The organism is Streptomyces sp. NPDC050528, assembly GCF_044457795.1.
Classification (GTDB): domain Bacteria; phylum Actinomycetota; class Actinomycetes; order Streptomycetales; family Streptomycetaceae; genus Streptomyces.
The window spans coordinates 224,143-281,813 of record NZ_JBITHH010000013.1; the positions used below are offsets into that span (position 1 = coordinate 224,143).

Annotated in this window: 44 protein-coding genes and 2 pseudogenes (2 of these 46 only partly in view); 20 read left to right on the plus strand and 26 right to left on the minus strand. The window is 71.4% G+C overall.

Features of this window, described 5'->3' with window-relative positions; genetic code table 11:
- The 8 genes from ACIBK4_RS38350 to ACIBK4_RS38385 form a co-directional block, all read right to left on the minus strand.
- A protein-coding gene (locus tag ACIBK4_RS38350; RefSeq protein ID WP_399002609.1) for a protein kinase crosses the window boundary here: on the minus strand, positions 1-796 show its 5' end (the start). Its footprint begins 881 nt before the window's first position; 796 of the gene's 1,677 nt are visible here — the first part of the coding sequence; it begins with the start codon at positions 794-796; the stop codon falls past the left edge of the window.
- 191 nt (positions 797-987) lie between these two features.
- Positions 988-1,488 carry a DUF4440 domain-containing protein gene (locus ACIBK4_RS38355; RefSeq protein WP_399002611.1) on the minus strand — a complete coding sequence of 167 codons (501 nt, stop codon included), beginning with the start codon at positions 1,486-1,488 and terminating at the stop codon, positions 988-990.
- Between the two features lie 46 nt (positions 1,489-1,534).
- A complete protein-coding gene (locus ACIBK4_RS38360) occupies positions 1,535-2,689 on the minus strand; it encodes a M24 family metallopeptidase (RefSeq protein WP_399002613.1) in 1,155 nt (384 codons plus the stop codon).
- A 254-nt stretch (positions 2,690-2,943) separates the two neighbouring features.
- On the minus strand, positions 2,944-3,897 hold the full coding sequence (locus ACIBK4_RS38365) for an ABC transporter ATP-binding protein (protein ID WP_399002615.1): 954 nt from the start codon (positions 3,895-3,897) through the stop codon (positions 2,944-2,946).
- Positions 3,894-4,688 (minus strand): ABC transporter ATP-binding protein, encoded by a 795-nt coding sequence (locus tag ACIBK4_RS38370; protein ID WP_399002617.1) that lies wholly within the window; start codon positions 4,686-4,688, stop codon positions 3,894-3,896. Before ACIBK4_RS38370 ends, ACIBK4_RS38365 begins: the two co-directional genes overlap by 4 nt.
- A complete protein-coding gene (locus ACIBK4_RS38375; protein ID WP_399002619.1) occupies positions 4,685-5,587 on the minus strand; it encodes an ABC transporter permease in 903 nt (300 codons plus the stop codon). Before ACIBK4_RS38375 ends, ACIBK4_RS38370 begins: the two co-directional genes overlap by 4 nt.
- Positions 5,584-6,705 carry an ABC transporter permease gene (locus ACIBK4_RS38380; protein WP_399002621.1) on the minus strand — a complete coding sequence of 374 codons (1,122 nt, stop codon included), beginning with the start codon at positions 6,703-6,705 and terminating at the stop codon, positions 5,584-5,586. The genes ACIBK4_RS38375 and ACIBK4_RS38380 overlap by 4 nt, the downstream gene beginning before the upstream one ends.
- Entirely contained in the window at positions 6,680-8,266 is a 1,587-nt protein-coding gene (locus ACIBK4_RS38385; protein ID WP_399002623.1) for an ABC transporter substrate-binding protein, read from the minus strand. The genes ACIBK4_RS38380 and ACIBK4_RS38385 overlap by 26 nt, the downstream gene beginning before the upstream one ends.
- Positions 8,267-8,451: 185 nt before the next feature.
- Here ACIBK4_RS38385 and ACIBK4_RS38390 point away from each other — a divergent pair, with 185 nt between their 5' ends.
- From ACIBK4_RS38390 to ACIBK4_RS38420, 7 genes and pseudogenes are all read left to right on the plus strand, one after another.
- Positions 8,452-9,099 (plus strand): Lrp/AsnC family transcriptional regulator, encoded by a 648-nt coding sequence (locus tag ACIBK4_RS38390; protein WP_399002625.1) that lies wholly within the window; start codon positions 8,452-8,454, stop codon positions 9,097-9,099.
- Positions 9,100-9,492: 393 nt separating this feature from the next.
- Positions 9,493-11,409, plus strand: a complete 1,917-nt coding sequence (locus ACIBK4_RS38395) for a PPC domain-containing protein (protein ID WP_399002627.1) — start codon at positions 9,493-9,495, stop codon at positions 11,407-11,409.
- A 103-nt stretch (positions 11,410-11,512) separates the two neighbouring features.
- A pseudogene (gene ligA / locus ACIBK4_RS38400) lies at positions 11,513-13,604 on the plus strand (NAD-dependent DNA ligase LigA).
- A gap of 366 nt (positions 13,605-13,970) precedes the next feature.
- Positions 13,971-14,519, plus strand: a complete 549-nt coding sequence (locus ACIBK4_RS38405; protein ID WP_399002629.1) for a hypothetical protein — start codon at positions 13,971-13,973, stop codon at positions 14,517-14,519.
- A gap of 108 nt (positions 14,520-14,627) precedes the next feature.
- Positions 14,628-15,488, plus strand: a complete 861-nt coding sequence (locus ACIBK4_RS38410) for a PaaX family transcriptional regulator C-terminal domain-containing protein (RefSeq protein ID WP_399002631.1) — start codon at positions 14,628-14,630, stop codon at positions 15,486-15,488.
- Positions 15,489-15,721: 233 nt separating this feature from the next.
- On the plus strand, positions 15,722-17,074 hold the full coding sequence (locus ACIBK4_RS38415) for an alpha/beta hydrolase (protein ID WP_399002633.1): 1,353 nt from the start codon (positions 15,722-15,724) through the stop codon (positions 17,072-17,074).
- A gap of 56 nt (positions 17,075-17,130) precedes the next feature.
- Positions 17,131-18,738: an MFS transporter gene (locus tag ACIBK4_RS38420; protein ID WP_399002635.1), complete on the plus strand. Its 1,608-nt coding sequence runs from the start codon at positions 17,131-17,133 to the stop codon at positions 18,736-18,738.
- Positions 18,739-18,764: 26 nt separating this feature from the next.
- Here ACIBK4_RS38420 and ACIBK4_RS38425 read toward each other — a convergent pair whose 3' ends face one another.
- Positions 18,765-20,084 carry a DEAD/DEAH box helicase gene (locus tag ACIBK4_RS38425; protein ID WP_399002637.1) on the minus strand — a complete coding sequence of 440 codons (1,320 nt, stop codon included), beginning with the start codon at positions 20,082-20,084 and terminating at the stop codon, positions 18,765-18,767.
- 256 nt (positions 20,085-20,340) lie between these two features.
- Between ACIBK4_RS38425 and ACIBK4_RS38430 the strand changes: the two genes are divergently transcribed.
- Entirely contained in the window at positions 20,341-21,537 is a 1,197-nt protein-coding gene (locus ACIBK4_RS38430) for a protein kinase (protein ID WP_399002941.1), read from the plus strand.
- 2 nt (positions 21,538-21,539) lie between these two features.
- Here the strand turns inward: ACIBK4_RS38430 and ACIBK4_RS38435 are convergent, their stop codons facing one another.
- The 7 genes and pseudogenes from ACIBK4_RS38435 to ACIBK4_RS38465 all read right to left on the minus strand — a co-directional run bounded on the left by ACIBK4_RS38435 (position 21,540) and on the right by ACIBK4_RS38465 (position 32,274).
- On the minus strand, positions 21,540-22,199 hold the full coding sequence (locus tag ACIBK4_RS38435) for a hemerythrin domain-containing protein (protein ID WP_399002639.1): 660 nt from the start codon (positions 22,197-22,199) through the stop codon (positions 21,540-21,542).
- Positions 22,200-22,207: 8 nt separating this feature from the next.
- Positions 22,208-23,125 carry a TIGR03619 family F420-dependent LLM class oxidoreductase gene (locus ACIBK4_RS38440; RefSeq protein ID WP_399002641.1) on the minus strand — a complete coding sequence of 306 codons (918 nt, stop codon included), beginning with the start codon at positions 23,123-23,125 and terminating at the stop codon, positions 22,208-22,210.
- A 116-nt stretch (positions 23,126-23,241) separates the two neighbouring features.
- Complete coding sequence (locus ACIBK4_RS38445; RefSeq protein WP_399002643.1) at positions 23,242-25,917, minus strand: BTAD domain-containing putative transcriptional regulator; 2,676 nt, start codon at positions 25,915-25,917, stop codon at positions 23,242-23,244.
- Between the two features lie 325 nt (positions 25,918-26,242).
- Positions 26,243-26,428: pseudogene (locus tag ACIBK4_RS38450) on the minus strand (GMC oxidoreductase); the annotation flags it as partial.
- A gap of 96 nt (positions 26,429-26,524) precedes the next feature.
- On the minus strand, positions 26,525-27,442 hold the full coding sequence (locus tag ACIBK4_RS38455; RefSeq protein WP_399002944.1) for an SGNH/GDSL hydrolase family protein: 918 nt from the start codon (positions 27,440-27,442) through the stop codon (positions 26,525-26,527).
- A 150-nt stretch (positions 27,443-27,592) separates the two neighbouring features.
- Complete coding sequence (locus ACIBK4_RS38460) at positions 27,593-28,525, minus strand: catalase family peroxidase (RefSeq protein ID WP_399002645.1); 933 nt, start codon at positions 28,523-28,525, stop codon at positions 27,593-27,595.
- Between the two features lie 587 nt (positions 28,526-29,112).
- Positions 29,113-32,274 carry an AfsR/SARP family transcriptional regulator gene (locus tag ACIBK4_RS38465; RefSeq protein WP_399002647.1) on the minus strand — a complete coding sequence of 1,054 codons (3,162 nt, stop codon included), beginning with the start codon at positions 32,272-32,274 and terminating at the stop codon, positions 29,113-29,115.
- A 191-nt stretch (positions 32,275-32,465) separates the two neighbouring features.
- Between ACIBK4_RS38465 and ACIBK4_RS38470 the strand changes: the two genes are divergently transcribed.
- Together ACIBK4_RS38470 and ACIBK4_RS38475 are read left to right on the plus strand one after the other, a co-directional pair.
- Positions 32,466-32,759: a winged helix-turn-helix transcriptional regulator gene (locus ACIBK4_RS38470; RefSeq protein WP_399002946.1), complete on the plus strand. Its 294-nt coding sequence runs from the start codon at positions 32,466-32,468 to the stop codon at positions 32,757-32,759.
- Between the two features lie 153 nt (positions 32,760-32,912).
- Positions 32,913-33,950 (plus strand): zinc-binding alcohol dehydrogenase family protein, encoded by a 1,038-nt coding sequence (locus ACIBK4_RS38475; RefSeq protein WP_399002649.1) that lies wholly within the window; start codon positions 32,913-32,915, stop codon positions 33,948-33,950.
- Between the two features lie 488 nt (positions 33,951-34,438).
- Here the strand turns inward: ACIBK4_RS38475 and ACIBK4_RS38480 are convergent, their stop codons facing one another.
- From ACIBK4_RS38480 to ACIBK4_RS38495, 4 genes are all read right to left on the minus strand, one after another.
- Positions 34,439-35,008, minus strand: coding sequence for a sigma-70 family RNA polymerase sigma factor (locus tag ACIBK4_RS38480; protein ID WP_399002651.1), 570 nt, complete (start codon positions 35,006-35,008; stop codon positions 34,439-34,441).
- 217 nt (positions 35,009-35,225) lie between these two features.
- Positions 35,226-35,366 carry a hypothetical protein gene (locus tag ACIBK4_RS38485; RefSeq protein ID WP_399002653.1) on the minus strand — a complete coding sequence of 47 codons (141 nt, stop codon included), beginning with the start codon at positions 35,364-35,366 and terminating at the stop codon, positions 35,226-35,228.
- Positions 35,367-35,570: 204 nt separating this feature from the next.
- Positions 35,571-36,965, minus strand: coding sequence for an FAD-binding oxidoreductase (locus tag ACIBK4_RS38490; protein ID WP_399002655.1), 1,395 nt, complete (start codon positions 36,963-36,965; stop codon positions 35,571-35,573).
- A gap of 158 nt (positions 36,966-37,123) precedes the next feature.
- A complete protein-coding gene (locus ACIBK4_RS38495; protein ID WP_399002657.1) occupies positions 37,124-40,288 on the minus strand; it encodes an AfsR/SARP family transcriptional regulator in 3,165 nt (1,054 codons plus the stop codon).
- 152 nt (positions 40,289-40,440) lie between these two features.
- On the opposite strand from ACIBK4_RS38495, the gene ACIBK4_RS38500 reads away from it, so the two are divergent.
- A complete protein-coding gene (locus tag ACIBK4_RS38500) occupies positions 40,441-40,737 on the plus strand; it encodes a Dabb family protein (RefSeq protein WP_366430240.1) in 297 nt (98 codons plus the stop codon).
- 105 nt (positions 40,738-40,842) lie between these two features.
- A complete protein-coding gene (locus ACIBK4_RS38505; RefSeq protein ID WP_399002659.1) occupies positions 40,843-41,637 on the plus strand; it encodes an SDR family NAD(P)-dependent oxidoreductase in 795 nt (264 codons plus the stop codon).
- Here the strand turns inward: ACIBK4_RS38505 and ACIBK4_RS38510 are convergent.
- Both ACIBK4_RS38510 and lnt read right to left on the minus strand, forming a co-directional pair.
- Positions 41,613-42,104: an NUDIX hydrolase gene (locus ACIBK4_RS38510; RefSeq protein WP_399002661.1), complete on the minus strand. Its 492-nt coding sequence runs from the start codon at positions 42,102-42,104 to the stop codon at positions 41,613-41,615. The genes ACIBK4_RS38505 and ACIBK4_RS38510 overlap by 25 nt on opposite strands.
- A 77-nt stretch (positions 42,105-42,181) precedes the next feature.
- On the minus strand, positions 42,182-43,792 hold the full coding sequence (gene lnt / locus ACIBK4_RS38515) for an apolipoprotein N-acyltransferase (protein ID WP_399002663.1): 1,611 nt from the start codon (positions 43,790-43,792) through the stop codon (positions 42,182-42,184).
- Between the two features lie 235 nt (positions 43,793-44,027).
- Between lnt and ACIBK4_RS38520 the strand changes: the two genes are divergently transcribed.
- Positions 44,028-45,095, plus strand: a complete 1,068-nt coding sequence (locus ACIBK4_RS38520) for an O-antigen ligase family protein (protein WP_399002948.1) — start codon at positions 44,028-44,030, stop codon at positions 45,093-45,095.
- A 16-nt stretch (positions 45,096-45,111) separates the two neighbouring features.
- Here the strand turns inward: ACIBK4_RS38520 and ACIBK4_RS38525 are convergent, their stop codons facing one another.
- A complete protein-coding gene (locus ACIBK4_RS38525) occupies positions 45,112-45,657 on the minus strand; it encodes a hypothetical protein (RefSeq protein ID WP_399002665.1) in 546 nt (181 codons plus the stop codon).
- A 105-nt stretch (positions 45,658-45,762) separates the two neighbouring features.
- On the minus strand, positions 45,763-46,548 hold the full coding sequence (locus tag ACIBK4_RS38530) for a glutamate racemase (RefSeq protein WP_399002667.1): 786 nt from the start codon (positions 46,546-46,548) through the stop codon (positions 45,763-45,765).
- Positions 46,549-46,617: 69 nt separating this feature from the next.
- Here ACIBK4_RS38530 and ACIBK4_RS38535 point away from each other — a divergent pair, with 69 nt between their 5' ends.
- Positions 46,618-47,784: a glycosyltransferase gene (locus ACIBK4_RS38535; protein ID WP_399002950.1), complete on the plus strand. Its 1,167-nt coding sequence runs from the start codon at positions 46,618-46,620 to the stop codon at positions 47,782-47,784.
- A gap of 4 nt (positions 47,785-47,788) precedes the next feature.
- Here ACIBK4_RS38535 and ACIBK4_RS38540 read toward each other — a convergent pair whose 3' ends face one another.
- A complete protein-coding gene (locus tag ACIBK4_RS38540) occupies positions 47,789-49,105 on the minus strand; it encodes a TerD family protein (protein ID WP_399002952.1) in 1,317 nt (438 codons plus the stop codon).
- A gap of 296 nt (positions 49,106-49,401) precedes the next feature.
- Here ACIBK4_RS38540 and ACIBK4_RS38545 point away from each other — a divergent pair, with 296 nt between their 5' ends.
- From ACIBK4_RS38545 to ACIBK4_RS38560, 4 genes are all read left to right on the plus strand, one after another.
- On the plus strand, positions 49,402-49,839 hold the full coding sequence (locus ACIBK4_RS38545; RefSeq protein WP_366430233.1) for a DUF6643 family protein: 438 nt from the start codon (positions 49,402-49,404) through the stop codon (positions 49,837-49,839).
- Positions 49,840-49,881: 42 nt separating this feature from the next.
- Complete coding sequence (locus ACIBK4_RS38550; protein WP_399002669.1) at positions 49,882-50,706, plus strand: MOSC domain-containing protein; 825 nt, start codon at positions 49,882-49,884, stop codon at positions 50,704-50,706.
- A 201-nt stretch (positions 50,707-50,907) separates the two neighbouring features.
- Positions 50,908-51,513 carry a hypothetical protein gene (locus ACIBK4_RS38555; protein ID WP_399002671.1) on the plus strand — a complete coding sequence of 202 codons (606 nt, stop codon included), beginning with the start codon at positions 50,908-50,910 and terminating at the stop codon, positions 51,511-51,513.
- A gap of 106 nt (positions 51,514-51,619) precedes the next feature.
- Entirely contained in the window at positions 51,620-54,055 is a 2,436-nt protein-coding gene (locus ACIBK4_RS38560) for a right-handed parallel beta-helix repeat-containing protein (RefSeq protein ID WP_399002673.1), read from the plus strand.
- Here the strand turns inward: ACIBK4_RS38560 and ACIBK4_RS38565 are convergent.
- On the minus strand, positions 54,025-56,367 hold the full coding sequence (locus tag ACIBK4_RS38565) for a hypothetical protein (RefSeq protein ID WP_399002675.1): 2,343 nt from the start codon (positions 56,365-56,367) through the stop codon (positions 54,025-54,027). The genes ACIBK4_RS38560 and ACIBK4_RS38565 overlap by 31 nt on opposite strands.
- A gap of 290 nt (positions 56,368-56,657) precedes the next feature.
- Between ACIBK4_RS38565 and ACIBK4_RS38570 the strand changes: the two genes are divergently transcribed.
- Both ACIBK4_RS38570 and ACIBK4_RS38575 read left to right on the plus strand, forming a co-directional pair.
- The gene (locus tag ACIBK4_RS38570) at positions 56,658-57,485 is read left to right on the plus strand and encodes a DeoR/GlpR family DNA-binding transcription regulator (RefSeq protein WP_366430228.1); all 828 of its coding nucleotides are present in this window, start codon (positions 56,658-56,660) and stop codon (positions 57,483-57,485) included.
- A 69-nt stretch (positions 57,486-57,554) separates the two neighbouring features.
- Positions 57,555-57,671: the 5' portion of an SRPBCC family protein gene (locus ACIBK4_RS38575; RefSeq protein WP_399002678.1), read on the plus strand. 354 nt of this gene lie beyond the right edge of the window; 117 of the gene's 471 nt are visible here — the first part of the coding sequence; it begins with the start codon at positions 57,555-57,557; its stop codon lies beyond the right edge, outside the window.

Consider the following 57,671-nt stretch of genomic DNA (forward strand, 5'->3'; position numbering starts at 1 on the left):
CGGCCCGGCAGAGTTCGATGATGCGCTGCGGGGTGGGACGCAGGGCGGGATCGCTCTGCGCGCAGGCCGCGATCAGCTCGGCAACTCCAGGGTCGACACCCCGCAGGTCGATCTCGCCGTGCACGGAACGGTAGGACACGGCGGCGAACGGCCCGTCCCCGTAGGGCGGACGGCCGGTGACGGCGAACGCCAGCGTGGCGCCGAGGGCGAACACGTCCGCGCCCGGGCCGGTCTCGCCGCCGGTGATCGTCTCCGGGGCGATGAAACCGGGGCTGCCCATCGCACCTCCGGCCTGTGTCAGGTTGGACGTGCCGGTGGTCCTGGCGATGCCGAAGTCGATCAGCTGCGGACCGGTGGCGGAGAGAATGACGTTGTGCGGCTTGAGGTCCCGGTGCCACACGCCCCGGACGTGGATGGCGTCCAGCCCCTCGGCCAGGGCGGCCAGCATGACCCGGGCCAGGTCGGCGGGGAGCGGTCCGTTGGTCGCGACGGCGGCGTGCAGCGTGGGCCCCGGCACATACTCGGTGGCCAGCCAGTACGGCGGTGTGTCCAGCTCCGCGTCGATGAGCGACGCCGTGTACGCGCTGCGGACCGTACCCAGGGTCTCCACCTCGCGGCGGAACCGGCTCAGGGCGTGTTCGTCATGGCGGAGGTGGTCGTTGATCACCTTCACGGCGGCGGGACGGCCACCCGGCGAACGCGCGAGGTACACCCTCCCCATGCCGCCTTCGCCGAGTCTGCCGACCAGCCGGTAGCGACCTATGTGAGACGGGTCGGAGCCATCGAGCGCAAGCACGGGACATGTCCTCCTTGGGGTGGAACCGACAGTCACCGGATCCACCGTGAGGTCAACTCGGCTGGGCTCCAACCCCGTTGCCCTGCGGGGGTGCGACACCAGTCCTCGGACGACGCGTCCGGACCGGACCCCGACATAGTAGAGGGAACGGACCCCTGTGCCTCACCTGTCACAGGATTCCCAACTCGAAGTCAGCGGAGCGGGGTTGTCTCCCCGCCGCTTTCTCCGTCCCGTCCCGACATGCCCTGGATGTCCTCGTGGAGGTGCACGACCAGCCAGTCACCGTCCGGACGGGCGCGTCGCAGGACCGCGGTGTTCCGGGCCAACTCCGCCGGGGCCGCGCGGAATTCGACCCGGAGCCAGTAGCGGGCCACGGCCAAATCCCCGAAGACGTCGACGACTTGGCCGTACGCCGTGAGGCCGGTCTCGGCGGGTCCGTCGTCGGATGTGGGCCGGGCATCGCGGACGCGGTTCAACTCCGTTCTGCCGCAGATGAGTTCAGGGGTCGCCGAGTCCCAGATGGTGGCCTCGGGATCGAGGAAGGCGTCGATGCGCGCACGGTCGCCCGCGGTGTAGCCCTCGTACATGCCCGTGATCACCGTCCACACCTCGGCCAGGTCGGCGGGCGCGCCACCCGGACGGGCACCGTGGTCGGCGGCGGGACGGGCGGAAGGGGGCGGTGGAGCGGGCATGGCGGGTCCTTTGACGAAGTGGTGAGGTGAAGCGGGCGTGGTCGGATCAGGGGAGGACGACCAGGTCCCTGGGTGTGCGGTTGAGGCGCTCGCCGCCCGCCTCCGTGCAGATCACGATGTCCTCGATCCGCGCTCCGTACCGGCCGGGCAGGTAGATGCCGGGCTCGACGGAGAAGGCCATGCCCGGTGCGAGCGGGAGCGGGTTGCCGGTCACGATGTAGGGCTCCTCGTGACTCTCCAGGCCGATGCCGTGTCCGGTGCGGTGGATGAAGTGCGGGCCGTATCCGGCGTCGGCGATGATGTCCCGTCCCACGGCATCGAGTTGACCGGCGGTGATGCCCGGCCGTACGGCGTCGGTCTGGGCGCGTTGGGCGGTCAGCAGTACGTCGTGGAGGCGGCGGAACTCGGCGGGCGGCTCGCCCACCGCGTACACGCGGGTGGAGTCGGAGCAGTAGCCGTCCAGGGCCGTACCGCCGATGTCGACCACCACGGGGTCGCCGGGGAGGATCGTCCGGTCGGAGAGTTCGTGGTGCGGGCTGGCGCTGTTCGGGCCGGAGCCGACGATGACGAAGTCGACCCGGACATGCCCTTCGGCGATGATCGCGTCCGCGATGTCCCGGCCGACCTCGCGTTCGGTACGTCCGGCCCGCAGCCACTCCCCCATGCGGGCATGCACCCGGTCGATGGCCGCACCGGCCCGCCGCAGGGCCGCCGCCTCCTGCGGGGTCTTGCGCATCCGCAGCCCGTTCAGCACCTCCCCGGCCAACTCCTGCCGCACGTCCGGCAGTTGGTCGCGGAAGGCGATGGTCTTCTCCGCCCACATGCGGTTGTCGACACCGACGCGGGCGGTACGGGCGGGCAGCCGGGCCGCGACGAGGGCGTAGGGGTCCTCGGTCTCGTCCCACCCGGTGATCTCGATGCCCAGGTCACCGGCCGGGGACGCCTTGGCGGCGAGTTCCTCCAGAGCTGGTACGAGGAGAAAGGGGTCACCGTCGGCGGGCAGCACCAGGCAGGTCAGCCGCTCCAACGGCTTGGCGTCGTAGCCGGTCAGATACCGCAGGTCGGCACCGGGCGAGATCAGCAGGGCGTCCAGACCGGCCCGGGCCGTGGCCTCGCGGGCGCGGTGAAGGCGGTCGGGCGGGTACAGGTTCGCGGGCGGTTCGGCGGAGTGGTCGTCGTGGGACGGCGAGGTGGCGGGCATCGGTTCTCCGTGAGGTTCGGCGGGCGGTTCTGTGTGTGCGGGGGGGGGCGGAGTACCCCCGACACGGTGCTCCGGACACGCGAGCGGCGGACAGGGCACGGTGAGGCGCGTCCCGGAGGAGCGGCCGTCTCCCGGCGGGGCGGCTTCGGAGGGCGGCGCTGTGATCAAGCGCTGGAAGGATCAGTCGGCGCCGTGCGGCCGGTACAGGCACAGGGCGGCCCGGAACAGCACCCAGTCGGACGGCCCACCCCCGCTCACGCCGCGTACAACCGGCACGCGACACCCCCCGCGATCAACTGCGGCTCCTCCCGGTCGCAACCGTCGAACGCCTGAGGGCAGCGGGGATGGAACCGGCAGCCGCTCGGCGGTGCGGCGGGGTCGGGTACGTCGCCGGGGAGTTCGGCCGGCAGCACGCCCGCACCGTCGGGCTTCGGTACGGCGGCCAGCAGGGCCCGGGTGTAGGGGTGGCGCGGGTCGGCCCAGACCTCGGCGGTGGGGCCGGTCTCCACGATCCGGCCGAGGTACATCACGGCGATCCGGTCCGCGATCAGCCGTACGACGGACAGGTCGTGGCTGATGAACAGCAGCCCGGCGCCCGACTCGACGGCCAACGACCGCATCAGCGTGGCGACTTGGAGCTGAGCGGAGGCATCGAGCGCGGAGATCGGTTCGTCGCCGACGAGCAGCCGGGGGCGGGCGGCCAGTGCGCGGGCGATGGCGATGCGCTGGCGTTGGCCGCCGGAGAACTCCTGGGGGTAGCGATCGGCGGCGCTCGCCGTCAGGCCGACCCGGGTCAACAGGTCCTCCGGCGTGGTGAGTTCGGCCGCCGACTCGCCTCGCCCCGCCGCCGTACGAATGCCGTCGGCGATCTGCGAGCCCACCCGGCGCCGGGGGTTGAGGGAGCCGTACGGGTCCTGGAAGACCATCTGGACGCCGGTCAGGGCCAGTTCACGGCGGCGCACCCGCAACGGGCGTACGGGGGTGCCGTCGTAGACGATCCGGCCCTCCGCCGACGGGACGAGGCCGCAGACCGCGCGCGCCAGCGTGGACTTGCCGCAGCCCGACTCCCCTACCAGGCCCACGACTTCGCCGGCCCGCACCTGGAGGCTGACCCCGGCGACGGCGCGGGTGGGCGGTGCGCCCGGCCGGTGGTACTGGACCACGAGGTCGTCGACCGAGAGGAGAGGGGCCGTCGGGTCGGGGGTCATACGGTGCTCCTTCCGGGGAGCGCGTCCAGGAGCTGACGGGTGTACTCGTGCTGCGGCTCGGTGAGAACCCGGCCCCGCGGACCCGTCTCGACGACCAGGCCGTGGCGCATCACGCTCACCTCGTCGGCGATCGCGGACATCACGCCCAGGTCGTGGGTGACCAGCAGGACGGCGAGGCCGAGGTCGTCGCAGAGGCCGCGCAGCAGTCTCAACACGCCTGCCTGCACGGTCACATCGAGCGCGGTGGTCGGTTCGTCGGCGATCAGGACCTTCGGTTCGCAGGCCAGCGCGATCGCGATCGCGATCCGCTGACGCATACCGCCGGAGAACTGGTGCGGGTAACGGCCCAGCGCCTCACGGGGGTTGGGGATACGGACCTGTGTCAGCAGATCGGCGGCCCGTTCCTTCGCGGCCTTGCGGTTCAGCTTCAGGTGGTGGCGCAGGTGGTCGGTGAGCTGGTGGCCGATGCTGAGCATGGGGTGCAGGCTGGTGGACGGATCCTGGAACACCATGCTCACCGACTGCCCACGCAGCGCGGCCAGTTGGCGGACCGGCAAGGTCAGCAGGTCGGCGCCCTCGAACTCGATCCGGCCGCCGGTCCGCGCGCCCGGCGGCAGCAGCCCGAGCACGGCGAGACCGGTCATGGTCTTGCCCGAACCGCTCTCCCCCGCGAGCCCGTGGATACGCCCGGGTCGAAGCGCGAGATCGACGCCGCCGAGGATACGGGCGCCGCCCAGGTCGAGGGTGAGGCCGCTGATCCTCAGTACGTCCGCGCTGTCGCCGGCGGTCATGCCACACGCTCCTTCTCCGCGCCGATCGTGCGGGCCGTGCCCGGGTCGAGGGCGTCCCGGAGTGTGTCGCCGAGGAAGTTGAAGGCGAGGACGACGGTGAGGATCGCCAGACCCGGGAAGACCCCGATCCACCACTTGTCGAACTGCTGCGTGCCGTCCGCCACCATCGCGCCCCACTCGGCCGTGGGCGGTTTCGCGCCGAGCCCGAGGAAGGACAGCCCGGACAGCAGCAGCGTCGCGGTGCCGATGTCGAGGGTGGCCAGGACCAGCAGCGGCCCGAGCACGTTGGGCAGGATGTCGACGCGCAGCGAACGCCAGGCGGAGAAGCCCAACAGCCGTCCGCTGAGCACGAATTCACGGTTTCGAAGGCCCATCACCAGGCCCCGGGTGACGCGTGCGTACGACGGCCAGGAGACGACCAGGACGGCCAGCACCGCGTTCTGCAGGCTGGCGCCGAGCGCGGCGGCGACCACCATCGCCAGGATGACGGTGGGGAAGGCGAACACCAGGTCCGCGATCCGCATCACGGTCTCGTCCACCCACCGCCCGAAGAACCCGGCGCAGGCCCCGAGCACCCCGCCGACCAGCAGCGACATGGCCACCAGCAGCAGCGCGAGCGGGATGGAGACCCGGGCGCCGTACAGCACGCGGCTCAGCACGTCCCGGCCCAGCTCGTCCGTGCCGAACCAGTGTCCGGAGCCTGGGGCGGCCAGCCGGGGCAGGTTCTGCGCGAGGGGGTCGTGCGGGGCGAGCAGCGGGGCGGCGACCACGATCAGCAGCCAGAACACCGCGACCAGGCCGCCCGTCACCGCGAGCGGGCGACGCCAGGCCGGCGGCAGCCGTCGTAGGAGACCGCGTTTCACCGCGCCCTCGGGACTCCGCTCAGGACTGCGTTTCACTGGACCCTCACCCTCGGGTCGATCACGCCGTACAGGACGTCCACGGCGAGGTTGACGGTCAGGTACACGAGGCCGACGACCAGGCCGACGCCCATCACGGCGGGGAGGTCGAGGGTGGTGGCGCTGCGGTAGGCGTAGGCGCCGAGGCCCGGCCAGGCGAAGATCGACTCGACCAGGACGGTGCCGGAGAGGAGGGCGCCGAAGGCCAGTCCGGCGACGGTGATGACGGGGACGAGGGCCGCGCGGAGGATGTACTGGAAGAGGACCGTGCGGGCGGGGAGGCCCTTGGCGCGGGCCGCCCGGACGTAGTCCTGGTTGAGGACCTCCAGTACGGCGGAGCGGGTGAAGCGGGTGAGGAGGCCGACGGTGTACGCCGTCAACACCAGTGCGGGCAGGGCGAGATGGCTCACCGCGCTCCAGAACACCGGCCACTGGCCCGCGAGTGCCGCGTCGAGCGTGTAGAGGCCTGTGACGTGTGGCGGGGCTGTCATGCCAGGGTCCAGGCGGCCGCTGCCGGGAGCCCAGCCGAGGCGGTAGAAGAAGATGTAGAAGGCGAGCAGCGCCAGCCAGAAGGTCGGTACCGAGACGCCCAACAGGCTGACCACGCGCAGGAGTTGGTCGGTCAAGCGGTCTCGGCGCAGCGCCGCCACGACGCCGAAGGCCACGCCCAGGATCAGGGAGACGACGATCGCGGCGCCTGCGAGTTCGAGGGTGGCGGGGACGGCCGTCGACAGGTCGGTGAGGACGGACTGGTGGCTCTGCTGGGACTCGCCGAGGTCGCCGTGGAGGAGGTTGCCGAGGTAGGTGACGTACTGGACCGGCAGTGGCTTGTCGAGGCCGTAGTGGTGGCGGAACTGGGCGACGATCGCCGGGTCGCCGATGGCCCGCTGACCGAGGTTCGCCGCCGCCGGGTCGCCCGGGACCAGGTTGGTGAGGATGAACGTCACCAGGGTCACGCCGAGGGCGAGCAGGACCGCGGTGGCGGTACGGCGGAGGAGGAAACGGGCGAGGGGGTGGCGGGCGAGGAGACGACGGCGGCCGGGGAGGGGACGGCCGCCGCTCTCAACTCCCGTGCTCTTCCCGCCCGTTGCCCTACTTGGCGCCCAGCGCGGCGACATCGATCGTCCATACGGGGTTGTAGGCGACGCCGGTCACGGACGCGGCGGAGACGGTGTTGCGGCTCGGCTGCATCAGCGGGATGAAGGGGCCGGAGGCGTTCATGCGGGTCTGGATCTGCTCGTACAGGGTCTTGCGGGTGTCGTCGCCGATCGTCGTCGCCGCCTTGTCGCCGAGCGCGGTGAGGGTGGGGTCGGCGCCGGCCTTCCAGCCCGCGCGGAGACCGACGAGGTCGCCGGGGAGGAAGGTCAGGTAGTCGCTGGGGTCCGGGTAGTCAGGGCCCCAGTACCAGAGGCCCAACTGCTCTTTGCCGTTGCGGTAGTTGTCGAGTTCCGTCGTGGTCGGCGCGGGGGCGAGCGTGACCGTGATGCCGACCTCCTTCAGCTGGGCCTGGACCCGTTCGGCGAGGGTCTGGAGGGACAGTCCGTCGACGGTCAGGTCGCTCGCGTAGCCGAGGGTCACGGAGGGCTTGGCGATGCCGCTCGCCTTGAGCGCCGCCTTCGCGCCTGCGAGGTCCCGTCCGGCGGCCTCGGAGGCGGGCAGTGCGCCGAGGAAGGTCGACGGGATGATCCCGGCGGGCTGGACGGAGCCGCTGCCGGCCAGCGCGAGCAGGCTCTTGTAGTCGATGCCCTTGCGCACCGCCTCGGCGAACTTGGCGTTGGCCGTCGTAGTGCTGACCTTGGTGTCCCGGTTGAGCAGCAGGAAGATCACGTCCGAGGAGGCGCCGCTGTCCACCTTGAGTCCGCCGCCGAGCCCGCTGACCTGGTCGGAGGTGAGGTCGAGGGCGATCTGGCTGTCGCCGCGCTGGACGTTCAGCTTCTGGGTGGGGGCCTGGACGTTGCGCAGCACGATCTTGTCGTAGGTCGGCTTGTCGGAGCCGGTGTACTTGGGGTTCTTGGTCAGCACGACCTGGGTGTTCGTGTTGAACGAGGTGAGCGTGTACGGGCCGGAGCCCGCCGACGTGGTGTTGAGGTACTTCTCCGCCGCGTCGGTCGAAGTCGCCGAGCCGCCATGAGCCTGGACCGTCTTGGCGCTGAGGATGCCGAGCGCGGGGTTCGGGAGGATGAACGGCAGCGCCGGGTTCGCCTTCTTCGACACCAGGGTGACGGTGGACGCGTCCGTCTTCGTGACCGTGACGCCGTCGAGCAGGAACGACGGGTTGCCCTTGAGCGCGATCACCCGGTTCAGCGAGAAGACGACGTCGTCGGCGGTGACCGCGCTGCCGTCCGCGAACTTGGCGCCCGTCCGCAGGTGCAGGGTGAGCGTCTTGCCGTCCGCCGACTGCTCGTACGAGGACGCGAGGCCCGGCACCGGCTTGGTGACGTCGGAGCCCTTGAAGGACAGCAGCGTCTCGTACAGCGCCTTGTCCACGATCTGCCCGGTCGGCTCGAACTCACGGCCCGGGTCGGCGGTCTTCAGGTTGAACGACGTGTCGACGACCAGGGTCTTGCCGGCCGAGGAGCCGGTGGCGCCCGTACCGCCCGAGCAGGCGCTCAGGGCGAGCGCCGCGACCGCGACGAGAGGGAGTGCCACCGGGTACGACCCGGCAGTGAATCTGGGCATGCGTGCCTCCGTGAGCAGGGCGGAGCGTGGCGGAGCGGAAGAAGGCCGTGCGGGACCGGGCGTGCGGGTGCGGGCGGATGCCGGGAGAGGACCTGGACGATTCGCCGTTAGGGTTGGCTGAAACTAACCAGGACTCTCGGCGGACGGGACCAGCGCGAGACGTAATGCGACGGAGAGGCGCGAACATGGAAGATCTGTCGACCCCGGAGACCCCGGGCTCACGCCGCTCTGGACGGATCGGCATCGGTCTTGCCCTGGATTCGGTGCATTTCAAGATCCTCGACGTGCTGCGCACCCAGGGCCGCATCTCCGTCGCGGCCCTCGCGGAGCGCGTCGGCGTCTCCCGCGCGAACGCCTACACCCGCCTCGAAGCCCTCCGCGCCGACGGCGTGATCAACGGCTTCAGCGCCCGCGTCGACCACAACCGGGTCGGCCTGGAGATCTGCGCGCTGATCTTCGTCACGGTCCGCCAGGAGTTGTGGAAGCAGTTCCGCACGGCGCTCGCCCAGATGCCGGAGGTGGAGTACTGCGCTGTGACCACCGGCGAGCACGACGCCATGATCCAGATCCGGGTGGCCGACGTCACCGCCGTCCACCGCCTGGTCACCGACCGCCTCTCCACCATCCCCGCGGTCCGCGCGACCGAGACCGTGATCATCCTCGACGAGGTGCTCCGCCGCCCCTACGTCCTGCCGGCCACGCCCCGCTCCACCGATTCCGCGACCGGCGGCCCCCAAGACGCCCCCGGCACAAGCCAGTTCGGCATGACACGCTTCATCCGCGCGGCCGAGGGCCGGGCCGACCTGCAACGCGCTTCCGAGCCCGAGGACTGACGGAGCGGCGGCTGATTCCGGCGCGAAGTGCGCGGGTGGGTGCGATCGTCGAGGCCGGAGCCCGCCCCGCCCGCCGAAGTCCTTCTCGCCCCACCGGACACCCAGGCCTGCCCTACGACCGGACAGCACAGGGCGCTATTGACATGCCCATGCCCGACTGCTGGACTAGACCACATCTGCCGGACGGCCTGATCACGGGCGCCGCCATCGCACGAACACCTTCACCGGCACCCCACCCGATCAGGCCCTGCCCAGAGCGCTCCTGACCAGAACGCTCGCAACAGGACCGCCGGACCGCCGAGCGCGGTTCCGCGGAGGGGAGACCGCATGCGCGCAGGCGCACATCGCCACCGCTTAGCCAGCATCCTGACCGTCACACTACTCAGCGCGGCCATGTCCGTCGCCGGTTCACCGGCACACGCGGATCAGCACACCGCACGGACCCGAACCGACCGGATCGCCCAACAGATCACCGATGGGCTCCAGTTGGCGCACAGAGGCGCGGCCAGCCCGGGCGGACTGAACTTCGATCCGTCGCTGGCCCTGCTGCCGGCCGAGGCCCGCGGCAGGGTCAACTTCCTTCAGGCCGACGTGGATCGAGGAGCCCGCGGCAAACTCCGGTCCGCACAGCGGGACTTGGCCCGGCTCGCGGCCGCGACGCCGTACACCGAGAAGGAACCCGCGGGCACACTCGGCGCCAACGACACCGTGCCGACCGCCGAACGCATCACGGGTTTCGGCACCGGCGCCCGTCAGAACTCCGCGGTCGCCATCACCGGTGACCTCGCCGAGGACCCCGACATCGTTACCCTGCCTGCCGGTTCGGAGGACAACGGGTCCATCCCGCTGGCCATCGACACCGGAGTCTCCGGCGCACGACAGGCCGTCAAGACCAGCGGCGTCATCGGCGACGGGCCGCACGGCAGTGCCGGTGACGGTCACGGCGACTTCGACTTCTACAAGGTCTCCGGAGTGCCGAGCGGCGTGCCTCTCACCATGGAGGTGGGCGCCCAGGGCGACTTCAACGCGGTCATGCGGCTCTACGACGCGAACGGCGGCACGGTGTTCTGGGCCGACGACCCGTCGAGTGGAAACGTTTCCGTGAGCCTGCCGCTGCCGACCACCGGGGACTACTACCTGATGGTGGGCGGTTCAGGGCCGAACATCGGCTCGCCCACCGATCCGAAGGACCCCGCCAGCGGGGCCGGCGTGGGCTCCGAAGGCGCGTACAGCCTCAAGCTCTCGACCCAGGAGGGCGGGGACCAGGACGTCTACGGCGTCGATCTGAAGGCCGGCGACGTCGTCGGGGCCACGGTCACCGGCAGCGGACACCATCTGTCGTTCTACGACGCCGCCGGTACGGAGCTGATGGGCTCGACCCTGGACGCGAGCGGGAGTTACTCACCGGCGTCGCCGCTGCCCGGCGGTGGCAACGCCACGGTCGAGCTCGTGGCGCCGCGCGCGGGCCGGTACTTCCTCGCCGTGAGCAACGGAGTCGGCGCCTATCAGGCCGAGTTGGAGGCCTACCGGCCGGGAACCGAGGTGGAGCGCAAGGGCACGGTCCAGACGCTCTTCCTCGACTTCGACGGTGCTCGTGTCAACACATCGATCTTCGGCTCCGGCGGGGCGCAGCACGACCTGTCACCGCTGTCCGCGTTCCTGCCCGGCTGGGGGCTCAGCCCAGCCGACGAGAACAAGGTGATCGATGCCGTCGTGACCTCGGTGAAGGAGAACATCGCGACCGACCTCGCCAAGAAGGGCACCGACCCGCACTTCGCCGTCCGGGTCCTCAACAGCCGTGACAATCCCGACCCGTTCGGGCAGCCCAACGTCAGCCGGGTCGTCGTGGGCGGCACCATCGCCGAGTCCGGCATCCCGACCATCGGCATCTCGTCCTCGATCGACCCTGGCAACTACGGCCACGAGGACACCGCGCTCGTCCTGCTCGACCTGCTGAGCGCGGCGGCCCCGAACCCGAACTCGCTCAACACCTATCTCGGGCCGCAGAGCGACAAGATCGGCTTCATCGGCCGGGGCCTCGGCAACATCATCACGCACGAGATCGGGCACTACTCGGGCAACTGGCACACCGACCAGTACGACGACACCGCCAACCTGATGGACCAGGGCGGCAACATCGCCCAGATGCTCGGCGTCGGGGCGGACGGGATCGGCGGTACGGCGGACGACGTCGACGTCGACGTCGACGTCGACTTCACCACCGACTCGTACACCCAGCAGGAGCCGTTCACCGGCTTCGAGGACACCCTGAACACGACCGCCTGGGCGTACAGCCGCGGGCTCGGCTGAGCGCGGTGACGAACGCCTCCTCGCCCGCTCGCCCGTGGGCGAGGAGGCCTCGCTCGGTGTCACGCCCGGGGCATTGTCAGTGGTGGCAGGCAGGACGAGAGTCATGACAACTCCTGCAGCTGTGATCGTGGATGCCGCCGCCTACGCGCAGGCGGTCGAGGGCGCGGTGAAGGCGTCGGCCGCCTACTACACGGGCGGCACCTCCGCCCTGGACGACGACTCCTCCGACCGGCTGGTGCGCGGCATCGCCGCCTGGGAGGCCGAGAATCCCGACCGGGTGCTGCCCGACTCCCCACCGGGAAGGTGGCCGGCGGCGCGGTCGAGGGCGATGTCCCGCACACGCTGGCGATGCTGAGCCTGGACAACGTGTTCTCGCCGGAGGAGTTCACCACCTGGACCGCCTCCCTGGCGCGAAGAATCGACCACGAGGTGACACGGTTCAGCGTGGAGCCCAAGCTGGACGGCCTCGCGATCGCCGCCCGCTACACGCACGGCCGCCTCACCCGCCTCATCACACGCGGCGACGGCACGGCCGGCGAGGACGTCACCCACGCGATCGGCACCATCGAGGGCCTGCCCCAGGAGCTGGCCGAGCCGGTCACCGTGGAGGTGCGCGGCGAAGTCCTCATGACGACCGCCCAGTTCGAGCACGGCAACGAGGTCCGCACGGCGCACGGCGGCCAGCCCTTCGCCAACCCGCGCGGCGCCTCCGCCGGCACGCTGCGCGCCAAGGAGCGCGCCTACACGGTGCCGATGACGTTCTTCGGCTACGGCCTGCTGCCCCTCCCGGACACCGAGGCCGACCTCGCGGCACGGCTGCCCGAGCTCGCGCAGAGCGAACTGATGACCCAGGCCGCCGCCTACGGGGTCAACACCACGGCCACCACCGACGTGCCCGGCATCACCGCCGACACGGTGGAGGAGGTCCTGGCCCGGGTGCAGGAGATCGGCGCGCTGCGGGCCCAACTGCCGTTCGGGATCGACGGGATCGTCATCAAGGCCGACCTCGCCGCCGACCAGCAGGCCGCCGGTTCGGGATCGCGGGCCCCGCGCTGGGCGATCGCCTACAAGCTGCCCGCCGTCGAGAAGATCACCCGGCTCCTGGAGGTGGAGTGGAACGTCGGCCGCACCGGCATCATCGCCCCGCGCGCCGTCCTGGAACCGGTCGAGATCGACGGCGCCACCATCACCTACGCCACCCTCCACAACCCGGGCGACATCACGCGCCGCGACCTGCGCTTGGGCGACCACGTCATGGTCCATCGCGCCGGTGACGTGATCCCCCGCATCGAGGCCCCGGTCGCGCGTCTGCGCACCGGCGAGGAACAGCCCATCGTGTTCCCCGAGGTGTGCCCGCGCTGCGGCTCCGGGATCGACACCAGCGAGCTGCGGTGGCGATGCGAACAGGGCCGCAACTGCCATCTGGTGGCCGCACTCTCGTACGCCGCCGGCCGCGACCAGCTCGACATCGGGGGCCTGGGCCACACCCGCGTCGTCCAGCCCGTCGACGCGGGCCTGGTCGCCGATCTCGCCGACCTGTTCGCCCTCACCCGGGAGCAACTCCTGGGCCTGGAGCGGATGGGCGAGACCAGCACCGACAACCTCCTCGCCGCGATCACCGCGGCCAAGGGCCAACCGCTGTCCCGGGTGCTGTGCGCGCTCGGGGTGCGCGGCACCGGCCGCTCCATGTCCCGCCGTATCGCGCGCTACTTCGCGACCATGGACGAGATCCGTGCCGCCGACGCGGAATCGATGCGATGCAGCGGGTCGACGGCATCGGCACGGAGAAGGCCCCGTCGATCGTGGCCGAGCTGGTCGAACTGGCCCCGCTCATCGACAGACTCGTCGCCGCTGGCGTCAACATGACCGAGCCGGGCGCGACCCCGCCCGCGCCCATGACGGACGACGCCGACGGCGAAGGGGCCGCGGCCACAGCGGACGACGGGCCGCTGTCCGGGATGACGGTGGTCGTCACCGGCGCGATGACCGGCCCCCTGGAGAAGCTCAGCCGCAACCAGATGAACGAACTCATCGAGCGTGCCGGTGGGCGTGCCTCGTCCTGCGTCTCCAAGAAGACCACCCTCGTCGTGGCCGGCGAGAACGCGGGATCAAAGCGGGCCAAGGCGGAAACCCTCGGTGTCCGGCTCGCCACCCCGGACGAGTTCGCGGCCCTGGTCGCCGACTACGTCAACTGAGGCCTGCGCACGGAGTGTTGCGCCGGGGGTGGTCCCCACGGAGTGTTCCGCAGGGGATGTTCCGCAGGTCACACCCGCCGGTGGGACATCGGTGGGAACAATCGGGGACGGTCGCCCGTTCTTGCTTACGTGGCTGCGGAGGGGACAGTGTCCCCGGGCCTCACCTATAGCCCATGGGGAAGATCGTTCGGCTGAAGCCCCATGGAGCCCCTCGCCGAGAGGCGACCGCCCTCCGCACGCCACCGTGTACGGCCCCGGCTGGTCTCCCCCGTCCAGCCGGGGCCTCTTTCACTCTCAGGAGCGGCCTTCCGCACTCCGCGACAGGGGCAGAATGGACGCCACACAGCCGCTGCGGATGGGGAGTTCATGGACACGCGTACGTTCGACGCGCTGACGGAGTCGATGAAGAGCGCGTACGTCGCGGGTCTCAGCGAAGGCGCCGTACCCCGCCCGGTCATCATGCCGCTCGTGCGCGGCGAGCTGGTCGGCCTGATCTGGTTGCGCCCCGTCAAGTCCGGCGAGGACGCGCTCACGGCGATCGCGTCGCTGTCGAACATCGCCGCGGCGGCGAACGCCGACGAGATCGTGCTCGCCTGGGAGACCCAGGACGTCGCCACCACCTGTGAACTGCCGTCCGACGACCCGTCGCCCTGCCTCAACATGGTGCACGCCACGAAGGACGGCCACACGCTGCACCAGTTCCCCTACACCGAGGACCCGACCTCCGCCGGACCCCAGTGGCAGCCGGCCCCGGCTCCCCAGCCCGACGCCAAACTGCTGCCTCCCGTGCAGGCAGCGGTCGACTACGCCTTCACTCCCCTCGAACTGGACCATCCCTCCCCGTTCGGCGTCACGGTCGTCCTGATGGAAGAGGACGGCTACACCTTGCGCCTGACCGAGGCGTTCGCCTTCTGAGCCACGAGCCACCCGCGACTCCAACACTCGGCTGATCTCTGATTGCCGTGACAGAAACGACACACTTATCGAAACAGCGGCTCCCTCCACCCGCCCCGGGCCTACGCTGTGCCCGTGACCAGTGTTGACGTCGCCCCCGGACCCGCCGCCGAGAGCGGCCCCGAGCCGCGCACCCAGTCCCTGATGCTGACGTTCCTCGGCGCCCATGTGCTGGGGCGGCCCGTCGCCGTGTCGTCGGGCAGCGTGATCGCCGCTCTCGGACGGGTGGGCAGTACCGAGGAAGCGGTCCGGACCACCCTGAACCGCATGGTCAAACGCGATCTGCTGGAGCGCCGACGCCAGGGCCGCAAGACGTACTTCGCGCTGACACCGCACGCGGTCCAGGTGCTGACCGACGGCAAGGACCGTATCTGGCGGACCGGCGCGGTGAACCGGGACTGGGACGGCCGGTGGACGATGGTGGGCTTCTCCCTGCCCGAGGCATGGAGCCGCGAGCGGCACGATCTGCGCTCCCGGCTGATCTGGGCGGGCTTCGGCCCACTGCAGAACGGCCTGTGGGTGGCCCCGGCGCCCGTCGACGTCCGCGAGATGGTGGCGGGGCTGGGCCTCGAACCGTATCTGCGGGTGTTCCGCGCGGAGGTGGAGTCGCCGACCGACGTCCGTGAGGTGCTGGAGCAGGCCTTCGACGTGCCGGCGATCGGCGCCCGTTACCGCGCGTTCCTGGACCGCTGGGACCGCACCGACCCCCTCCCCGCAGCGGCCTCCGGCGACGACCTCGCAGGCCAACTCCTGCTGCACACCGACTGGTTGGATCTCGTACGACGAGACCCGCATCTGCCCGCCGAGCACCTCCCCGGAGACTGGCCCGCCGCGCAGGCGGAGACCGTCTTCCGGGGCCTGGCCAGCCGCTGGGAGCGCCCGGCGGCACGCGCGGCCGCACGTCTGCTGGACACCCTGACGCTCGACTGATCGACGCCGAGCGCCGAATCCCGTTCGTCCGTACCTAGGTCACGCATGCCCGGACGCGGATTCCCCTGCCTCATTATTGGTCACTCTATTGACGGCCATGAAAAAAGAGCCCTACATTCGCACCGCTCTTCCCGTTCGTTCGGCCGGTTCGTTCGGCCAGTCCGCCCGCCCATCCCACTCGTCCAGCACGCTCCCCCTCGCTCGGTCCCCCCTCGACTCGCGGAGCCGCCGTCATGTCCCGACCCCGTTTCTCGACCCTCGCCGCCGCCTGCGCCACCGCCCTCGCGACCGCCCTGCTCGGCCCGGTGACCGGCGCCCACGCCGCCACCGCCGGCCACTACTCCGGGACGCTGGCCGACGGCGCCACCTGGATCGCGGACACCCCCGATCAGTGGAACGGCACCCTGCTGCTGTTCAGTCACGGCTTCGGGCCGACCACCGCCGCCGACGCGCCCTCGCCCGCCGTGAGCCAGGCGCTGCTGGCCGCCGGTTACGCCCTCGCCGGCTCCTCCTACGACCCCAACGGCTCGATGTGGGCGCTCGGTTCGGCCGAGCGGGATCAGTTCGCCGCGCTCAGCGCCTTCCGCCAGCAGGTCGGCACACCGACCCGGGTCATCTCGGTGGGCCAGTCGATGGGCGGGCTCGTGAACGCCGAGATCGCCCGGGACGGCGCAGGTCGCGTCGACGGTGCGCTCGGCCTGTGCGGTCTGGTCGCGGGCGGTGTCGATCTGGACAACTACCAGTTGGACGCCGAGTACACCCTGGCCACGTTCTTCGACCCCGCCGACGCGGATGCCCTGGTGAACCTGGACGGCCCGGCCGACGGCGCCGCCCTCGCCGCCCGGCTCACGCAGGCCGTCGAGACAGCGCAGCAGACCCCGGCGGGCCGCGCCCGGATCGCCCTGGCCGCCGCCTATCTGAACCTGGCCGACTGGGCTCCCGGTCAACTTCCGCCCGCGCGCGGCGACTTCGCGGGCCAGGAGCAGCAGCAGTACGCGTGGCTGGCTCAGGGACTGCTGTCGTTCATCGTCCCGGCGCGCTGGTCGGTGGAGCAGTCCGCAGGCGGCAACACGTCCTGGAACAAGGGTGTCGACTACGCCGGGCTGCTGCGCGGGTCCGCCCACGTGAAGCAGGTCGAGGCGCTCTACCGTGACGCGGGGCTCGACCTGCGCGCGGACCTGAACCGGCTCACCCGCGGTGCGGACATCACCGCCGACCCGGCCGCGGTGGCCCGTCTGAAGCGGACCTCGACCGCCGGACAGGGACTGGCCGTTCCGCTGCTGGACCTCCACACCACCGCCGACCAACTGGTGCCCGTGGAGCAGGAATCGGCCTTCGCCGGGCGGGTGCGCGCGGCCGGAGACTCCCCACTCCTGCGACAGGCCTACGTCGCCCGCCAGAGCCACTGCAACTTCACCACCGCCGAAGTGGTCGCCGGACTGCACGCAGTGGAGCACCGCCTGGACACCCGGCACTGGGGCGACTCCACCACCGCTGCCCAACTCCAGCGCGGAGCCGACGAGTTGGGTCTCGACGGCGGCGCCTTCACCGACTACCGGCCGAGCCGTCTGACCGGTACCCGCTGATCCCGAAGCATCCTCCCCAGCCCCTCGCTTCCGTGCCCCAGGAGCCCTCCGTGTCAATGACGACCGCACCCTCCACCAGGACAGCAGCCACCGGTCCCGGCCTCACCACCGGCACCCTGGTCGCCGGACTTCTCGCCGTCTGTCTCGCCCAGATCGGCCTGGCCATACCGGCCACGCTCAACGGGCTGTTCCAGTCCGACCTGCACCCGGTCGGCTCCCAACTCACCTGGATATCCGACGCGTTCCTGCTCCCGGTCGCCGTACTGGAGCTGACCTTCGGCCTGTTGGGCGACCTCTTCGGCCGTAAGCGGCTGCTGGTCGGCGGCGCCGCGCTGCTGGCGGTCGGGGAGTTGACCAGTGCCACCGCCTCCGGCGTCCATCAACTCTGGGCCGGGCAGGCCCTGGCCGGTCTCGGCGCCGCCGCGCTGTTCCCGACCTCGCTGGCCATCCTGGCCGCCGGCACCACCTCGCCCGCACAGCGTGCCCGGGTCATCGCGATGTGGGCGGCCCTGCTCTCCACGGGCGGGTTCCTCGCCCCGCTGCTCGGCGGCGTCACCGCCACCTACGGCTCGTGGCGCTGGTCGTTCGTCGTGGTCACCGTCATCGCCGCGGCGAGCGCCGCCGTCAGTGCCCGGTTCGCGGTCAACTCCAGTGCCCCGGAGGGCCGTTCACTCGACATCGCAGGCCAAGTGACCATCGGCCTGGGCCTGTTCGCCCTCCTCTACGCCATCATCCAGGGCCCGACGGACGGCTGGGCCTCGCCCGAGATCGTCGTCGCGTTCGTCCTGGCGGCCGTGTTCCTCGCCGCGTTCGTGCTGGCCGAGAAGCGCGCCAAGTCCCCGCTCCTGCGCCTGGACCTGTTCCGCAACCGCGCCTTCGCGGTGGCCTCGGTCGTGGCCGTGGTCGGCATGTTCGCCTTCCTCGGCACCGCCTACTCCGTCAGCATCCGCCTCGGCCCGGTCCAGGACCAGGCCCCGATGCGGACGGGCCTGGCGTTCGTCCTGCTCAACGGCATCACGCTGGCGATGCTACCGGTGACGGAACGGCTGCTGCGAGCGGTCGCACCGGGTCTGCTCCTGGGCGCCGGGCTGCTGCTGATCGCGGCCGGCGACTATCTGGCGGCCACCCTGCCGATCACCGACAAGGCCTTCACCTCGCTGATCGTGCCGCTCGGTCTGGTCGGCCTGGGCTTCTCGGTCACCGTCACCTCGATCACGGCGACCGCCGTCAACACCGTGCCGACCCATCTGGCCGGCATGGCGAGCGCGACCACCAACCTGCTCCGGGACTTCGGCTTCACCCTCGGCCCGGCCGTGATCGGCGCGGTCGCCCTGAGCCGCGCGGCGAGCAGTTTCTCCGACTCCCTGCACGACTCCGCGCTGCCCTCGGCACTGAAGGGCGCGGGCACGGCCGTACTCGAAGAAGGCGGTCCGCTGGCGGTGAACGGTGCCTCTGCGGGCTCCCCGAAGCTGGCCGAGCTGCATCCGCTCGCGCTGGACGCGCTCGGCCACGGCTACGCGATCGGCTTCGTGGTCTGCGGTACGGCCGCGCTGTGCTCGGCGGTGCTGGCTCTCGTCACGTTGCGCGGTCGGGCCACTTCGGACGGCGATGCGGTCACGCAGGACGGTGCCGCTTCAGGTGACGTCTCCGCACAGCCGGAGTAGTCGCGAAGGAGCCAACTCCCGCCGGGTCAGCGGCTCTTGCGGACCCTGGCCGCCGCGCGGGCTTCCGCGGCCTTGCGGGCCTCTGCGGTCTTCCGGGTCTCCTTGCCGGCCCGGCCCGGGCGGGTGCCGATGCCGCGGAAGGGGGCGTTGCCGGTGCTGGTCTTCGTCTCGGTCGGCGGGCGTTTGGCGCCGGTGATGGCGGTCAGCCTCTCCTCGCCGGAGCGGACCTGGGTGACGGTCGGGCGGATACCCGCGTCGGACATCATCCGGTTCACGTCGCGCCGCTGGTTGGGCGTGACCAGGGTGACCACACGCCCGGACTCACCGGCCCGCGCCGTACGGCCGCTGCGGTGCAGGTAGTCCTTGGAGTCGGCGGGCGGGTCGACGTTGACGACGAGGTCGAGGGCGTCGATGTGGATGCCGCGCGCGGCGACGTTGGTGGCGACCAGCACGGTGATCTCGCCGTCCTTGAACTGGCCGAGCGTGTGCGTGCGTTGGGGCTGCGACTTACCGCTGTGCAGCGCCGACGCCCGTACACCGCTGGCCCGCAGGTGGCGGGTGAACTGGTCGACGGCGGCCTTGGTGTCGAGGAACATCAGCACCCGGCCGTCGCGTGCGGCGATCTCGGTCGCCGTCGCGTACTTGTCGGCGGCGTGGATGTTCAGCACGTGGTGTTCCATCGTCGTGACCGAGCCCGACGCCCGGTCGACCGAGGCGTGCACCGGGTCGTGCAGATGGTCCTTGACCAGCTGGTCGACGTCACGGTCGAGCGTGGCCGAGAACAGCAGCCGCTGCCCGTCGGCCGGGATCTGCGCCAGGAGGTCCGAGACCTGGGGCAGAAACCCCAGGTCGCACATCTGGTCCGCCTCGTCGAGCACGGTGATCCGCACATGGTTGAGGAGGCAGTCCCGGCGCGACACCAGGTCGGTCAGCCGCCCCGGGGTCGCGATGACCACCTCGACACCGGTCCGCAGCAGGGCCTGCTGCCGGTTGATCGACAGCCCGCCGACCACCGTGCCCAGCCGCACGCCCATCGTCCGCGCGTACGGTTCCAGCGCGTCGCCGACCTGCTGTGCGAGCTCCCGCGTCGGCACCAGGACCAGGGCGAGCGGCCGCTTCGACTCCGCACGCCGACCCGCGAGCCGGACGAGCAGTGCGAGCCCGAAGGCCAGCGTCTTGCCGGAACCGGTCCGTGCCCGGCCGAGCACATCGCGTCCGGCGAGCGCGTCGGGCAGCGTCGCGGCCTGGATCGGGAACGGTTCCGTCACCCCGAGTCCGGTCATCGTCCCGACCAGCTCGGACGGCAGCCCGAGCTGGTCGAATGAAGCGGCCGGCTTCGCGTTCATGGGGAACCTTCCTGAGTCCGATGCCCGCAACGGCACCGGGGTCCGTACCCCTCGGTACGGACCCCGGCAGCGTCGAAGCGTTCCCCCATTTTACCAGCGAGCCCCGAAGGCGCCCGCCGCCGCGGACGAGCTCGGTCGTATCGCGGTCGGGCGGGGCCGGTCCGCCAGTAGGCTGTGACAGCTGCGCCACCCCACCAACACCCCTTCCCTCAAAGGGACATGGCCTGCAGCGGTCGAGTCGACTCATTGCGTGAGGATGAAGCAACAGGTGCTGATAGCGGGCCGGTACCGGCTGAACACCACCATCGGACGCGGCGCGATGGGCGAGGTCTGGCAGGCGTACGACGAGATGGGCGGCCGTCCCGTGGCCGTCAAGCTCCTGCACTCCCAGAACTCCGAGCCCACCGCCACCGCCCGCTTCCGTCTGGAGGCCCAGACCGCGGGCCTGCTCAGCCACCCCCATGTGGTCGGCGTCCTCGACTTCGGCGAGCAGGAGGGCCGGCTGTATCTGGTGATGGAGCTCGTCGGCGGAGACAGCCTCTCCCACCTGCTCGCCCAGGCGGGTTCCCTGCCGGCCGAGCACGTGGCGCACATCGCCGCCCAGTCGGCCGCGGGACTCGGCGCGGCCCACGAGCAGGGCATCGTGCACCGGGACATCAAGCCCGGCAACCTGCTCCTCGACGCCGACGGGTCCGTGAAGATCGCCGACTTCGGCATCGCGCACTTCATGAACGACCCGAACGGCGCGCTCACCGCGACCGGCCAGATCGTCGGAACCAGCCTGTACATCGCCCCCGAGCGCGCCCTGGGCCAGCCCGCCGGACCGCCGTCCGACGTCTACTCACTCGGCTGCGTGCTCTACCAACTCCTCACCGGGCAACCGCCGTTCCGCGCCAGCAGCGCCATCGCCGTCCTCCACCACCACCTCGACACCCCGCCCGTACCACCGCGCGAACTCGGCGTCGGACTCCCGCCCGCCTTCGAGAACTACCTGCTCGGTCTCCTCGCCAAGCGCCCCGAGGACCGCCCCACGGCACACCAGGCGGCCGAGTGGTTCGCCTCGGGCGCCTGGAGGGGGCGTGCCGAGCCTCTCCCGGCGGCCGCGCCGCACCCCGGGCCGAAGCCTCAAGTGGCCGCCTGGGACGCGCCGTTGAAGCCCAAGGCGAACACGGCTCCCGGCTCCGGCCCCGGCTCGGTGACCACGTACGCCTTCCCGACCGCCGCCACCGGCAGCACCGCCCCGGCCCACCGGAACCGGCGTCGGCAACGCACGGGAGGGCGCGGTGTCGTCGCCGAACGCCGGTCGAAGACGGTGGGCACGGTCGCCGCCGTGCTGATCTTCCTCGGGGCGCTGCTGGTCGGCCTGGCCTGGTTCTCCCCCGACCACAGCTCGGCGGACACGACACCGACCGATGGGCCCAGCGGCACGAGTCTCTCGACGACCGCGCCGTAGGCTCACGCCCCGTGCAGACGGGCCTCCCAGCGCGCGTACGAGCGGCGGCCGGCGAGGCGCCACAGGACGCGGGCGGGCAACGGTGCCTTGGTGAGGATCGCCCGCTGCTCCTCGGGCGTCGCCACCGCCATCAACGCGCTGAAGGCGCGCAGCAGTTGCTTCTTCTCCAGCTTCGCCAGGCTGATCTCGCCGAGTTCCTCCCACTCGGCGACGCTCAGATATTCGGCGGCCAGCGGCAGGATGGTGTGCTCCTCCTCGTCCATGTGCGCGGTCAACACCGCGCCCAGTTCGGCGAGTTGATCCGCCACCTGCGCACAGAGAAACGGCCGGGGATCGGCGGCCAGCTCGTCCAGCCCACCCCGCACCCGTGTCACCAGCTCTTCGAGCCGGTGGTGCTGTTCCTCCATCCGCGCGACCGCCTCGGCGCTCACCGTCGTCCGGTCCGCGAGTCTGGGCCAGAGGAATTCGTCCTCGCTGGTGTGGTGGGCCTCCAGGCCCATGAGCATGAACCGCACCGCGTCCACGACCAGTTCGGCCCGCGCGGTGTCGCCGGGCCGCAGCCCGCGCACCGAGTCCGGCAGTTCCGCGCAGGATTGGCGGAAGCTGCGGTGCACGACCACCATGTCGTGGACATCCGGCTTCGAGGTGACGACGTCAGACATGGTGCTCCCTAGCCCTTGCTCAGCTGGTCGTGGAAACGGTGTGCCAGGTCCGTCAGCTCGTCCGCGTTCCGGGCGGTCTGCTGCAGGTCGACGAGGACCTCGTCGGCACCGGCCGCGTGCGCGGCGAGCAGATAGTCCGAGACCTGGACGACCGTTCCCCGGTGCGGTACGGCGTCGCTCGGGGCGTCCTCCGCCGTCACCACGGGGTTCACCCGGACCACGGTGCGCAGGGCGTCGGGGTCACGGCCGTTGGCCTCGGCGATCTGGCGGATCTGGCTGATGACGTAGGCGAGTTGGGGCACCGGAAGCGCCACTCCGGCCCAGCCGTCCGCGCGGCGGCCGATGCGTTCCAGGGTGGCCGGGGTGAAGCCGCCGAGGAGCACCGGCGGGCGGGGGCGCTGTACGGGGAGGGTCTCGATGTGTGCGCTCGGGATCGTCCACAGGGCGCCCTTGTGCTCGGCCCGCGAACCGGACCAGACGTGTTCCAGGACGTCCAGGATCTCCTCCATCCGTGCCCCGCGTCCCGGCCACGGCACGCCGATCGCCTCGTACTCGTCGGACGACCAGCCGAGCCCGAAGCCGACGTCGAGCCGTCCCCCGCTGAGGATGTCGACGGACGCGAGTGAACGGGCCAGCAGGAGCGGGGAGTAAAAGGGCGCGTTCAGCGTGCTGGTCCCCAGGCGCAGCCGGCGGGTGGCGTGTGCCAGGAAGGACAGGGTGGCGATGGGGTCCAGGAAGGTGCGGTACTCCTCCGGTACGGGGCCGCCGCCGGGGTAGGGGTCGCGGGGCTGGGTCGGGACCAGGGCCCGGTCGCCCACCCACAGGCTGTCGTAGCCGATCGCTTCGACGGCGGCGGCGAACCCGGAGATCGTGGCGGGGTCGGTGAACGATCCGTACTGGGGGGAGCCCAGGCCGATTTTGAGCATGTCTGTCACCTGTTCGAGGAGGGTCTGAGGTCCGTTCTCGGATCACCCTGCGGGACACCGATCGACGCTCGATCGACGGCGCGTGAACGCGGGGTCGGCTCAGTGAGCGGACGGCCTCAGCGCTTCGCCGCTTCCTGCCGCAGGCGATCACTCACCTCGTAGACGTGCCGCGCCGCGGAGAGGTTCACCTCGGCCCGGTCCGAGCTGAGCGCGGTGAACAGGCGGCCCACCTCCCGGCTGAAGTAGGCGGGGCTGCCGGGGTCGTCCTCCGCGCCGGCGACGGTCTCCGACTCGGCGAAGAACGCGACGGCCTCCTCGGTGTGCCCCTGGTCCGCCAGGACGACCGACAGCAGCCGCGCGGACATGAAGAACGCCACCGGGTCGTCGACGGCACGCCCGCGCGCGATCGCCTCGCGCAGATCGGTTTCCGCCGCCGGCAGATCATCGCGGATGAAGGCGAGCCAGGCCCGTATGTGCCGGGTCTGTGCCTGCCATGCCGGGTCGTCGGAGCGTTCGGCGGTGGCGACGGCCTGGTCGGTGACGCGTTCCAGTTCCCGCTGATGGGCGGGTCCGGCGAAGAGGCCGCTCGACGCGATGACCGAGAGCGAGGCCACGACGATCCTCGCGGCGGCCGGGACGTCGCGCAGCACCCGGGCGAACACCGAGACCAGCAGCGTGTGTTCGGCCAGCAGCCAGTCACGGGCTTCCTCGGCGTCGGCGAACCGCAGTCCGGTCAGCGGCACGGGGACGAGATGGATGCTGAGCGAGCCGGACCGGTCGGTCGCGCTCATGGCCTGGAGCAGGGTGGCGTGGAGGAACATCGTCAGCCGCACCAGCGCGGCCTCGCGGTCCGCGACGGGATCCTCGCGGTCGGCACGCCGGGCGGCGAACGCCCGTACCAGATCGTGGAATCGGTAGCGGTCGGCCGCATGCGGTTCGAGCAGACCGGCCTCCACCAGATGCTCCAGTTGCTCCTCGGTCTCTTGTTCCGGCCGGTCGAGCAGGACCGCGGCGACCGCGACCGGGAAGTCCACCGCGTCGAGCAGTGCGCACAGGCGCATCGCCCGGGCCCGATCGGGTGCGAGGGCCCGGTATCCGACCTGGAAGGTGGCCTCCACCGACATGTCACCGGCCCGCAGCTCGTCGAGCCGGCGCTCCTCGGCGCGCAGCCGCTGCAACTGCGCGCCGAGCCCGCGTCCGGGACGGGCCGCCGTACGGGCACCGATGATGCGCAGCGCCAACGGCAACTGCCCGCAGGCGTGCACCAGTTGCAGCGCGAGTTCCGGTTCACCGGCGACCTCGGCGTCCCCGGTGAACCGGCCCAGCATGGCCACCGCCTCCCGCTGATCGGGCACCGGCACCTCGAAGCGCGTCGCCCCCGGCGGTACGAGCGACCGGTGCCGGGTCGTGATCAGCGCGGCGTTGCCCGGTGTGCCCGGGAGCAGCGGGGTCACCTGGGCGGTGTCGGACGCGTTGTCCAGGAGCACCAGGATGCGGCGGTCGGCGGTCAGGGTGCGATAGGCGCCGGCGCGGGCGGTGGGCGTCGCGGGGATCTCGGCGGCGGGCATGCCGAGCGCGAGGAGGAAGTCCACCAACACGTCGGCGGGATCGGCGGGTTGGCCCCCGTCGCCCCGCAGGTCCACATAGAGCTGCCCGTCCGGATAGTCGCCCCGGATGCCGTGCGCGACGCGCAGCGCGAGCGCCGTCTTCCCCACGCCGCCGATCCCGCTGAGCACCGCGAGCGCGACCGCCTCCCCGCTGGGCCGCAACGCGAGCCGGAGCCGTTCCCGCAACCGCTCCCGGCCGACGAAGTCGCCGGGCGCCGGGGGGAGTTGCTGCGGGCGGACGGCGGACGGGACCTCCTCGACCGGCGTGGTTGTGGTTGCGTCGGCTTCGGTGGCGGCGCCTGGCGCGATGGGTTCTCCGTCGCCGCTCGACCGGTTCGCGATGTCGTCCACGGCGCCTGCAGACACCGTAGGACTGGCGAACGACGGTGCGGCTCCGGCGAGTTGTGCCTCGGGGTGCGGCTCAAGGGCATCGGGTTCGGTGCCGGTGAGGATGCGGGACTGTAGCTCGCGGAGCTCCGGGCCCGGATCCATGCCCAGTTCGGCCACCATGGTCTCGCGGGCCGCGGCGTAGACCGCCAGGGCCTCCGCCGTGCGTCCGGCGTGGTACAGGGCACGCATGCGCAGGGCGTACAGGTCCTCGCGGAGCGGGTGGTCGGCGATCAGGGAGATCAGTTCCGTCGCGACGCGGGCGTGGTCGCCCAGTTCGTCGGCGCAACTCAGCTGTGCCACCTGGGCGTTGAGCCGTAGATCAATGAAGCGACCGCGGTGGCGGCGGGCGTAGGGACCGGGTACGCCGGTGAGCGGCTCGCCCGACCACAGGGCGAGTGCGGCGTCGAACGCGCGCAGGGCGGGGGCGGTCTGCCGTGCGGCCCGCAGTTCCTCGCCGTCGCGGACGAGCCGCTCGAAGCGCAGGGCGTCAACCGCCTGTTCCGGGACGGCGAGTTGGTAACCGCCCTGGGTGGTCTCCAGGCGGGAACGCTCCTCGGCCAGCGAGAGGCGGATGCGGTAGACGTACGTCTGCACCGAGCGCACCGCGTTGCCGGGCGGCTCTTCCCACAGCGCGTCGATGAGATGGTCGAGGCCGCACTGGCGTCCCTCTCCGAGCAGCAGCCGCACCAGGACCGCACGCTGCAGCGGGCTGCCGAGATCCAGCTCACGCCCGCCGTGTCGACCACTCAATGGCCCCAGCAGCCCGAATTCGTACCCTTCCACCGCCGTTGCCACGTGATGGATTCTAGGGGGCGAACACGGTGGAAGTTCTTACGGGAGTCGAACGTGACCATGCCCGCCCGGGGATCCGCGAAAGGGAATCCGGGGCGGGCTGTGGTCATGGCCGGCCGTACTGCTCGTGCTGTACGAGGAGCGCAGGTCAGCCGCGGCGCAGCATCATGACGACAGCGACGATGACAATGATGACGACGACGGTACCGAGACCTATGTACACGGGTTTCTCTTTCCTCTGGGAAGCGGCGACCCCTGGGTGCCGCAGAAAGCCGAGTACCCCCGAAAAAGCCTTTCAGCCCGCTCCGGCACCACGATGGGGAAAGCCTCAGAAACCGGTCATGAAATGAGCCGCTCGTTCCGCGACGGCGAGGACCGTCGCGTTGGTCGGCGCCGACACGATCGACGGCATGACCGAGGCATCGGCGACACGCAGTCCCTCGACGGACCGGACCCTCAACTCCGGGTCCACCACGGCCAGTTCGTCGGTGCCGATCCGGCAGGTCCCCACGGGTTTCCGGGGCCGGAGGAAAGGGATCTGGAGGAGAAGGGGCACCGGCGCTCCCCCGGGCGGCCGGTGCCCCCGCTCCCCTCAGCTCATCGGGTCAGGTCAGCGGCGGTGCGCGCCGCAGCGGGCGGCGTGCTCCACGGCAGCGGCCATGGCCTGCTGGCCCTGGGCGTTGGGGTGGGCGGGCGCGGTCGGCGCCGGCGCGACCAGGGGTTCGATCCAGCGCTCGCCGGCCGGCTTGCACATGTCGTGTCCGACCGACGGGGTGTAGGTGTCGACGTACGCCGCGCCGTTCGCCGCCGCCCGGTTCGCGAGCATCGCGTTGAGCTTCTTCTCGGTGTCCCGCAGATAGCCGAAGTCACCGGCGGCGAGCGGCACGGCCGAACTGGTGCAGCCGACCCCGTCGTCCGGGAACAGGTCGGGATACCCGACCACCAGGACCTTGGCATACGGAGACCGCTGCCGTACGGCGTCCAGCGCGGCGGTGATCCTGGGCGCGATGTCGTCGACGCGCTGCGCCAGCTGGTCGGTGCCGTCGCTGGTGAAGAAGGTCTGGCACGGGTTGCCCGTCGGGTTCTTGGCCGTGAGTCCGGCGCAGGTGGCCAGATCGTTGGAGAAGCCGAGGTCGTTGCCGCCGATGGTCAGGGTGACCACGTCCGTGTCGGCGCGGAGCGCGTCCAGCTGCGGTGGCTGCGCGTCCTGGGATCCGGCGAGGTCCGCCGTGGTCGCGCCCGAGCAACTGACGTCTGTCAGCTGCCAGTTCCTCGCCGCCGCGAGGAGGGACGGGTAGTTCTGGTTGGACCGCGCGCACGCGGCGTCGACCTGGGTCGGGATGCCGGGGCCGGAGGCGTAGGAGTCGCCCAGCGCGACGTAGTTCACCGTCGTACGCGCGGTGGGTGTCGCGGCGTTCGCCGCTGTCGCCCCCGCGGCGGACAGGGCCATCGCGCAACACGCCACCGTGGCGCCTCGCAACAGGCCGCGCCGGCCCGGAGATCGCTCGCTCTGCTTGTTCAAGTCCATCCATTCGTCGGGCCCCCGGGTCGTTCGTCGAGTCATTGCTCAACCCGCTCGTCGAGTCACTCCGCCAACTGGTGCCGGGTGCGGGGGCGTTGTGCTGGCGAGACGTCAAACGGCGGGCGTACCAAGGAGGTTCACTCCAGGGGCAGAGCCCTATTGGTTGTGGCTGCGCCGGAGGTGGGACTCGGCATAGGCGTGGGCCCGGAAGGCGAGGACGGGGTCGTCGGAGAGCTGGATGCCGGCGGTGACGCGGGCGGGGTTGAAGGCCTGCGTGTTCCAGGAGTCCTGGTCGTCGGCGGGTGCGGTGAGCTCCAGGCGCCCGGCGGTCACCTCCTTGCGGTGATCGGGCCAGACGGTGCTGGGATCGTGGGTGGGGTCGTCGGGTTCGGCGAGCTGGATCCGCAGGTCGAACGCCACCGGTGTGTGCTTCAGGCGCCGGTGCAGTTCGTCGGTGAGGTAGTGGGCGGTGCGGGTGGCCGCGTCGGCGGTGGTGAGTTCGGCGCGTCCGGCCTCCGGTTCCCAGCGGTAGCGCACGGGGCGCCTGGTGCCCTCCGCGTCGACCCAGATGAAGGCATGGATGGCCCAGTAGGCGGCGGAGGCATAGCTGACGGGGATCGGCGGCTGCTGCCCGACGGCTTCGGCCAGGTGGGGATGGGCGCCGACGAACGCGTGCACGCGGGCCGGGTCGGGCTGGTGGGTCACGGGGTCGGGGCGCAGGGCCTCGGTCAGCTCCAGGAATTCCTTGGGCGTCGAGGCGACGAACCGGGGGACGGTGAGAGCGATCAGGTCCGTGTCACCGCCGTCGTGCAGGTGGAAGCGGACGGCCATGCCCCGGGTGACCGGGGCGGTGTCGGGCGTGTGCGGATTTCCCTCGGAGTTCGAGAACCGCACGGTGGCCGGCACCGGCCGCGTCTGCAGATGCGCGGCCGTGGTCAGCGCGGCCGCGGCCCCGGTGGGCGTGAAGGTGGCCCGGAACCCGACTCCCCGGGCACTGGAGCGGCGGTATCCGGGGTACCTCCCGCTCATCCGCTCCATGCTGTCGACGACCCGGACAGCCAGGGTCTGATCTGCGGAACTGCTTGCCATGTCATTCCTTAGAAGCCTCAGAAGGCGAACCAGTCACGGAGGGCGCGGACCGCCCTCGGACGAGCCGTTCGCAGGACTCGTCGCATGCCGTCTACGGGGCACTCCATGACCCGGTTCACTGTCGGAGGCGGGTTCATCGACGCGACGGACGGGCGGCCGGCCGAGGTGGAGAAGGTGGCCTCCGAACTCGTCTCGTACGACCTCCGGGCCACCGTCGCCGATCTGCGCGGGGTGGTCCTGGCCGGCCAGGCACGCCACGGCGAGGCCGAGAGCGCCTTCCGAAAGGTCTGGTCGGCACCGACCTCTCCCCGAAACCGCAAGGCGGTAGCGGGACTTGGGCTCGCCGCGTTTGTGCGGCCGTCGCACCCGGAGAGTCCCGGGGATGCCGACCTGCGCGGTGTCCTCGGCGAGGTCGGGCGGGTGACCGATCCGCTCGTGGAGCCGCTCGCCCGGAACGCGCTCGGCTGTCTTCTGGCCGACATCACCGAGGGGCGGCGCGCGGTGCCGACGTGGAGGTATCCCGTCCACGAGCGGCTGTCGGGTTCGCCGAACGGGCAGCGTGGGTGCGGGACTTGGGGGGCGGTCGATCAGCGGTGCCGGCCAGGGCCGTTCAGCACTCCGGTGAAACCGGCCAGCAGGGAAGGGTTGTCGGAGAGCCAGGCCCGCACGTGCTCCGCCCCGATCGCGCCGCTGGGACCGGACTTGAAGTAGGCGTCCAGCTGGTCCAGCAGGGCACCCACCGCTCGACGGGCCAGCGGCTCGCGTACCCGGTCGAGCGCCTCGGCCGCGCGGTCCATCCACCGCCGCGCGTCGCCGGACGCCGTAGGGGTGGGCGGCCCGAACGTCGTCACGGCCACCAGGCCCACGGCGGACATCGCTCTGCGGTCGAGCGGCGCCGTAGGGCTGTCCCAGACGTCGGCGAAGATCGTCCGCGCCTCCGCGAAGCGCTCCGCGTGGAACGCCAGCGCTCCGCGCAGGATGGCCGCCGCGGCCCGGAGGTCGTCCGCGCTCAGTTCGTCCGCGAGCCGGACCACCTCCGCGAGCCGGTGCTCGGCCGGCGCGACCGCGCCCTCCGCGATGTCCAGGCACACGATCCGCAGCGCGGCGTACGCGTACTGACCGCGCGCGCCGAGGGAACGGAGGAGGCCCGCCGCCTCGGTCCAGTGCGCGCGGGCGCGGTCGCGCAGGCCGGCGCTCTCGTCCGCGTCGCCGCGCAGCGTGAGGGTGCAGGCCCGGGCGAAGTCGTCGCCGGAGGCGCTCGCCGCCGAGACGGCGGCCCGGCCGTGATCGCGGGCGCCGTCGATGTCGCCGAGCTGGAGGCAGTACGTCGTCCAGTTGATCAGGAGGATCGCTCGCTCCCAGTGGAACTCGGTGCCGGCCAGGCCTTGTTCAGCCCGAACGAAAAGTTCCTCCACGTCGGCCCGGCCGTTCAGCATGGCGTGGAGCGGCTCGTAACAGGGGCCCAGAACGGCGAGGTCGGGGTTCTTCGCGCGGCGCCAGGCCGTCTTGTACCGGTCGATGAAGTGGCCGCCCTCCGCGTACCGGCCGACGACATGGTTGAGCCAGACGAGCCAGGCCAGGGCGTAGAAGAGTGCCCATTCGTCCTCGTCGCTGGGCTCTGCGGCGGCGAGTTGGCCCTCCGCGGCGTCGTAGGCCCGCAGGCTGCGCTGGAGGCGGTCGATGCCTTCTTCCTCGCGGCCGCTGATGATCCAGTAGCTGCCCCGCCGCGCTTCCAGCGACAGGGCCTGAGCGGCTCTCGACCGGGTCGGCATCAGGTCCGAGGCGGCCCTGATGTTGGCGGACTCCGCGGTGTGCCGCCGGATCAACTCCCCTTGGTCGACAAGGGCGTTGGCGTCGGTGTTGTCGCGCACGAAACGCAGGGCCCATGCCATGAAGCGTTCCTCCGCCTCGGCGGCCCTTCCTTCGTCCCGGAGCCGGTCCAGCGCGTACTCGCGGACCGTCTCCAGCATCCGCAGCCGGCTTCCGTCGGGCGTCGAGACGGTGAACAGGAGGGATTTGTCGACGAGTTGGGCCAGCACCTGCAAGATCTCGTTCCGGTCCGCCGCATGCGGGGTGATGGCCGTCTCCGCCAACTCGACGGAGCAGCCGCCGACATACAGGGCGAGTTCGGTCAACACCCGCTGCTCGGCGGGGTCCAGGAGGGCGTAGCTCCAGTCGAGGACGGCACGCAGGGTGCGGTGCCGGGCGGGCGCGGTCCGTTTGCCCTTGGCCAGCAGGGCGAAGCGGTTGTCGAGGCGGAGTTCGATCTCGCGGACCGGCAGCAACCGTACGTGCGCGGCGGCGAGTTCGACGGCGAGCGGCAGTCCGTCCAGCCTGCGGCAGAGCGAACGGATGTCGTGCATCGCCGTCTCGTCCGCGGTGAAGGACGGGTCGATCATGACGGCCCGGGTGCTGAACAGGACCGCGGCCTCACCGTCGGGCATCGGCGCCAGCGGACACAGCGCTTCGCCCGCAACTGCCAGCGGGGCTCTGCTGGTTGCCAGGACGGTCAGCGCGGGACACCGGCCGAGCAGGACCGCCACGAGCGGGGCGACCGCGTCGAGCAGATGCTCACAGTTGTCGAGCACGAGCATCGCCCGACGCCCGGCCAGGAACGAGGTGAGCCGCCGCATGTAGTCGTGCGGCGGCTGGTCCGGCCGGACCGACGCGTCCGTCAGCCCCAGGGCTCCGGCGATCGCCGCGAGAACACCCGCGCTGTCGGCCGAGGCCAGATCGACCCACCACACCCCGTCGCACGACGGCTGCACCAGCGCACACGCCTCCAGCGCGAGCCGGGTCTTGCCGACCCCGCCCGGTCCTACGACGGTCACCAGCCGCTCGCGTACGAGGGCCGCGAGCAACCCGTCGAGCTCCTCACCGCGGCCGACGAAGGGGCCGAGGGGGTGGTCCGGGCCGCCTTCGCCGGGCGTCGGGCGGGCAGCGGAGGGCGCCGGGGACAGCCGTACGGACTCCGCGGTCGCCGTCCCGGGAGACGGGTCGCCCGCCAGCAACGCCTCGTGCAGGGACTGGAGTTCGGGGGATGGGTCGGCGCCCAGTTCGGACCGCAACAGGCTGCGGCCCGCTTCGTAGACGTCCAGGGCCTCGGCGTGACGTCCGCAGCGGTGGAGCGCGAGCATCAGCCGTGCCCGGGACCGCTCGCGCAGGGGCGCCGCGGCCACAAGTGCCGTGAGTTCGGGGACCAGTTCGGCCGCGCGGCCGAGTTCGAGACCCGCGGCGCCCGCGTCCTCCTGTGCGCTCAGGCGCAGTTCCTCAAGGCGCAGGCGCTCGGCGTCGAAGACCCGGCCCTTGAGGTCGTCCAGCGCGCGGCCCCGCCACAGCGCGAGTCCCTGCCGGAGAACGTCTTCCGCCTGCCGGTACGCCCCTGCCGCCAGATGCTCGCGTCCCTCGCGGACCGCCGTCTCGAAGCGGACCGTGTCGAGCTGGTCCTCCGCCCCCAGAGCGAACCGGTATCCCCCGTACTGCGACTGCAGCCGCCCCTCCCGGCCCCGCGTCGCGAGCGCCGCGCGCAGCTTCGTCACCTGGACCTGGAGGGCGTTGACCGGGTCCTTCGCCTCGCGCTCCTCCCACAGCTCCTCGATGAGGGTGTCGCGGTGCACGACCGCTCCCCCGGCCAGCAGCAGCCGGCCGACGATCGCGCGGGACACGGCGCCCGGAAGAGCGACGGCACCGCTCCCGTCGGCCAGCTCCAGGCGGCCGAGCAGGCGCAGGTGCAGGGCGTCGTCGTTCATGTGTCAGCCTTCATCGGCGGTTCCGATGCCCGGAACCGGGGTTCCGAGCATGCCCGAGACCGTACGAGGCAGGCGGTGGTTACCCGCAAGGGCTATTGGTACCCATTGGGTACTATTGCGGCATGACCAAGACATCGGGCCTCTGCGACGACCCCAAGAGCGTCTACTCCGCCGCCTGCCCCTGCCGCGACATGCTAGACCTCCTCGCCAACAAGTGGAGCGCCCTCGCGCTCGGCGCCCTTGAGGACGGACCCCAGCGCTTCGGCGCCCTGCGCGGCCGGCTGCAGGGCGTGAGCCCCAAGGTCCTCACCCAGACACTGCGCCGCCTGGAGGACTACGGCCTGATCGACCGCCGGATCTACGCGGAGGTGCCGCCCCGCGTCGAGTACAGCCTGACCCCGCTCGGCAAGGACGCGTGCGCTCCGCTGTCCCATCTGCGCAGCTGGGTGGAGCAGAACATCGACCGGTTCCCGGAATCGGCCTGATCCCGCGACACTCGGGACACGAAAAACTCCCCTCACCTCGATGGTTTCTTTTGGGAAGCAGGAGCCCTTGATGGTTACTACCTCCCGATAGGTACCTTGCGGTCGTGGCCGCCGATCCTCGTCGGTCCACCGCACGAGTCGAGGAGATCCCTGATGAGCGAGACCTGGAAGTCGGCGACGATGCCCGCCGTCGCCTACCGCAAGAGCCTGCCGATCGACGACGCCGAGAGCCTGGTGGACGTCGAACTGCCCGTGCCGCAGCCGGGTCCGCACGATCTGCTGGTCCAGGTCGAGGCGATCGCGGTCAACCCCGTGGACTACAAGGTCCGGCAGAGCAACGACCCGGGCGGCGACCTCAAGGTGCTCGGCTGGGACGCGGCCGGCACGGTCGCCGCGGTCGGCGAGCAGGTGGAGCTGTTCGAGGTCGGCGACGAGGTCTTCTACGCCGGCGCGATCGACCGGCCGGGCGCCAACTCGCGCTTCCACACCGTCGACGAGCGCATCGTCGGCCACAAGCCCCGCACGCTCTCCTTCGCCGAGGCGGCGGCGCTGCCGCTGACCTCCCTCACCGCGTGGGAGGGTCTGTTCGAGCGCCTCGGCCTGCGCGAGGGCCTCGCGGAGGAGACCGGCACGCTGCTGGTGACCGCGGCGGCGGGCGGCGTGGGCGCCATGGTGGCTCAACTGGCCCGCGCCCTCACCGGTTTGACCGTGATCGGCACCGCCTCCCGCCCGGAGACCGTCGAGTTCGCGCGCCGGATGGGCGTGACGCACGTGGTCGACCACCATCAGCCGCTGCCCGCACAGGTGGCCGAGGTGGCGCCCGGCGGGCTGGACCACATCTTCGGCACCGCCGGCACGGACCGGAACCTCGGCGCGTACGCCGACATGCTCAAGCCGTTCGGCGGGATCGTCGCCATCGACGACTTCGGCCCCGTGGAGATCGGCCTGCTCAAGGCCAAGAGCATCTCCTTCCACTGGGAACTCATGTTCACGCGCTCGCTGTTCCAGACCCCTGACCAGGTGACGCAGCACCACATCCTCGACCGGATCGCCTCGCTCGTGGACGAGGGCATCCTGCGGACCACGGCCACCCAGGACCTCGGCACGATCAACGCCGCCCACCTGCGCGAGGCGCACCGCATCCTGGAGTCCGGCAGCACCATCGGCAAGGTGACGCTCACCGGATTCTGAGCTCCGTGTGAACCTCCCACTTCTCCGCCCCGTTTACAGAGCGGACGGAGAACAGGCCATCTCGTAACCATCGAAAGGTGACGGGCATGCAATTGACGAGGTTCACACAGGAACAGAGAATCGGCCATGTGCTCAGCTGGGCACACGAATGGAACGGGACGCGGCGAGGACGAAGTATGTGGGCGTACTCGCTGAGTCTCGGAGGTTCCCATGCACTGCTGAACGATTGGGTGAACAACGAGCGGCTGATGAATCGCCTCACTCCGGAAGAGAGGAGTGCGGTCGAGGAAGCGCGCCGACGGGCGACTCGGCGTGAAAGCGCTGCGGATTCCTCGGATTCCGCGGATTCCTCGCAACGGGTGGCTCAGTAGCCCGGGACACCCGTACGCCGAGTACCGCATGAGAAAGGGAGCGCCGAGACTTTCGGCGCTCCCTCTCCGCGTTCCGGGCGGGCGTCGCGCTCTTTCAGCGCCGCCGGCTGCTGCCGCTCACGGCGTGTACCCGCGCTCGACCAGCGCGGCACGCAGGGCCCTGAGGGCAAGGTGCGTGCGGGACTTGACCGTGCCCGGCGGTATGCCCAGCGTCTCCGCCGTGCGGGCCACGGACTGGTCCAGGAACTCGACGTGGACGAGGATCTCGCGGTGCTGCAAGGTCAGGTCCGCCAGGGCCTCGCGCACGATCTTCTTGGTGAGCGCCGGGTCCATGGACTCCGGGCCGGGCATGTCGTTCAGCGCGGTGTCGACCGTCTCCGGCGGCCGGGCCTTCCGCGCACGGTAGCCGTCGATGACGAGGTTGCGGACGACCGTGACGAGCCACGGCCGGATGCCCTCCGCCTCGGGATCGAGGATGTCGGCGTTCTGCCAGGCCCGCAGGACCGCCTCCTGGACCAGGTCCTGGGCCTGGTGACTGTCGCCCCAGAGCAGCCCGGTGGTCACCCTCAGCAGGAACACACCGTGCTTGTCGTAGACGGCGCGGATGAACGCCTCGTCGCGCGCCCTGTCACGGGTTCCGCCGGTCCCGTCCGGCTGGGTGTCCTGGATCGCTGTGTTGTGCCTCATTGCCACGTTCCCCCGATGCGCCGCGGGTCGATGCGCGGCGCGCCAATTCGTTGAAAGCTGAACGGGGAAACCTTCGAGGGGACCGCTTGCCGGTGGCTTAATGTCCGCTTGCCCGGCCCGCGCCTGCGAGGACAGCGGCAGGAAAGGCGCAGGAAAGCGGCCGGCACCCGGGACTCCGTCGGCCGGAGCCCCGCGTGCCGGGACGCTCAGGAGTTGTTCACTCCCGGTCGGGGCTCCGGGCCAGGGCGGCTCGGACCGCCGCCTCCCGCAGCGCGGGGAGCTTGCCGGACCAGTTGCCCACCATGTCCTCCGCGGGCAGTCGCCGGACGGCGGCGAGCGCGGTGCGGATCTCGTCCACGTCTTCCGCACACGCCGGACACTCGCGTACATGTCTGTCGACGCATACGGCCTCTCCGGAATCGAGGGCCGCCATGGCATAGGCGGCCAGTCTGGCTCTTTCCTGTTCGCATTTCACCGTGCGGTCTCCTGGAATCACGCCGGTATTCCGGCGGCTCGGCTGCTCCACGACTCGACGGCTCTGCGCCGGCGTACCGGCGGAGTGCTATTCCGGAGCGACGTTGTGGTTGTTGACCCGGAACAGATTGCGCGGGTCGTAATGCCTTTTGAGAACACGCAGCCGTTCCAGGTCGTCGGCGGTGAACACGTTCTCCGCCCGGTCGTCACGGCCCGCGAAATTCGTGTACGTGAGACCTGTGGACCAGGGGCTCAGGCGTTCGACCATCCCACTCAGCATGGCCATCCCGGCGTCGACGATCTCCGGCGGTCCGACGGTCGCTCCCCACACGTTGAACTCGGCGTCCCGGGCGGCGATGGGACTCGCCGCGACCGGCCGGTCCGCCAGCGCCCCGCCGAGCTGTCTGATCTCCAGGACGGTGAGAAGCCCGCCGGCCGCCAACTGGGCGCTCTCCACAAGGGAGTCGACGGCCTGCGCCGGCAACTCGGCCAGCAGGGCGCCCTGTTCCTCGTACGGGAAAGGGTCGGCCGGGTCGGTGTGCACGATCGGGAACGCGCCGTAGGGATGGCGGCCGATCGTGTCGAGTATCCCCTCGCCGATGGCGCGGAACGGCGCGATGAGCTTCTCGGCCTCCTCGTCGGAGCCGAGGTGGGTGACCCGGACGTGCGCGAGGAAGCGGCCCCGCAGTGGTTCCGGAATCTCCGGTACCGGCGGGAAGTTGAGCAGTGCCACGGAGCAGGTGAAGGTGTTGGGCGCGTCGCGGACCACCTCGGGGAAGGCGCGGACGACGGCCTCGACGTTGTCGGCGGGGAAGTAGATTCCGCCGCCGTAGAAGGACGTCACGGGGAAGAGCCGGATCTCCAGCTCGGTCACGATCCCGAAGTTGCTGCGTCCGCCGCGCAGGCCCCAGAACAGCTCCGGTTCCAACTCCGGGGAGACGCGGCGCAGTTCACCGTCCGGTGTGACGACCTCGATCGCCACGACGTGGTCGGCGGCCCAGCCGTAGGAGCGGCCGAGGAACGGGCTGAGGCCGCCGCCGAGGGTGAAGCCGACGGCTCCCACCAGTGGGCTGGAGCCGTTCAGCGGTGCCAGTCCTTCCGCCTGAGCGGGCTCCACGACGTCGGACCAGAGCGCGCCCGCGGCCACCCGGGCCACGCCACGCTCGGCGTCGATCTCGACCGTACGCATCGCGCGGGTCGTGACGAGCAGGAAGTCGTCCGCCGCGGGGAACGGCTGGTGCCCGGTGGCCATGACCCCGACGGGCAGGTCACGCGCGGCGGCGAAGGCGACCGCGGCCCGCACATCGGCGGCGCCGGCCGCCGCGACGACCAGACAAGGCCGTTGCCGCGAGCGCAGGTTGAAGCCGGCGACCGCCTCCGCGTAGCCCGCGTCCTCGGGGGCGAACACGGATCCCTCGATCCGCTCGGCCAGTTCGGCGACGGTGTCCTCCCCGAGAACGATCCGCCCCTGGTACTCGGTCATGGTGCTGTGCCTTTCGTCGGAGAACTGGCCCTGGCCGACGGTCACTTGGCACGGAGGCATCCCGGAGGACCAGGTGCCGTCTGGTCGCTGCTACGGCGCACACCCCGAAGAGGTTCACGGTCCGCGCACGGTTCGTCGCAGGACCTGTCGGCGACCGCTCAGCTGAAGGCGGCCAGCACGGAGGGGCTGTCCGCGAGCCAGTCGCACGCCCGGTTCGTGCCGTCCGGCCTGTTCGTCCCGGGCCGGTGGCCCCGGTGGTGGGCTTCCAGCCTGTCCAGCAGCACGCCCACCGCGTGCCGGGCGAGCGGTTCGCGCAGTCCGGCGTGGGTCTGGCGCCCTCGGTCGATCCAGGCCCGCGCGTCGTCCGGGGCGGTGGGGCTCTGCGGGCCGAACGTCGCGATGACCGCGAGTCCGACGAGCGAGACCGCTCGGCGGTCGGGCGGTGCCGCCGGGCAGGACCAGACATCGTGGAAGATCCGCTCCGCGTACGCGAAGCGACCGTCCCGGACCGCCAGTACTCCGCGCAGGTTGGCCACGGCCGCCCGGAGATCGTCGGCGCTCAGTTCGTCGGCGAGCCTGCTCACGTCCCCGAGTCGCTGCCCGGCCAGGGCGAACTCCCCCTCGGTGATGTCCAGGCAGACCAGCCTGAGCAGCACATACGCCCACCGGGTGCGCGCCCCGACGGCACGGAGGATGCGGGCCGCCTCGGTCCACTGCTCACGGGCCCGGGCGCGGAGGCCGTCGCTCTCGTCCGCGTCGCCGCAGAGCGTGAGGGAGAAGACCCGGGCGAAGTCGTCGTCGGCCGCGCGCGACGCCGCGACCGCGATCAGCCCGTGCCGGCGGGCCCCGTCGACGTCCCCGTGCTGCAGGCAGTAGGTCGACCAGTTCGTCTGCAGGACCGCCCGGTCCCAGTGAAACGCCGTGTCCACCACGGCGGCCTCCGCCTCGGCGAAGCGTTCTTCCACGTCGTCGTGTCCGTTGAGCATGGCGTGGAGGGCGTCGTAGCAGAGGCCCAGGACGGCGAGGTCGGGGTTCTTCGCGTACTGCCACGCATCCTTGTGCCGCTCGACGTAGGAACCGGCTTCCATGTGGTGTCCGGCGACGTGATGGAGCCAGGTGAGCCAGGTGATCGTGTGGAAGAGCGCCCACTCGTCCTCCTCGGTGGGCTCCTCCTTCCGCTGGTCCGCTGTCGCGTCGTAGGCCTGGAGACTGCGTTGGAGCCGGTCGATGCCCTCTTCCTCGCGGCCGCTGATGAACCAGAAGTAGCCCAGCCGCGCCTCCAGCAGCAGGGCCTCGGTCGGCCTGGACCTGGCCAGCATCAGGTCGGATGCCGCCCTGATGTTGGCGGACTCCTCGGTGAGGCGTCTGGTCCACTCCCGCTGGTCGCGGGAGGAGAGTCCCGCGCTGCCGTCCCGGACGAAGCGGGCGGCCCATGTCATGAGGCGTTCCTCGGCCTCCGGCGCCCAGCCCTCCTCGCGGAGTCGGGTGAGCGCGTACTCGCGGACCGTCTCCAGCATCCGCAGGCGGTTCCCGTCGGGCGTGGCGACCGGGACGAGAAGGGACTTGTCGATCAACTGGCCCAGGACAGGCAGCAGTTCGGCGCTGTCCGGGCCGGGCAGCGGAGTGGCCGTTTCCATGAGTTCGAGCGAGCAGCCGCCCACGTAGAGGGCCAGTTCCGTCAGGAGTCGTTGTTCGGTGGTGTCGAGGAGGGCGTAGCTCCAGTCGAGGACGGCGCGCAGGGTGCGGTGTCTGGCGGGCGCGGTGCGCTCCCCCTTGATGAGCAGGGTGAAGCGGTTGTCGAGGCGGGCCTCGATGTCCCGGACGGTGAGGAGACGGACGTGCGCGGCGGCGAGTTCCACCGCCAGCGGCAGTCCGTCGAGCCTGCTGCACAGGCGCCGGATGTCGTGCAGCGCGGCCGCGTCCGGGGCGAAGGACGGGTCGATCATGGCGGCCCGGGTTCCGAACAGGACCGCGGCCTCCTCGTCCGGCATCGGCGCCAAGGGGTACAGCACCTCGGCCTCCACCTCCAGCGGTGATCTGCTGGTGGTCAGGACGGTCAGTGCGGGGCAGCGGGCCAGCAGCGTCGCCACGAGCGGGGCGACGGCGTCGAGCAGGTGCTCGCAGTTGTCGAGCGCGAGGACGGCGGAGCGGCCGGCCAGGAACGAGGTGAGCCGGTGCACGTAGTCGTGCGGCGGCTGGTCCGGCCGTACGGAGGTGTCGGACAGGCCGAGCGCGGAGGCGACCGCCGCGAGCACGTTCGTCTCGTCGGCGGGGGCCAGGTCGACCCACCAGACGGTGCCGCGGGACGCCGGGACCAGCGCGCACACCTCCAGTGCCAGGCGGGTCTTACCGACGCCTCCCGGACCCAGCACGGTCACCAGCCGCTCGCGGTCGACGACGTCGGACAGCGCGGTCAGCTCCTTGCGCCTGCCGACGAACGGGCCCAGCGACCGGCTCAGGTTGCCTTCGCCGGAGGCCGGCGGGACATCCGTGCGCGGCGAGGACGGCCGGTCGGACAGGGAGGCCGGCCCGTGCAGCGCCGGATCGTGCGCTTGAGGAGACGGCTCGTGACCCTGGAGCGTCGGATCGTGGCGGAGTATCGCGGCGTGCAGGGAGCGCAGCTCCTGCGAGGGGGCGGCCCCGAGCTCGGACTTCAGCAGCCGGCGGCCCGTGTCGTAGACCTCCAGGGCTTCCGCGAACCGGCCGCAGCGGTAGAGCGCGAGCATGAGACGGGCGCGGGACCGTTCGCGGAGGGGTGCGAGGGACAGCTGGGCGGTCAGTTCGGGGATCAGTTCCTTCGCAAGGCCGAGGGCGAGGCCCGCGGTGGCGGCGTCCTCCAGGGCGCCCTGCCGGAGATCCTCAAGGCGGGTCCGCTCGGTCTCGAAGGCGCGTCCCTCCAGGCCGTCCAAGGCGCGGCCCCGCCACATCGACAGCCCCAGCCGCAGCTCGCTCTCGGCCTTCTCGTACTCCTCCGCCGCGAGATGCTCACGGCCCTCGCGGACCACGTCCTCGAAGGCGCACACGTCGATCTCGTCCTCCGGGGCCAGGACGATCCGATACCCGCCGTGGTCGAACATCAGGCGGTCCTCCTCGCCGCGCGCCGCGAAGGCGATGCGCAGCTTGGCCATCTGGACCTGGAGCGCGCCGACGGGGTTCTTGGTCGTGCGCTCCTCCCACAGTTCCTCGACGAGGGTGTCGCGCTGTACGACCGCTCCGTGGGCGAGCAGCAGCCGTCCCACGATCGCCCGGGACACGGCGCCGGGAGGGGTGACCGCGCCGTTGGCGGTCATCAGCTCCAGGCGGCCGAGCAGTCGAAAACGCATGACCGCCATCCTGCCGTGACCGGCCGCCGGCCCCGAAGGGCTCGTCGGCGCGTCGCGAGGTGAACGATCCGGGCCCCGGTGGTGAACCAAGTCGTCGGACGCGCCGTAGGCGTCAACGTTCACCGTCGTCGACGCGGGCACGAGGAGCGGAAATGATCCGGAACATCGTCCTCTTCAAGATCAATGAAGGTCTCACGCGCGAGTCGCCCGAGGTGAGAGAGGGATTCGAGCTCGTGAAGAACCTCGACCGGGAGATCCCCGAGATCCGCCAGTGGGAGGTCGGATGGCACGTGTTCGACGAGACGCCCGCCTCCTACGACTTCGCCGTGAACAGCCTCTTCGACGACACCGCCGCCTTCCAGCGGTACTTCAACCACCCCGCGCACCTGGCCGCCATCGCCCACTGGATGCACCACGCTTCCTGGGTGGTCGTCGACCTCCACGTCTAGGGGCCCGGGGAGGCCGGAGTGGCGGGCCGATCGCCCTGCCGCCAGGCTGACGGCAGACGTATCGGCAGGCAGAACGGACAGACGCGACAAAGGGACTGGTTCCACATGCAGATCGATCTCACGGGACGCACCGCCCTGGTGACGGGCTCGACGCAGGGCATCGGCGCGGCGATCGCCGCCGGACTCGCGCGCTCCGGCGCCCGCGTGGGGGTGAACGGCCGGAACGAGCAGCGGGTCGCGGAGGGTGTGGAACGGCTGGCTGCCGAGGTACCCGGCGGGGCCTTCGTTCCCGTGACCGCCGACGTGGCCGACGAGGAGGGCGCCCAGCGCGTCCTGGAAGCGCTGCCGGAGGTGGACATCCTCGTCAACAACCTGGGCATCTTCGGCTCGGCCGACCCGTTGGAGATCAGCGACGAGGAGTGGCGGCGCTACTTCGAGGTGAACGTGCTGGCCGCGATCCGGCTGACCCGCATGTACCTGCCGGGGATGACGGAGCGCGGCCGGGGCCGGATCCTGAACATCGCCAGCGACTCGGCGGTCGTCATCCCGGCCGAGATGATCCATTACGGCATGTCCAAGACCGCGCTCCTCGCGGTGAGCCGCGGCTTTGCGAAGCAGGCGGCGGGCACCGGGGTGACGGTGAACTCGGTCATCGCCGGCCCCACCCACACCGGCGGCGTCGAGGACTTCGTCTACGAACTCGTCGACCGCGACCTGCCCTGGGACGAGGCCCAGCGCGAGTTCATGCGGAAGCACCGGCCGCAGTCCCTCCTGCAACGGCTGATCGAGCCCGAGGAGATCGCCCACATGGTCGTCTATCTCAGCTCCGACCAGGCTTCGGCCACGACGGGCGGGGCGCTGCGCGTCGACGGCGGCTACGTCGACTCGATCCTGCCCTGACCTGCCTCGAACCACGTGGGTGCGTCGGCCAGGGTCTGCTTGATCCGGAACAGCTGGTGATCGCTGAGTTCGGGCAGCGCGTCCAGCTCGAACCAGCCGACCTCCAGCGACTCGTCGTCGTTGACGGCCGCCTCACCGCCGACGGCCCGGCACTGCAGGGTGATGTCCATGAACTGGCAGGCGTCGCCGTTGGGATAGCTGATCGGTCCCCCGGCCTTGACCATGACGACCCGTTCCGCGACGCACTCGACGGCCGTCTCCTCGAACACCTCGCGCACCGCGCAGACGGCGGGCTGCTCACCGGGCTCGGGGATGCCGGAGGGCAGCGCCCACTCGTGGTTGTCCGCCCGCTTGCCCAGCAGGACGCGACCCGCGTCGTCGAAGACGACGGCGCTGACCCCGGGAAGCCAGAGCAGCTGATGCCCCGCGGAGGCCCGGATCGTACGGATGAAATCGGGAGTAGCCATGCTCCGACCCTAACGGGACGATCCATGGCCACTCCACCAACTGCCGTGCGCACGGCGGGCGTACAGCAGGCGTACGGCTACACGTCGCCCGCGCGCCGCCCGCGCACTCCGGCGGCGATCGCCCAGCCGAGGCCTCCGGCGGCGATGAGCACCAGGGCCATCTCGGGCAGGATGCCGAGCTTGGTGGCCGGGGTCTCCGAGGAGCGCAGCGGCACCTTCTGGACCAGGGAGTCGGCGACGAACATGCCGGTCTTCTGGGTGATCTTCCCGTCCGGCATGATGATCGCGCTGACCCCGCTGGTCACCGGGACGGTGACGGTCCGGCTGTGTTCGACCGCGCGGACCCGGGACATGGCGAGCTGCTGGTAGGTCATCTCGCTGCGGTCGAAGGTGGCGTTGTTGCTGGGTACGGAGATCAGCTGGGCGCCGTCGGTGACCTCGGAGCGCACGGCCCAGTCGAAGGCGGCCTCGTAGCAGGTGACCAGGCCGATCTTGGCGCCGTTCATGGTGAAGACGCCCGGCTTGGTGCCCCGGCTGAAGTCCTGGCGGACCATGCTGGTCCAGTTCTTGTTGATCGCCCCGAGCAGCGAGCGCATCGGGAGGTACTCGCCGAACGGCTGGATCTGCCGCTTGTCATAGGTGTCGGTCGGGCCCTTCACCGGGTCCCAGAGGATCTGCTCGTTGTAGAGCTTGCCGCCCCGCTCGACGACACCGCCGACCGAGATGGGCGCGCCGATCGCCTTGGCCGCCGCGTCGATGTCGGTGTACGCCTGGGCGTCGGCGAAGGGATCGACGTCAGAGGAGTTCTCCGGCCACAGGACGACGTCGGGCTTGGCGACCTTGCCCGCCCTGACCTTCGCGGCCAGTCGCAGCGTCTCCTTGACGTGGTAGTCGAGCACGGCCCGCCGCTGGGCGTTGAACTCCAGCCCCGCGCGCGGGACGTTGCCCTGGATGACCGCGACCGTCGTGGTGCCGTCCTCGGCCTTGTCGCTGACCAACCCCCGCGCGGCGACCGCGCCGACCACCGGTACGGCCACGCTCAGCAGCGCCACGGCCGCGGCGGACCGCCGTACGACACGGGTCTGCCGGCTCTCCAGGGCCAGCCGCACGATCTCGTACAGGCCGAAGCCGCACAGGACGACCGCGAAGCCGAGGACCGGGGTGCCGCCCACCGCGGCGAGCGGCAGGAAGACGCCGTCCGCCTGGCCGAACGCGATCTTGCCCCAGGGGAAGCCGTGGAAGGGGACACGCGCGCGTACCGCCTCACCGGCGATCCACAGCGCCGCCGCCCACAGCGGCCAGGCGGGGAGCTTGGACACCGCGGTGACGGCCGCGCCGACCAGCGCGACGAAGATCGCCTCGACCAGGACCAGGGCGAGCCAGGGCCCGGGGCCGACCTCGACGCCGGTCCACACGAGCAGCGGCAGCAGGAATCCGAGGCCGAAGAGATAGCCGAGCCCGAGTCCCGCCTTCCAGCTGCGGCCGCGCAGCACCCACCCGAAACAGGCGAACGCGGGCAGCGCCAGCCACCACAGGGTGCGTGGCGGGAAACTGACGTAGAGCAGCACTCCGGAGAGCGCGGCTACGGCGGCCGGAACCAGACGGACGAGGCGGGCGAGGCGCGCTGTGGGCGCGGCCTGTGGCTCCAGCTGGTCCGACTCGTCCGCGGAAGTTGCGGTGACGGTCACTCCCGGAGTGTACGGCGGTCGCCTTTGGTCCCGACAGCACGGTCCGGACGGCGGCGCAGGGCACTGAGCAGGGCCGCAGCAACATCGTTTCTGCGCAACTCGTCCACAAATCGGTCATCAGCCGTTACGGTGTGCCGGAGCCCCTGTCGTGCGGTCGGTCCAGGCCAGGACGGCCGGGGCCGGTCACGGGTCGGGGAGGCCCGGTTCAGGGGGCGGCGGGGTGGGTTCCACGGGGATGGCGTCGGCGACCGGTCCGGACGCCGACAGTGAAAGACGAAACGTTTCGGACGCGGTGGGCATCGCGGTGCTCGGATCGTGTGCCGCGTGGTCGCTGATCACCGCCGCCATGCACGACGGCCGCCCCGAGGGCGTGCTGCTCGCGGTTCTCGCGGTCGCCGCCGGTTACGCGTCGGGGCGCATCTCCGGGGCGCTCGTGCCGGTCGCCGCGCCCTGCGTGGGGGCGCTGGCCGGGCTCGGTCTGGCGCTGGCCGAACCGCATCTCGCCCCGGGCCCCCAGTTCGCCGTCCCGCTCGGCCACGCCGGTGCGAGCGCGGCCCTGCTGACTCTGGCCGCGGGTGCCGCGTGCTGCTCCGCCTGGGCCGCCTCGGCACCGGCCCTGCGGTTCGCGCTGCGGCTGCTGGCGGCCGGGATCACGGTCACCGCGGCCGTCCTGGGCTCGGTCACGGGATTCGTCCTGTGCACGGCGGTACTGCTGTGCTCGCTCGCCGCCGGCCGGATGCACCGTCGCGGTCTCGGCATCGCGGGCCTGGGTCTGGCCACGGCACTGGTGACGGGGGCGACCTGGGCCGTCGCCGGAAACGTGCTCCCGGACGGACTGACCGCGTCCCTGGAGGGCCAACTGACCCCGCACCGCGTCCAGTTGTGGCAGGACGCCCTGCACATGGCGCACCGGGATTCCGCCCTGGGGGTGGGTCCGGGGCGCTTCGGAGAGCTGAGCAACGCGGCGGCCGAGGCCCTGCTGCCGGACGGCAAACCGCACTCCGCACCGCTTCAGCTGGCGGCCGAGCAGGGAATCGTCGGCGTGCTCCTGCTGGCGGCGGCCTACGTCTGGGTCCTGCACGCGCTGTGGCGCACCACGCGCTCCACCCCGATCGCGCTCACCGCCGCCGCCGCGCTGACCGGGCTCGCGCTCATCGCCTCGGTCGGCAACGCGCTGAGCTTCACCTCGGTGTCCGTCGGCGCCGGTTTCCTGGCCGGGCTGGCCACGGCCCACCCGATCGCCGACGACGCCTCTCACCCCGTGCCGGACGCACACGCGCGTGGCGACCGACTGGCCCCGTGACGGACGAGAGAGGGGGTCAGAGCACCGCGCCGGGCCTGGGCGGCGCCAGCCGGTCCGTGATGATCCGTACGGCCGCCTCCGCGTTGTCCACGGTGATCGTGAACGTGTGCCCGTCCCACAGCCGCAGGACGATGCCCTCGCCACGCCGTACGACGACCGCGGTGCCCTTCTCGGGCCGCCAGCGGTAGCCCCAGCCGCCCCATTGGCGCGGGGTGACGTGCGGGGCGAACTCGGCGCCCGCGACGCTCGCGAGGGGGATGCGGCGGCGCGGCACACCGATGTGGCCGCAGCGCACTTCGAGGGACTCCGTGTCCACCTTCAGGCCGACGTGCACGAAGGCGAGCGTGCCGAACAGCATGAGCAGTCCGGCCGCGATGCACCCGACGACGGACATGACGAGCGGGGCGATGCCGGACGTCCAGGTGGAGTCCACGGCCAGCTCGATGCCGAGCGCCATGCAGGCGGCACCGGCGAGCGCCAGCAGCCACTGGAACCGGTTCGTCGCGCGTCCGGTCCAGATCTCGGTCTGCGGGAAGGTTTCGTCGCGGGGGTGGTCCCTCATGCCTACGAGACTACTCAGGTTTCGCTGCGCGGGTACGGCGTTGCGGAGGGTGACCGTTTTGTGGGGCGACACGGTGTACGCACAGGGTTCGGTGCGTCGCCGTGGTCAGTGGGCGGGGCTGACGGCCCGCAGGAGTCGGCCCTCGGCGTAGACCGACGCGGCGGCGGGCAGCGCGCCCTCGCGGCCGTTCAGGAGCACCGTGACGGTGCCGTCGGGCAGCACCTCCGGGGCGGGCTTTTCACCGATCCGGCGCAGCGCCTGGGCGGCCACCGCGTCGGCGGAGCCGTGCAGGACGAGCGGGGGGCGGTCGGGGCGCTGAACTGCGGCGCGGATGCGCTCGGCGACCAGTTCGTAATGGGTGCAGCCCAGGACAACGGTCGTTACATCGTCGGGGGTCAGCTCGGCGGCCGCGGCGACGGCGGCGTCGATGGCCGTCTCGTCCCCGTGCTCCACGGCCTCGGCCAGTCCCCAGCACGGGACCTCGGTCACCGCGACACCGTCCGCGAAGTCCTTGATGAGGCCGCGCTGGTAAGGGCTGCCGGTGGTGGCGGGCGTCGCCCAGATCGCGAAGGGCGTGCCACCGGCGGCGGCCGGCTTGATCGCCGGAACCGTGCCGATGACCGGGATGCCCGGCTCCAGGTGCTCACGCAGCACCGTCAAGGCATGCACGGTCGCGGTGTTGCAGCCGATGATCAGGGCGTCGGGCCGGTGCGCGGCGGCGGCCTCGGCGATGGCCAGCGCGCGCTGGGCGACGTCCTCCGGAGTCCGCGGCCCGTAGGGCATGCCCTCGGGGTCCAGGGAGAGCACGAGATCCGCGTCGGGGCGCACACGCCGTACCGCCGCGGTGGCCGACAGAAGGCCGATTCCGGAGTCAATCAGCGCGATCTTCACCCGGCCACGATAGACGATGGCCTCGGTGGATCCGCTGCCGTGGGGCAGACTGCGCCCGTGAGCGCCATCGTGTGGATCGCCGCCGGATCACTCGCCGCCTGGCTGTGGCTGCTGTTGTGTCAGGGCTTCTTCTGGCGCACGGACATCAGACTCCCGGCCCGCACCGACCCGGACGACTGGCCGGCGGTCTGCGTGGTCGTCCCGGCACGCGACGAGGCCGCCGTACTCCCCGAGAGCCTGCCGTCGCTCCTCGCCCAGGACTATCCCGGGCGGGCGGAGATCTTCCTTGTGGACGACGGCAGTTCGGACGGCACCGGGGAACTGGCCCGCGCGCTGGCGTCCCGGCACGGCGGGCTGCCGCTGACCGTGGACTCTCCCGGCGAACCGCCGGCCGGCTGGACGGGCAAGCTGTGGGCCGTACGCCACGGCATCGGGCTGGCACGCGCGCGTGACCCCGAGTATCTGCTGCTGACGGACGCGGACATCGCGCATGCCCCGGACAGCCTGCGGGAGTTGGTGGCGGCGGCGCGCACCGGCGGCTTCGACGCGGTGTCGCTGATGGCGCGGCTGCGCGTGGAGAGCCTGTGGGAGCGGCTCGTGGTGCCGGCGTTCGTCTACTTCTTCGCGCAGCTGTATCCGTTCCGCCGGATCGGCAGGCGGTCTGCGCGGACGGCGGCCGCGGCGGGCGGTTGCGTCCTGCTGCGCGCCGACGCGGCCGAGCGGGCGCGGATCCCGGACGCGATCCGGCAGGCGGTGATCGACGACGTGGCGCTCGCGCGGGCCGTCAAGGGCGGCGGGGGCCACATCTGGCTGGGGCTCGCCGAGCGGGTGGACAGCGTGCGCCCGTATCCCCGGCTGCACGACCTGTGGCGCATGGTCTCGCGCAGCGCCTACGCGCAACTGCGGCACAACCCGCTGCTTCTCCTGGGGACCGTCGTAGGCCTGGCGCTTGTCTATCTGGTGCCGCCGGTTGCCCTGTTGGCTGGTCTGGCCGTGGGGAGTACGGCGACCGCAGTGCTCGGCGGTCTCGCGTGGCTGGTGATGACAGGGACGTACATCCCGATGATCCGCTACTACGGGCAGCCGCTCTGGCTCGCTCCCCTGTTGCCGTTCACCGCGTTTCTGTACCTCCTGATGACCGTCGATTCGGCGGTGCAGCACTACAGGGGACGCGGTGCGGCCTGGAAGGGCCGTACGTACGCGCGTCCGGACGCCGTTGTCGGCGAGGAGAATTGAGGGCTCACTTGCGACCCGGGGTCCAGTTCATGCCCCACCCGTAGACGCGGTCGACGGTCCGCTGCGGGCTCACGCCGCGATCCGGGACGAGGTAACGGGCCTCGCGCTGGACGACGAGATCGCCTCCGGTGTTGGTGATCAGGGCGAGCGCGCACACCGTGGAGGGCACCGTGCACTCGTCGAGCGAGAAGTCGATCGCGCCGCCGTGCTGCGGCTGGAGGGTGACGGTGGCGTGCAGGTCGGCGAAGGAACGGGCGCCTTCGTAGATGGTCACGAAGACGAGGATGCGCCGGAAGTCCTTGATGTGGTCGAGGTTGATGGTGAGGTTCTCGCCGCTCGCCGACGCGCCGCTGCGGTCGTCGCCGTCGAGGTGGATGTACGGGGGCCGCTGCAGGGAGCCGAACGCGTTGCCGAGGGCCTGGACGACGCCCTTGCGGCCGTCGGCGAGTTCGTACAGGGCGCACAGGTCGAGGTCGAGGTCCGCGTGCATCGCGACCGCACGGCCACGCTTGCTGCCCCAGCCCGAGAACTGCTTGCGCACCTCCCAGTTGAGGTTCACGCGCATGGCGCCCGAGGTGCCGCCCTGCTTGGTCAGGGAGACCGAGGGGGCCGCCTTGGTGAGCGTCACCTTGGAGAGCCGCACGGGGGCCGCCGAAGGCGGCGGGGGCGGGCTCACCGGGGGCTGCACGGTCACGGGCGGCCGGACCGGCGGCGGCAGGTTCACGGGCGGCCCGGAGGGCGGCGGCATGGTCACCGCCGGACCGGACGGCGGCGGCATCGTCGCGGCCGGTGCCGTCTGCTGCGGTTCGTCCACGGTGATGCCGAAGTCCGTTGCCAGGCCCCCGAGTCCGCTGTCGTAGCCCTGGCCGACGGCCCGGAACTTCCAGGCGCCCTGGCGGCGGTAGAACTCGCCGAGCACGAAGGCCGTTTCGACGGTCGCGCCTGTGCTGTCGAAGCGGGCGACCGCGGTGTTCTGTACGGCGTCCCGGACCTCGATGTACAGATCGGGGACCCGGCCGAACGTTCCGCCGTCCGCGGAGGCGGCGAGGACGATGCGGTCGACGGCGGGCTCCACGCGCGCGAGGTCGACGAGCAGGCTGTCGGTCACCCGGTCGCCGGCGGTGTTCTTGCCCTCGTGGCGGACCGCGCCGGAGGAGTGCGCGGGCTGGTTGTAGAACACGAAGTCGCCGTCGGAACGCACCTTGCCGCCGACCAGCAGCAGGGCCGAGGCGTCCGCGTCCGGGACGCCGGGTCCGGACCGCCAGCCCAATTCGACGCGCAGTGCCGTCGTCGGCACCGGAACATTCGATCCCTTCGGCATCGACATGTCTGCCCCCCTCACGTGTCCCGTGCCAGGGCACACCCCGGCAGCCCATCGGGTGTCTACCCGCACAACCTATTCCCCGGGGCGGCGAACGCCCATCAGAGGCGCGTCAACACCGTCGGCCAACCGCTGGTAACCCGCCGGGAACTAGGCTTTTACCCGATCCGAACACGGGTTGATGCCCTTTTTTGACAAGTTCGCTCGCATTGGGGATCCCGTGCCACCCCCGACACGGAAAACAACCCTCTAATCGGTCTCCCCAACCAGCACATCGTGGGCTTAACTTATGTGCCATGACCTCCCCCCGCTCCACTTATGGCGGCGGCTACTACTCCGCCTCCTTCCCGGACACCCCGATCTACGACTCCCTCGTGGCCGAGCGGGGTACCCCGCAGATCGCCCCGATCCGGGTCCCCGCCGCGTACGACATGCCGGGGAGCAACCTGCCGGCGCTGCCGTCGGCACTGCCCGCCCTCCCGGCGGGTCCCTCGCAGAACTACGGCTATCCGCAGGCGCAACAGCCCTCGCCCCTGCAGCAGGCGCCCGCCGCCTACATCCCGCAGCAGGCCCCGCCGCGCGGTTACCCCGGCCAGCAGCAGCAACAGCAGCCGCGCCCGATGGCGGCTCCGGCCGGCTACGAGGCGATGCGTCCGGCGGCTCCCCGCCCGGCACCGGCGCCGTACCAGCAGGACCCGTACAACAATCAGCAGCAGTACCGCGGCGGTTACTGATCCGCACCCTGCGTTGTCGGTGCCGCCTGGCACGATGGAGCGATGGGGAATGCGGAGCTGCGGTCGATCCACGTTCATCCGGTCAAGGCACTCCGGGGTTTCTCGCCCCGGGAGGCTCTCGTGGAGCCTTGGGGGCTGGCCGGTGACCGACGCTGGGTGCTGATCGACGACGGGGGAAAGGTCGTCACGCAACGCGAGCACCCGCGTCTCGCACTGGCCGCCGCCGAGCTTCTGCCCGGCGGCGGTGTTCGTCTGTCCGCGCCCGGCCGTGATCCGCTGTCCGTGCCCGTTCCGGAGCCGGTCACCACCGTGGCGATGGAGATCTTCGGTACCAAGGTCGACGCGGTGCCGGGACCGGACGCCGCGCACAGCTGGTGCAGCGACTATCTGGGCCTCGGCGTACGTCTTGTCCACATGGACGATCCCGCCGCGCGCAGACCCGTAGACCCGGACTACGCGCTTCCCGGTGAGACCGTCAGTTTCGCCGACGGCTATCCGCTGCTGCTGACCTCCGAGGCATCCCTGGACGCCCTCAACTCCCTTGTCGCGCAAGGGGATCACGCGTCCGAGGGGCCGCTTCCCATGAACCGGTTCCGGCCCAATGTGGTCGTCGCGGGCACGGCCGCCTGGGCCGAGGACGACTGGTCGGGCGTCGTGATCGGCGAGGTCGTCTTCCGGGTCGCGAAGAAGTGCGGGCGCTGCGTGGTGACCACCACCGACCAGGGCACCGCCGAGCGCGGCAAGGAGCCCCTGCGCACTCTCGCCCGGCACCGCCGCATCGGCGGCAAGCTCGTCTTCGGACAGAACCTGGTGCCCCGGTCGACCGGCACGATCCGCGTCGGTGATCCGGTCCGGATTCTCGCGTAGCCGGAGTTCCGCCGAAGAGCGCACGAGGTTCCGCCGAAGAGCGCGCGAGGCGGGAACCCTCCCCGTGGGCCCGGTCGTTGAGATCCCGTGAGAAGTTCATGAAAGGCCCTGGGAGAGGTGATTTCGCTCTCTCTTTGCCGGGGCTCTTGGGTGAACGGCCACGCGCGGAGTTATCACGGAGCGGGAAGGGGGTGCGGGACGGTGGGAGCAATCAGGGGTGTGTGGCGCTGGCGGCGCAATCCGCTGCGTCGCGCGACCGATCTGGTCGAGGCCTGGCTGGCCCTCGTGGTCCTGCTGCTGGTCCTGGTCGCCGCACCCGTGATCGGTTCGCTCGTCGGCGTGATCGCGCAGGACAGCCTGCAGCGGTCGGTGCGGGAGCAGCGCGCGGACCGGCACGTCGTGACGGCGACGGTGGTCAAGAAGCTGAAGGGGGCCGAGCTCGACCCCGACCCCGACTCGTCCACCGCCCGGGACGTCCGCAGCCGGGTCCTCGCCGACTGGACCGCCCCGGACGGCACCGCCCACCACGGCGCGGTCATGGCGAGCCTCAACACCCCGCACACGGGTGACCACTTCAGGCTCTGGACGGACCAGCAGGGACACATAGTCGCCCGCCCGCTGGACTCGGCCACGGCGACGACGCACGCCGTGCTCGCCGGGCTCGGCGCGGCACTGCTGACCGCCGGGCTGGTCGACAGCGGCAGACGGTTCGTGCTGTGGCGCATGGTCCGCCGCAGGTACGCCCGTTGGGACCGGGCATGGGAGCGGGCGGGTCCCGACTGGGGCCGCACCGGCACCGGCAGCTGACCGCCTTCCGGCTCTGGTCAACCCACCGTCCGCCCGCACGCTACGGTGGACCGGCGAAGGCTTCGGCATCAACCCGCGTACCACGAGGTGGGGGCACAGCAGCGCCATGGCACAGGGCACGGTCCAGGTGACGCACACCGGTACATCGCGGTGGCGGCGCCGCACAGGTGAGTACGCGTCGCTCGCCGCCGCCCTGGAGGCCGCGGCCGAGGGAGACGTCCTCACCGTCGCTCCCGGCACCTACCGGGAGAACCTCGTCGTGCAGCGGTCGGTGACCCTGCGCGGCCCCGAGGGTTCGCCCGGCTCGGTGCGCATCGCGCCCCTGGACGGCGTGCCGTTGACCGTGCGCGCCTCGGCGATCGTCCAGGACCTGCATGTCGAGGGCCAGGACTCCGCCGCGCCCGCCCTCCTTGTCGAGGACGGCGCACCGGAGTTGACGGACCTTCGGATCGTCACGCGCTCCGCCTCCGGCATCGAGGTCCGCGGCGGCGCCCGCCCCACCGTGCGGCGCTGCACGGTCGACAACCCGGCCGGCATCGGGATCGCCGTACTCGACGGCGGTGGCGGGGTGTTCGAGGAGTGCGAGGTCGTCTCGGCCGGCCAGGCGGGCGTAGCGGTCCGCGCCGGCGGCCACCCGCGCCTGGAGCGCTGCCGTATCCACCACGCGTCGGGCGTGGGTCTGTCGGCGACGGGCGAGAACTCCGCGCTGGAGGCGGTGGGTTGTGAGATCTACGAGACGCGCGGCAGCGGCGTCCAGATCACCGGCCGCGCCACCGCGCACCTCACCGACTGCGATGTGCACCGTACGACCGCGGACGGCGTGACGCTCGACACGGACGCGGTGCTGACGCTGGCCGACTGCCGCATCCACGACATCCCGGAGAACGCGGTGGATCTGCGGTCGCGTTCCGTCCTGACGCTGACCCGGACGACGGTGCGTCAGTTCGGGCGCAACGGACTGTCGGTGTGGGACCCGGGCACGCGCGTGGACGCCAATCAGTGCGAGATCTTCGACAGCACGGGCGACTATCCGGCGGTGTGGGTCAGCGACGGTGCGACGGCGGTTCTCGACTCGTGCCGGGTGCACGACGTACCGGACGCACTGTTCGTGCTCGACCGGGGCTCACGCGCGGACGTCGTCGACAGTGACATCTCCCAGGTGCGCAACACGGCCGTGTCGGTGAGCGACGGGGCGACCGCGCAGCTCGACGACTGCCGGATCCGGGACGCTGCCACGGGCGCGTGGTTCCGCGACCACGGCAGCGGCGGCACCCTCAACAACTGCACCGTGGACGCCACCCAGACCGGCGTGATCGTCACCAAGGGCGCCGACCCCACCATCGAGCGCTGCACGGTCGACTCCCCCGCCGAGGCGGGCTTCTACGTCTCCGCGGGCGGCCGGGGCACCTTCCTCGGCTGCCGCGTGACGGGCAGCGGCGGCTACGGCTTCCACGTCATAGACGGCTGTCGTACGACGCTCAAGAAGTGCCGTACGGAGCGGTGCGCGCGCGGTGGTTACGAGTTCGCGGACGCCGGACCGGACGCGGCGCCCGGCACCGGACCGGTCGTCGAGGACTGCACCAGCGACGAGAGCAGCCTCAAGCCGTCCACCGCCCACGAGACGGCCGTGGAGACGGCGAGCCAGTCCACCAGCGTGCTGGGCGCGATCCCCACCCAGCGCACGGCCGAGCAGGAGCCGCTGATCACCGCGACGGAGCCGGAGAAGGAGTCCCGCACCTCCAAGGCCGTCCTCGGTGAACTCGACGCGCTGGTCGGCCTGGACAGCGTCAAGCGCGAGGTGCGTTCCCTCATCGACATGATCGAGGTGGGCCGCCGCCGCCAACAGGCCGGCCTCAAGGCGGCCTCCGTCAAGCGGCACTTGGTCTTCACCGGCTCCCCCGGCACCGGCAAGACGACGGTCGCCCGGCTCTACGGCGAGATCCTCGCCTCCCTCGGGGTCCTGGAGAAGGGGCATCTCGTCGAGGTGTCCCGGGTCGACCTGGTCGGCGAGCACATCGGCTCGACCGCGATCCGCACCCAGGAGGCCTTCGACAAGGCGCGCGGCGGAGTGCTGTTCATCGACGAGGCGTACGCCCTCTCTCCGGAGGACTCGGGACGCGACTTCGGTAAAGAAGCCATCGACACACTCGTGAAGCTGATGGAGGACCACCGGGACGCGGTCGTGGTCATCGTCGCGGGCTACACGGCGGAGATGGAGCGGTTCCTGTCCGTCAACCCCGGTGTGGCGTCCCGTTTCTCACGGACCATCACCTTCAGCGACTACAACCCCGAGGAACTGCTCAGGATCGTCGAGCAGCAGGCCGAGGAGCACGAGTACCGGCTGGCCGAGGGCGCCTCCGAGGGGCTGACGAAGTACTTCACGGCCATCCCGAAGGGCGCTGCGTTCGGCAACGGCCGTACCGCGCGGCAGACCTTCGAGGCGATGGTGGAGCGGCACGCGAGCCGGGTCGCCCAGGTCGAGGAGCCGAGCACGGACGACCTGACCCTGCTCTACGCGGAGGACCTCCCCGAGCTGCCCTGAGGCGGCACCTCGGGCCGCAGCCGGGCCAGCAGCCGCTCGCGTTCCTCGGCGAACACCGGGTCGGCCTGGTAGTCGGAGTGGCCGAGGATCGGCGCGGGCAGCGGATGCCGTGCCGTACGGCCGTATTCCAGTGGGTCCTTGAGCGGTGGTTCGTGATCCACCTCGGGGCCGCAGTCGCCGGACACGTGGACCGGGCCGCCGATGGGGTCGGTGAGCCGGTACAGATTGCGCCAGCAGTCCACCTCGCGGTGCAGTCGGCTGAGCGCGGCCGGTCCGAAGTGGGCCGGGAACCAACGGCCGTAGAGGCGCTCCAGGGGTGAGCCGTAGGTGAGGAGGGCTACGCGTTTGCGTTGGGCGGGCTTGAGTTGCCAGGCCGCCGCCGCTGCGAGGACGCTGCCCTGGGAGTGGCCCGAGATGACGAGGCGGCCTCCCGTGGCGCGGGTCCAGGTGGCCATCCGCCAGGTGAGGTCGGGGACCGCGCGCTCGGCGTAGCAGGGCGGGGCGAAGGGGTGGGCGGCGCGCGGCCAGAAGGTGCCGACGTCCCACAGGATGCCGATCGTGCGCCGCGCGGAGGCGTCCTTGTAGGCACGCCTGCCCCAGGTGACGAACAGTATGAAGCCGAGCCCGATCAGCCAGGAGCCGAGGCCCTGCGAGGTCTGGGCGGCACCGTGCACGAAGGCGTGGCCGTCCTCTCCGGCGCGTGCCGGTGTCCTGTCGGTGGTGAAGGCGCCGACGAGGGCTCCGGCGCCCAGGAGCAGGGTCGCGGTGGAGATGACGGCGACGAGGAGGGGGCCGCGGTCGGTGAGCGCGGCCATCGCGCGCGTGCTCGCGATCTTGGCGGTGCGCGCCCGGTCCTTCCGCACGTCCGGGTAGTCGCGCGCCACCGCGGCCAGTTCGCTGCGGCGCAGCCGCCACGTGCGGTGGCCGAGTCCGGCGCACAGGACCAGGACGAGGACGAGCAGCGGCGGGATCACCGAGGCCTGCCAGGTGAGCAGGACGGGCGGTCCCGCGATGGACGTGCCCGTGCCGTCCAGCCAGTCGGAGACCCGCTGCGAGACCCCGCCGGACATCACACCGCCCAGCGCGCAGGCCAGCATCGCGACCGCCGGTCCGCCGAGGCCGCGCATCGCGGAGCGCGGGTCGGGGTGGGTTCGGTGCAGGAGATGGGCCACGACGGCCAGGGCGACCACCAACAGGCCCTGGACCAGGGCGATTCCGCCGAACGTCATGTCGCCCGGCAGCCGCCCGGACGACTGCCATCCCGGGCGCGACCAGCCGGCGTAGAGGAGGGAGAGGGCGAGCAGCAGGAGGGCGCCGAGTGGGAGGCGGCGGACGAGACGGCGGTCGAGGGCCTGGTCGAGGCGGTTCTCGCTGCGGCCCCGACGGCACACTACGTAGACCACGACGAAGGCGACTCCGGCTAGGGCGATCTCCAGGAATCCGCCGAGGCTGGCCAGAGCGCCGGAGCCGCCGGGTCCTCGGTCGAAGCGGGCCGACGGGACGGTGACGGCCGCGGCGACGGTGAGGAGGCCGACCGCAGTGTGGGCGGCGCGGAGTCGGGCGACCAGGCGGCGGCCGTACCAGAAGCCGGGGCGGCTCAGGGAACTGCGGTCGGGCTCATCGTCGGGCTCGGGCGGGCGGTTCATCGGCTGCTGTGACTCGTACTCGCTCCAGGTGCGGCGGGAGAGGTACCAGAGGAGGACGGTGAGCGCGGTCGGCACCAGGGCGGCCAGCGCGAGGCGGCGGCCCGGTCGGCTCCACCAACTGTCGTGGGACATCGTGGGCGACAGGAAGCCCAGCCAGGTGTGCCGTTCGGCGCACGCGCGCGTGCCGGCGCACTGCCAGGCGGCGAGATCCAGCGCGACCTCGCAGGCGGCCGCGACGAGCAGCACGGTCAGGGTCAGGCCCGCGAGCCGGACCAGCAGACCGTAGAAACGCACTGTTCGTTTACGGTCGCGGGCGGTGGGGCGCATCCAGTGCGCGAGGTTGACGACCATGAACGGCAGCAATAACAGCCACAACGCGCGCGTGCCGTTGCCGGACGTGAGGTTGCACCAGACGTAGGCCTCGCGGATCGGGCCGGTGCGCCGGTCGGCGGGACGCGACTCGGCATCGACGTCGGCGGCGCGCCGGAAGACGGCCGCCGTGTCGTCGCCGGTGACCCGCACCGTGCGTGGATCGCCGAGCATCCCCTCGGGTGTGGCGCCGCCGACTCCGTGGACCAGGAGTTCCAGGGCGGGTTCGGTCTGATCGGGCCGTCCGGCAAGGGTCTTCGCCTCGCTCGTGACGGCGTGTTCCTGTACACGCTCCACTGTTCGCACATCCCCCGTGACGCACTGTCTGTCTGTGTCCGTGTGCACACCAGGATCGTCCTTTCCGGCGCGTCGCACACGCCCCGTCACCGAATCTCCCCGATCCGTGTGACACGCGAGGGGCGGACGATGGCCGAATGACATGTGCGCGTCGGGACAGGCGGTGGCGCGGTGCTTGCGGGGGCGTGCGAGGATTGGGGCGTCCGCGCACCGCCGCCGGGGGGAATGTCCTGGTCGGGGCGGGCGCGCTGGGCAGTCTGACGGGTTGCGGCGAAAGGACCGGAGCGTACGTGAGTGAGAATCAGAACCTCCTCGCGGAGCAGCGGCGCGCCCTGATCCTCGACGAGGTCCGGCGCCGCGGTGGCGTCCGCGTCAACGAACTGACCCGCAAGCTCGGCGTGTCGGACATGACCGTCCGGCGCGATCTCGACGCGCTGGCCCGCCAGGGCGTCCTGGAGAAGGTGCACGGCGGAGCGGTCCCGGTCGTCGAGGCGAGCACGCACGAGCCGGGCTTCGAGGCGAAGTCGGGCCTGGAGCTGACCGCCAAGGAGGACATCGCGCGGGCGGCGGCGGAGCTGGTGGCGCCGGGCACGGCGATCGCGCTCTCGGGCGGTACGACCACGTACGCGCTCGCACATCACCTCCTTGAGGTCCCCGATCTCACCGTGGTCACCAACTCGGTGCGGGTGGCGGACGTGTTCCACGCGGCGCAGCGCACCTCGGGCCAGCGGCAGGGCGCGGCGACGGTCGTACTGACCGGTGGAGTGCGCACCCCCTCCGACTCGTTGGTGGGTCCGGTGGCCGACCAGGCGATCGCGGCGCTCCACTTCGACATGCTGTTCCTCGGTGTGCACGGCATATCGATCGAGGCCGGCCTGTCGACCCCGAACCTCGCCGAGGCCGAGACCAACCGCCGGCTCGTGCAGTCCGCACGGCGGGTCGTGGTCGTCGCCGACCACACCAAGTGGGGGACGGTGGGCCTGAGTTCGTTCGCCGCGCTGGAACAGGTCGACACGCTGGTGACGGACGCGGGGCTGCCGGCCGAGGCGCGCGCCGACATCTCGGAGCATCTGCGGCTCGTGGTCGCGGGCGAAGACGGTGACGGGGCAGACATCTGACAGGCCGCCAGCTATCGTGACGTCGCCCACCCCGGTCAACTGCCCTTACCGTCAAGGGGGTTCGCATCCATGGCCAACCAACTGCGCCCCGTCGGGCTCGACTTCATCGACACCGCTCCGGTACGGCTGATCTTCACGCAGGAGATGTCGGCGGCGCCGGAAGCGGTCTTCCACGCCCTCAACGAC

Excerpts from the sequence above, each read along its gene's own strand:
- ACIBK4_RS38355 (WP_399002611.1), bottom strand. The coding sequence starts at position 1,488 with ATGCCCGCTCCACCGCCCCCTTCCGCCCGTCCCGCCGCCGACCACGGT.
- ACIBK4_RS38360 (WP_399002613.1), bottom strand. The coding sequence starts at position 2,689 with ATGCCCGCCACCTCGCCGTCCCACGACGACCACTCCGCCGAACCGCCC.
- ACIBK4_RS38365 (WP_399002615.1), bottom strand. The coding sequence starts at position 3,897 with ATGACCCCCGACCCGACGGCCCCTCTCCTCTCGGTCGACGACCTCGTG.
- ACIBK4_RS38370 (WP_399002617.1), bottom strand. The coding sequence starts at position 4,688 with ATGACCGCCGGCGACAGCGCGGACGTACTGAGGATCAGCGGCCTCACC.
- ACIBK4_RS38380 (WP_399002621.1), bottom strand. The coding sequence starts at position 6,705 with ATGTCGCCGCGCTGGGCGCCAAGTAGGGCAACGGGCGGGAAGAGCACG.
- ACIBK4_RS38385 (WP_399002623.1), bottom strand. The coding sequence starts at position 8,266 with ATGCCCAGATTCACTGCCGGGTCGTACCCGGTGGCACTCCCTCTCGTC.
- ACIBK4_RS38390 (WP_399002625.1), top strand. The coding sequence starts at position 8,452 with ATGGAAGATCTGTCGACCCCGGAGACCCCGGGCTCACGCCGCTCTGGA.
- ACIBK4_RS38395 (WP_399002627.1), top strand. The coding sequence starts at position 9,493 with ATGTCCGTCGCCGGTTCACCGGCACACGCGGATCAGCACACCGCACGG.
- ACIBK4_RS38405 (WP_399002629.1), top strand. The coding sequence starts at position 13,971 with ATGGACACGCGTACGTTCGACGCGCTGACGGAGTCGATGAAGAGCGCG.
- ACIBK4_RS38415 (WP_399002633.1), top strand. The coding sequence starts at position 15,722 with ATGTCCCGACCCCGTTTCTCGACCCTCGCCGCCGCCTGCGCCACCGCC.
- ACIBK4_RS38420 (WP_399002635.1), top strand. The coding sequence starts at position 17,131 with ATGACGACCGCACCCTCCACCAGGACAGCAGCCACCGGTCCCGGCCTC.
- ACIBK4_RS38425 (WP_399002637.1), bottom strand. The coding sequence starts at position 20,084 with ATGAACGCGAAGCCGGCCGCTTCATTCGACCAGCTCGGGCTGCCGTCC.
- ACIBK4_RS38430 (WP_399002941.1), top strand. The coding sequence starts at position 20,341 with ATGAAGCAACAGGTGCTGATAGCGGGCCGGTACCGGCTGAACACCACC.
- ACIBK4_RS38435 (WP_399002639.1), bottom strand. The coding sequence starts at position 22,199 with ATGTCTGACGTCGTCACCTCGAAGCCGGATGTCCACGACATGGTGGTC.
- ACIBK4_RS38440 (WP_399002641.1), bottom strand. The coding sequence starts at position 23,125 with ATGCTCAAAATCGGCCTGGGCTCCCCCCAGTACGGATCGTTCACCGAC.
- ACIBK4_RS38455 (WP_399002944.1), bottom strand. The coding sequence starts at position 27,442 with ATGGACTTGAACAAGCAGAGCGAGCGATCTCCGGGCCGGCGCGGCCTG.
- ACIBK4_RS38460 (WP_399002645.1), bottom strand. The coding sequence starts at position 28,525 with ATGGCAAGCAGTTCCGCAGATCAGACCCTGGCTGTCCGGGTCGTCGAC.
- ACIBK4_RS38465 (WP_399002647.1), bottom strand. The coding sequence starts at position 32,274 with ATGAACGACGACGCCCTGCACCTGCGCCTGCTCGGCCGCCTGGAGCTG.
- ACIBK4_RS38470 (WP_399002946.1), top strand. The coding sequence starts at position 32,466 with ATGCTAGACCTCCTCGCCAACAAGTGGAGCGCCCTCGCGCTCGGCGCC.
- ACIBK4_RS38475 (WP_399002649.1), top strand. The coding sequence starts at position 32,913 with ATGAGCGAGACCTGGAAGTCGGCGACGATGCCCGCCGTCGCCTACCGC.
- ACIBK4_RS38480 (WP_399002651.1), bottom strand. The coding sequence starts at position 35,008 with ATGAGGCACAACACAGCGATCCAGGACACCCAGCCGGACGGGACCGGC.
- ACIBK4_RS38490 (WP_399002655.1), bottom strand. The coding sequence starts at position 36,965 with ATGACCGAGTACCAGGGGCGGATCGTTCTCGGGGAGGACACCGTCGCC.
- ACIBK4_RS38495 (WP_399002657.1), bottom strand. The coding sequence starts at position 40,288 with ATGCGTTTTCGACTGCTCGGCCGCCTGGAGCTGATGACCGCCAACGGC.
- ACIBK4_RS38500 (WP_366430240.1), top strand. The coding sequence starts at position 40,441 with ATGATCCGGAACATCGTCCTCTTCAAGATCAATGAAGGTCTCACGCGC.
- ACIBK4_RS38505 (WP_399002659.1), top strand. The coding sequence starts at position 40,843 with ATGCAGATCGATCTCACGGGACGCACCGCCCTGGTGACGGGCTCGACG.
- ACIBK4_RS38510 (WP_399002661.1), bottom strand. The coding sequence starts at position 42,104 with ATGGCTACTCCCGATTTCATCCGTACGATCCGGGCCTCCGCGGGGCAT.
- ACIBK4_RS38520 (WP_399002948.1), top strand. The coding sequence starts at position 44,028 with ATGGCGTCGGCGACCGGTCCGGACGCCGACAGTGAAAGACGAAACGTT.
- ACIBK4_RS38525 (WP_399002665.1), bottom strand. The coding sequence starts at position 45,657 with ATGAGGGACCACCCCCGCGACGAAACCTTCCCGCAGACCGAGATCTGG.
- ACIBK4_RS38540 (WP_399002952.1), bottom strand. The coding sequence starts at position 49,105 with ATGCCGAAGGGATCGAATGTTCCGGTGCCGACGACGGCACTGCGCGTC.
- ACIBK4_RS38545 (WP_366430233.1), top strand. The coding sequence starts at position 49,402 with ATGACCTCCCCCCGCTCCACTTATGGCGGCGGCTACTACTCCGCCTCC.
- ACIBK4_RS38550 (WP_399002669.1), top strand. The coding sequence starts at position 49,882 with ATGGGGAATGCGGAGCTGCGGTCGATCCACGTTCATCCGGTCAAGGCA.
- ACIBK4_RS38560 (WP_399002673.1), top strand. The coding sequence starts at position 51,620 with ATGGCACAGGGCACGGTCCAGGTGACGCACACCGGTACATCGCGGTGG.